Source organism: Aquabacter sediminis (genome assembly GCF_028863665.1).
GTDB lineage: Bacteria > Pseudomonadota > Alphaproteobacteria > Rhizobiales > Xanthobacteraceae > L1I39.
On sequence record NZ_JARBFX010000008.1, the window covers coordinates 55,614 to 113,284 of the forward strand.

Below are 57,671 nucleotides of genomic sequence, written 5' to 3' on the forward strand. Positions count from 1 at the left end.
GTCCGGAATCGCATCCTCCCGCTCCACCTGCGGCTCGGCGGGGCGCAGCACGTCGCGCGTGAAGGCCCGCACCTTCGCCAGATAGGTCTCGAATGCCGGCTGACCGGCCACCGACCCTTCCATGTCACTGCACCTTGATGTTGGCCTTGGAGATCACGTCCGCCCAATTGGCCTTGTCCTTCTCCAGGAAGGCACCCAGCTCGGCGGGGGTGGAGGGGGTCACGGTGGCGCCAAGCGGCTTGAGGCGCGCCACCACTTCGGGCTTGGCGAGGCCCGCCTGGAGCGCCTTGGCGAGGCAGTCCACCGTCTTGGGCGGCGTGCCGGCCGGCGCCAGCAGAGCCAGATAGGTCACCACGTTGAAGCCGGGGCTCACTGTCTCGGCCACGGTGGGGACGTCGGGAAGCGCATCCGAGCGCTTGTCTGAGGTGATGGCCAGAGCCTTCAGCTTGCCTTCCTTCACCAGCGGCAGCGCCAGCGTCATGGTCAGCGCCATGGCCTGGATGCGCCCGCCCAGAATATCCTGCACCGCCTGGGGCTGGCCGGAATAGGGCACGTGGAGCATGTCGATGCCGGTCTTCACCTTCAGCATCTCCATGGCCAGGTGCGGCGAGGAGCCGGTGCCCGCCGAGCCGAAATCCACCTTGCCGGGATTGGCCTTCGCATAGGCGATGAAGTCCTGCATGGTCTTGGCCGGGAAGTCCGGCGGCACCACGATGAGGTTCGGCACCACGCCGATCATGCCCACGGGCGCGAAGGACGTGATCGCGTCGAAGGGCTGCTTGGGATAGATGGACGGATTGATGGTGTGCGCCGCCGAGGCAACAATGAGGGTGCGCCCGTCGGGCGCTGCGCGGGCCACCGCCGCCGTCCCGATATTGCTGCCGGCGCCGGGCTTGTTCTCCACGATCACATTGTGACCGATGCTGGTCCGCAGGTCGTCCGCCACGACGCGTCCGATCAGGTCCACCACGCCGCCGGGCGCATAGGGCACCACCAGGGTCACGGTGTCGGTGGTGCAGGCCTCGGCCGCTTTCACGGGCGATGCCGGTGAGATAGTGATGGCGAGCGCGGCCAAGGCCGCGGCTGCCAGTGCGCGGCGCGAAAAGGTCTGGTCTGTCGTCATGCTGCTTTCCTCCCCGGTCTGCTTCGTCCCGCCGGTTTTCTGGGCTCCGGCTTTGGGCTGGGGAGAAATTAATTCATATGCTTTAATTCAACAACTCCTTTTCACCTCACCGACGAACGGGCCACGGCCATGAGCGAGAGCAAGGCATCGACGCCAGGCCGCGGGCGCCCACCGGGATCGGGGCGCGGGAGACCGGCCGGGACGGCGCGGGCGCGGCCAGCCGACAAGGAGCAGGTGGGCGACAGCGACCGGTCGACGCGCGATCACCTGCTGGAGACGGCCGAACGCCTGTTCGCCCGCAACGGCATCGACGGCACCTCCATGCGGGAGATCAACCGCGCGGCCGACCAGCAGAATGCGTCGGCCATCCATTATTATTTCGGCTCGAAGGAAGCGCTGGTCACCGCCATCCTCGACCAGCGCATGTCGGCTGTGAACGATGCCCGCCTGAAGGTGCTCGACGCTCTGGAGGCGGCCGGCCTGGCGGGCGACATGCGGCGGGTAACGGAAGCCTTCATCCTGCCGCTGGCGGCGCAGACAAATGATGGCGCGGGATCCAACAATTATATCGGCTTCCTGGCTCAGTTCTACGCCAGCCACCAGTTCGACATCTGGACAATCGCCCGCGACCGCCACGACGAGAGTCTCTCCCGTGTGGTCAGCCTCATTCACCGCATCCTGCCCGCCTTGCCCCGCGCGCTGGTGCGCGACCGGGTGTCCATTGCCCTGCGCCAGGCCATCTATGCCCTGGCGGATTTCGAACGCGACAGCGCGGCCGGGCGCAGCCCCATGGCGCTGGGACGCGACGGCTTTATCGCCAATCTGGTGGACATGACGGAGGGCGCGCTCTCCGCTCCGCTCTCGGAAGCGACACGCCGGGCCCTGGAGCGGCCGGCCTGACGCCGGCCAGTGACGGGGGTCTCCCCTTCGAGCCGAACGCCTAAACCGCGCGACCAGCGCCGGCGGCCGGCTTCGCGCCCTGATGGGACATCTGCTTGGCTTTGGCGATACGACCATTCACCGCGTAGGACAGACCCACGATCACCGCCACCGTCGCCACATAGGCGATGACCTGCATGCCCGTCGGCTCGGCCCGATAACCCACCAGCGTGCGCAGGACCCGGCCCACCGCGCTGTCATCCGCCAGCAGCCAGGTGCTGTTCCAGACGGGGTCCGCGAGGCTCTGGATGAAGCCGGCATCCTGCAGGATGCCCACGGCCTGGGCGGACAAGCCAGCCGCCAGCAGGGTGATAAGGATGGTGGTGGTCTTGAACAGGTGCTTCACCGGAATGGCCACGAGCCCGCGATAGAGCACATAGGACACCGCCGCGCCGGCGAGGATCCCCAGCGCAAAGCCGAGCGCCACATTGGCCGCTGTCTCGCCGCCGCTGACGGTGAGGCCATACATGAACAGGACAATCTCAACGCCCTCGCGCAGCACCGCCATGCCGACCACGATGCCCAGCGCCGCGATGGGGCGCCGGCCCTCCTTCACGTCGCGGCCCACCGCCTTCATTTCCATGACCATTTCGCGGCCATGGCTGGCCATCCACACCACCGTCCAGACCAGCATCACCACGGCCACGGAGAGGATGGCGGCGTTCAGCAATTCCTGGCCCGAGCCGTCGAAGAGATTGGCGATGCGTTCGGCGAACAGCGCGATAAGGGCAGAGCCGACCACGCCGCCGACGATGCCGAGGCTGATCACCAGCCCCCGCCCGCGTATGCCCTCGGAAGCCGCCAGCATGACGCCCACGATGAGGCCCGCCTCCAGGACTTCGCGGAACACGATGATCAACGCTGCCAACATGGGCCAACCCTCTCGTGAACCCTCCGGGAGCGGGGAAATGCGGGAGAAGGAGCCCTAATGACGCCCTGCCCCGACTGTCCCGACACAGCCGGATGTACGCAGTTTAGAAATATTCAAATCGACAATGACTTGCCATCTACTGTCTGGTACACCCAGCGCTCTCCTCTGTCACTTGCCGGCGACGCAATTATAATCATTCCAAAAGACACACATCGAAACACGACCCGCGCTACACCTTTCCTTGCGTAAAGGCAAAAGCGCCGCACTTCCGCTTATTACCCTAAGTATAATCTCGTATATCTGCTCATGGTCTTGGCACAGACAACACGAAAATGCGTGATCTGGAGCAAAGCCGCACCCACATTGGCGCATCTTGCCCAATCCTTCTGCAAGGACCGCCTCGGCCCGCAAGGGCGCAAACCCGGCCCACCTGCTTTTTCAATATGGAATAATTCCATCATTTGCGCGCGACCTTGTGAGCACACAGGCTGGAGCGCTAGTTTGCCCACGGATTTGCGGCGCCTTCTGCGGGACAGCGGGTTGTTGTTCCTGCCCAGCGCAAGTCTAGTCGAGGAGAAGACCATTATGCGCGCGAAGTTTGCCGCCGCCGCACTTGCCCTTGCCGTGGGGCTCGGGGGCGCCATCGCCCCCGTCGCGGCCGAGACCAAGCCCGCCGCCACTCAGGCCGCCGGGCCGAAGGCGCGGGACGTGATCGTGAGCTACGCCAACCAGGCGGAAGCCATGTACACCAACTCCTATCTGGCCGCGAAGGAGATGCAGACCGCCATCGAGGCCTTCATCGCCAATCCGAGCGCGCAGACCCATCAGGCTGCCAAGGATGCCTGGAAGAAGGCCCGCGACCCCTACCAGATCACGGAGGCCTTCCGGTTCGGCAACAAGATCGTCGACGAGTGGGAAGGCAATGTGAATGCCTGGCCGCTGGATGAGGGCCTGATCGACTATCTCGACAAGTCGCGCGGCACCTCGTCCGACGAGAACCCGCTTTATGCGGCGAACATCATCGCCAGCAAGACCATCCGCATCGGCAAGAAGACCGTGGACGTGAGCAAGATCACGCCCAAGCTGCTGCACGATCTCAACTCCGCCGCGGGCGTGGAATCCAACGTGGCGAGCGGCTGGCACGCCATCGAATTCCTGCTCTGGGGCAAGGACCTGCACGGCACCGAGCGCGGCGCGGGCGAGCGTCCTTGGACCGACTATGACACCAAGGCCTGCACCGGCGGCAATTGCGAGCGCCGCGCGCAGTATCTGAAGGTCGCCACCCAGACCCTGGTTGATGACCTGAAGGAAATGGCCGACGACTGGGGCACGAAGGGCAAGGCCCGCGCCGCTCTCCTGAAGAAGAAGGACAAGGCCGGCCTGGCCGTCATCTTCACAGGCATCGGCTCGCTCTCTTATGGCGAACTGGCCGGCGAGCGCATGAAGCTCGGCCTGCTGCTGCACGATCCCGAGGAGGAGCATGACTGCTTCTCCGACAACACCCACAACTCCCATTATTATGACGAAGTGGGCATCCAGGACGTCTATTACGGCCGCTTCACCCGCATTGACGGCACCACCTTCTCTGGCCCCTCGGTGGCGGACCTGGTGCGCGCCAAGGACGCCAAGATCGCCGACGAGATCGACGCCAAGATGGCCGCCGCTCTGGCTGCCCTGAAGGCCATCAAGGACACCGCCGACAGCGGCGAGATGTTCTATGACATGATGCTCGCGGAAGGGAATGCGAAGGGCAACAAGCTCATCCAGGACGGCGTCGACGCCCTGGTGGCCCAGGCCCACGCCATTGAGCGCGGCGTCGCCGCCCTCAAGATCCAGATCAAGGTGGAAGGCTCCGAGAGCCTCGACAACCCCGACGCTGCGAAGAAGAAGTGACCGTCAAGGCGTGACCGCATTGACGTAGGACGGGGCCGTGGCGGCCCCCATGCCGGGACCCCGCCGCGGGCCCCGGCTTCCCGCCGGAGGGGCGGGTGACGTTAAGGAGCGGGTGGATGATTTCTAGGCGCGGGATGCTGCTGGGCGGCGCCGCCATGGGACTGGTGGCGGCCGCCCCCTCGGCCATCGGCCAGGTGCCCTCGGTGGATACCTTGCCCCCGACCGCCCCGGTGAAGCGCATCGCGCTCACCGCGCGCGAAATCGAGACCCGCCTTCTGGGTGCGGACAAGCCGGCCACCAAGCATTTCTGCGCCTATGACGGCGACCCCTTCAAGATCTTCCGGTTCGAGCGGGGCACGCGCCTTGCTGTGGATTTCGAGAACCAGTTGCCGGACCCCACCACGGTGCATTGGCACGGCATCCGCGTGCCGAACCTCTCCGATGGCGTCGCCCCCCTCACCCAGGAGGTGGTCGCGCCCGGTGGACGCTTCAGCTACAACGTGCCGCTGCCCGATGGCGGCTTCTATTTCTTCCACCCCCATTGCGACGAGACCGGCCAGGTGGGACGCGGCCTGTTCGCGCTGCTGATCGTGGACGATCCGGCCGAGCGCAAGGTCCATTTCGACGCCGAATGCTTCATCGTGGTGAAGGACTGGCGCCTGGGGGACGACGGCCAGTGGATCGCCATGAGCACCGATGAGGGCGCCGCCACTGCCGGCACCTTCGGCACCGTGCGGGCCACCAATGGCAGCGTCGTCCCACCCCGGGTGGAAGTGCCGGCCTATGGCGACGTGCGGGTGCGCGCCATCGTCGCCGATGCCACCCGCGTCATCGATCTCGGCACCGACCATGAGGAGGCCGCACTCATCGCAGTGGACGGCCAGGCGCTCCTGCCGCCTGCGGTGGTCGACCATCTGCCCGACGGCATCTGGCGCATGGGCCCGGCCATGCGGGCGGACATGCAGGTGCGCATGCCCGGCCCCGGCCAGGAAGTGAAGGTCTATGATTATCGCTCCAGCGAGCCCTATCTGCTGACCACCCTGGTGGCGGTGGACAAGGGGCTGAAGAAAACGCCCTTCAAGCCCAAGGCGCTGCCGGCCTCCACCGCGCCGATGCCGGACCTGAAGAACCCCAAGACCCTCGACTTCCTGGTTCAGGTCTCGGCCGGCGCCACCGCCATCGGCGTGCCGCTGCCGGACAATGACCCGCTCGCCAAGGCGCTGGTGGATTCGTTGTGCGTGGGCGACAAGACCCATTGGGCCATCAGCCGGGATTCGTGGGCCACCGGCGAGGCGCTGCGCCTGCCGCCGCCGCTCAGCCAGCTCACCGCCGGAACCACCTATGTGGTCAATTGCACCAATGTGACCAAGCATGTGCACCCCATGCACCTGCACGGTCACGTTTTCCGCGTTCTGTCCTCCTCCAAGAAGAAGGGGATGCCGCAATATCTCGCCGACACGGTGATCGTTGAGCCCAACGAGAGCGTGCAATTCGCCTTCAAGGCGGTGGGCGGCGACTGGGTGTTCCACTGCCACATCCTCGAGCATATGGACACCGGTCTCATGGGCTGGTTCCGGGTGACCTGATGGCGCCCCGCGCACGGCTTCGTGCCGCCCTTGCCGCCCTCACGCTCCTGGCCAGCCCTCTCGGCGCCGCAGCGGGAGACAAGCTGGACCTGGCCATCGGCAAGGCGCTGTTCGATCGCGCCTGGGTGCAGGCGCCGGCCTCCACCAAGGGCGATGACGGCCTGGGGCCGCTTTATGATGCGCGCTCCTGCGCGTCCTGCCATCCCCGCGATGGCCGCGCGGCGATGGTGGTAAATGGCAAGGGCGAGCTGGAAGGTCGCGGCGCGGTGCTGGTGCTCGGCCAGCCGGGCGGGGCGGGCGACCCGGTTTATGGCCGGCGCCTCCAGATCGATGCCATACCTGGCCTGCGGCCAGAGGGCATTCTCGCCGTGCAGTGGGAAAAGCTGCCCGATGGCCGCCTGCGCCCCGTGCCGGCGCCCACCGACCTTGGCTATGGCCCGCTCGCCGCGGCCACCGGCATGTCCCTGCGCGTGGCGCCCGATTTGCGGGGCCGGGGCCTGCTGGAGCAGGTACCCGACGCAGCCATTCTCGCCATTGCCGCCGAGCAGGCGCGGGGCACCGACGGTGTGAAGGGCCTGGCGCGGCGCATCGTGCTTGCGGACGGCACCACCGCGATCGGCCGCTATGGCTGGAAGGCGAACCAGCCGACCGTGGAGGCGCAAAGCTCCGAGGCCTTTTTCCTTGATCTCGGCATGTCCACCCCGCTCCATCCCGAGCCTTGGGGCGACTGCACCGAGGCCCAACCGGCCTGCCGCAATGCGCCTCACGGCATTGAGGCCGAGGGCCAATTGGAAATCTCGAGCGCCGTGCTCGACCGGGTGGTGGCCTATGTGGCCGCTCTGCCCGTTCCCGCTGCCGAGCGCCCGCCCCAGGGGGCGGCCTATGACAGCAAGGGCTCCGCTTTGTTCGCCGCCACCGGCTGCGCCACCTGCCATCGCCCCAGCCTGCCCACCAAGGATGGCGGGCGGGCACCGCTCTTCACCGATCTTCTGCTGCACGACATGGGTCCGGGCCTCGCCGACACGCTGCCCGATCCGGGCGCGACGCCCGCCCAGTGGCGCACGGCGCCGCTGGCGGGCGTCTCCGAGGCTTTGGCGCGAAAGACGGGCCTTCTTCATGATGGGCGCGCAGTCGGCGTCGCGGAAGCGATCGCATGGCACGACGGCGAAGCGCGGTCGGCAGCGGATCGGTTCAAGGCCTTGAGCGCGGCGCAGAAGGCCGCACTCATCGCCTATGTCTCGCGCCTGTGAGCGGGGCGGAGCGTGGTAGGATCAGGCATCCCCTCGGGGGGCGCGGTCGAGACGAGGTGCGGGAGCGTGGAACCATGAAGACCAGATTGACCCGACTGGCCCTCGCGGCCCTCGCCTGGACCGGCCTTGCGGCAGGCGCGCCGGCCATGGCCGCCTCCCCCTCCTTTGACTCGGCGACCCTCATCGAGACCTGGCTGCTGCCCCGCTACGATGCCTTGGTGGCCGCGACAGGCACCCAGTCCGACGCCTGGACCGCCTTTTGCGCGAAGCCGTCGGATGCGGGCGTTCCCGCCCTGAAGGGCGCCTTCGCCAAGGCGGCGGACAGTTGGACGGCGGTGGAGTTCGTCACCTTCGGCCCCGCCAGCCAGGAACTGCGGCCCGACCGCTTCAATTTCTTCCCGGACCGCCGCAACGCCATCGCCCGCGCCATGGCCGAAGTGCTGGCGGACCCGGATATGGCGCGCTTCGCCCCCGACCGCTTCGCCAAGTCCAGCGCCGCGGCGCAGGGCCTCCCGGCTCTTGAACGGCTGTTGTTCGAGGACGGCGCCGCCGCCCAGCTGACCGCCGGCCCTGAGGCGACCCGCCGCTGCACCTATGCCAGCGCCATCGCGCTCAACCTCGCCACCATGGCCAAGGACATCCGCACCGCCTGGGGAGATCGCAACACCGGCGTCCTCGCGGCGATCGTATCCGGCAAGGGCGACCCGGCTCTGTTTCCCGATGTGGGCGCCCTGCCCGGCATGATTCTCACCGACCTGTCGGGCGCCTACCAGCGCGTCACCGACACCAAGATCCTGCCGGTGCTCGGCCCCAATCCCGACGGCGCTCGGCCCACCATGGCCGATGGCTGGCGCGCCGGGCGATCGGGCCAGGTGGTGAAGGTGATGATCCAGAGCGCGGATGCTTTGCTCGAAGAGATCGCAAAGCAGATGCCGAGCCGCCCGCAATGGGTGGTGAACAAGGCCGCCGCCGCCGCCGACAAGACGGCCGCCGAGTTTCCCGCCGATCTCGGCGTCGCCGCCCAGAGCAATGACAGCGCCAACAAGATCCTCGCGGACATCAAGGTCTTCAAGGCGGCCCAGCTCACGGTGTATCGCCCCGTGGCATCCTATTTCGGCATTTCGCTGGGCTTCAATGCCCTGGACGGGGATTGAGGGAGCCGCGCGCCATGGCCCTCAACCGCCGCGCCTTTCTCGCCGGCTCGGCCGCCGGCCTTGTCCTCGCGCCGACTTTCGCCATGGCACAGAGCCAGCTGCATGCGCAGGCTCACGCGCTCGACGAAGGCTGGATGACCACGGCCGGCATTGGCGAGGGCTTCGGTGCCTTCGCGGTGGGCGCGGGGTTCGAGGCGCAGGAGCGCGCGCCCTCCACCGCCCGGTTGCACGGCATTGAGGCAAGCCCGCGCGGGCCCCTGGCCGTGGCCGTGGGCCGGCGGCCCGGTCATGTGGCTTTGGTCTTCGACCGCACCCACGGTGGCAAGGTTGCCGAATTCGGGCCGGGGGCGGGCCGCGTCTTCTCCGGCCATGGCCGCTTCTCACCCGATGGCACGCGTTTCCTGACCAATGAGATCGAGCGGCCCGCGCAGGACGGCGCCACCCGCACCATGGGCCGGGGCATCGTGGCGGTCCGCACAGTGGCGGGCGGGTTCGAGATCGTGGATGAGTGGCGCACCGGAGGCGACGGCCCCCATGACCTCATGCGCAACGGCCCCCATCTGGTGGTGGCCAATGGCGGCATCGAGCCCAACACGCCGGAAGCGCGCGACGCCGAAGTGACGGGCAGCACGATCACTTTGCTCGATCCCGAAACGGGCGCGGCACGCGGCGAGGGCCAGCTTTCCGCCGACCTCGCCAGCCTTTCGCTTCGCCATCTCGCGCGCGACGAGGCCGGCCGCATCGTGGTGGCGGCCCAGGACCTTTTGAAAGACGGCGTGTCCCGGCCTCTCCTCTTTTCCATCGGCCCGGACGGCAAGCTCACCCCGTTCGAGGCGCCGGAAGGGGAGCTTCTGGCCTTGCGCGGCTATGTGGGCTCGGTGGCCTTCGATGCCTCCGGCACCTTCATCGCCTGTTCCAGCCCGCGCGGCGGACGGATCTCCATCTGGCGGCGGGACGGTCGCTATATGGGCGCGGTGCCGCTGGTGGACGGATGCGGCCTTGCGGGAACGGCGGATGCTGGCCGGTTCCTCGCCACCAGCGGTTATGGCGAAGTCATCCTCATCGCTGTCGACGAAGGGGTCGGCATTGTCGAGCGCCGCACCGGCGGCCCGCGCTTCGACAATCACATGGTGCGCGCCTGAACGCGCACCAAGCGCGGGACACGATCAGGTGAGGCAGCCGCGCCCATCCACGGGCCAGACCGCCTCCACGAGATCGCCCCGAACGGCCACCATCCAGTCATAAAGGGCGACGTTGGGATCACAGTGGGACGGCACGAGGCGCAGCCGCTCGCCCAGGACCGGTGCCGCCGCTCCTTCCGCCGCCTCGATGCGCCCCTGCTCATCGCTCGCCTTGGTGAAGGCGAGCTCCGGACGGTCGGCAACAGCCGGCGGGCCGCAATCCAGGTTCAGCGCTTTCGCTCCGGCATCCACATAGGCAAGCCCCGGCGCGGGCGTACGCAGCACACCGGCCAGCACGAACAGGCTCTGGGCGAAGGGCCGATAGGGGGCGCCGTCGGCATCCAGATTGCGGGCATAGTCCACGTCCATGAAGACGTAGGAGCCCGGTTGAATCTCATTCAGAAGACCGCTGGCCAGATCCGCTTCGAAGCTGCCGGTGCCGCCACCGGTCACGAGGGGGCATGGCAGGCCGGCGGCGCGGATGCGGGCGCGGGCCTCCGCCGCCCGCTCGCCCGCTTCATGGGCCGCGCGGGCGCGCTCGGCGGCGCCGCGCACATGCTGCATGGGACCATTATAGGCCTGGATGCCCCGCAGCCGGAGCCCCGCCGCGCCGTGAATCGCCTCGGCCAATGGCAAAAGAGCGTCGGACGATTGGAGGCCCATTCGGGCATCGCCCGCATCGATCTCGATGAGGATGTCGATGGTGACCCCGGCCGCCACGGCGGCGGCGGACAGCATCCCCACATGGCCAATGTCGCTGGCGAGCGTCGTCACCCGGACTTTGCCCGCCAGCGCGGCCAGGCGCTCCAGCTTGCGTGCGCCCACCACGTGGTTGGAGACCAGAAGATCCTCCACCCCGCTCGGCAGCAGGGCTTCCGCCTCGGACACCTTCTGGCAGCACAAGCCCACGGCGCCGGCGGCGAGCTGGCGGCGAGCGATGGCGACGCTCTTGTGGGTCTTGCCGTGGGGCCGCAGCGCCACGCCGGCGGCACGCGCGCGGGCCGCCATCAGCGCGATATTGGCATCGAGGGCATCGAGGTCCACCAGCAGAGCGGGGGTATCGATCTCTGGGAGCGCATCGCCGGGGCGGGCCGGCATGGGGGATGTCACGGGCAGCTTCCTCGCAGGCCGCCGAACGAACCAGCGGCGGTCGCCATCTTTTAGCAGGAACCGGCGGCGCGCACAGGCAGGCCTGCCGGCGGGCAGCGCTCAGACCCCGGCGGGCGTGGCCTGTGCCGTCCGGCGGGCATGAAGGTCTGAGCGCGCTTCGGCCAGAACCGTCTTCAGCACCGGCGGCGATCCGGTCATGAACTGGCGCACGGCATCGGCAATCACGTCGTCCAGGGCCACAGGATCGGGCGTGGGCGTTCCGTACACGAACTTGCGGATGGCGATATAGAAGACGCGCCCGTGCAGCCCCCAGAAGAGTTCCTGTTCCCGCTCCGTCACCGGGATCTCGTCCGGCCCCGGCAAACGCAGTTCATGGCGCAGCTCGAGGCAGGCGGGCACCACGATCAGCGACTTCACGATGGCCAGGTAGCGCTTGGTGATGTCGAACGACTTCAGCCCCGAAAAGACGAAGATGCGGACCCAGTGATAGTCGAAGACCCGCTCGACATATTCCAGGTAGAATTGGGTCAGGCGCTGTTCGACCGTGCGGGTGCGGTCGCGGATGAGGCCTTCCCAGTCCGGACTCCACCGGCTGAGATAGACGTGCTCGTAGACCCGCTCGATCAGCGCTTCCTTGCTGGGAAAGTGCCGGTAGATGGCCGAATGGGTGATGCCCATGCGCTTGGCCAGTTCGCGCGTCTGTCCTTCGAATCCATGCTCCGCGAAAAAGCGCACAGCCTCGTCCAGGATCGCCATTTCGCGGTCCGGCGCCCTCATGTTGCGGCGGCGGGAGCGCGGGGCGGGTGGCAGCGGCCCGGATTGTGACGTCGCGGGCTTTGCCTTGGCGACGCCAGGAGCCGGGAGTGACGAAACGGGCCGGTCTTCTTGCGGCAAGGACTGCCTCCACTGCGCGCCGCGCGCCAGGTCGCCGGAGCGCGTGCAGATGCCCCGGTGCATCCTGGGATAGCGCATAAGGCAGAAGTGACCAAGTGGTCTTTTTTCATTGACACAGATCAAGGCTCGCCCCTAGCTTTAGACCAAGTGGTCACAAATAGACCCATCTGGAAACGCCGCCGAGGTTGCCCCGCGTGAAAGCCCGCGCCTTCACCTATGTCCGTGCCCACTCCCTGGAGGAGGCCGTCTCGTGCTTTTCCGAAGCCGACGGCGAGGCAAGCTATATTTCCGGCGGCCAGAGCCTGGTGCCGGCGCTGGCCCTGCGCCTCCAGGCGCCCACCGTGCTCATCGACTTGGCAGGCATCACCACCCTGCGCGGCGTGATGCTGGAGGACGGAGCCTTGCGGATCGGCGCTCTGACGCGCCATGCGGACATGCTCACCCACCCGCTGATTGCCGCCCATGCCCCGCTGCTGCGGGAAGCCGCGCCCCATGTGGCACACCCGGCCATCCGCAACCGCGGCACCATCGGCGGAAATATCGCGCTGGCGGATCCGGCTTCCGAATTCCCGGCCATGCTTCTGGCCATGGACGCGCGGGTGGAGATTTTCGGACTGGCGGGTTTCCGGCAGGTGCCGGCCGATGACTATTTCCTCGATCTCTATCAGACCGCCGTCGAGCCGGGCGAGATCGTCACCGCCATCCTGGTGCCCCCCGCCCCCGCCGGGACCCTCATCGCCATGGACGAGCTGGCCCGGCGACGCGGCGACTATGCAATGGTGGGCGCCGGCCTCCAGGGCCGCCTTTCGGCCGAGGGCCATGTGGAAGCGCTTCGCATCGCCTTCTTCAGCGTGGGCGCGACGCCAGTGCGCGCGAAAGGCGCGGAGGGGGCGCTCATCGGCTCCATGCTCGACGCCACCGCCATCGCCAACGCCCAGCGGGCCCTCGATGAGGATCTCGACCCGATGGATGACGAGGAGGTGCCCGCCGCCATGCGCCGCCATCTGGCGCGGGTGCTGCTCGGCCGCCTTCTCCAGCGCATGAGGGACAAGTCATGACCGCGCCCGTCCCCGTATCGCTCACCGTGAACGGCACCGAGGTCTCCCGTCTCGTGGCGCCGCGCACGACCCTTGCCGATTTCCTGCGCTTCGACCTGGAGCTGACCGGCACCCATACCGGCTGCGAGATGGGCGCGTGCGGCGCCTGCCTTGTCATGATGAATGATGAGGCGGTTCATTCCTGCCTGGTCTTTGCCGTGCAGGCGGAAGGGTGTCGCATCGAGACGGTTGAGGGCCTCGCGGAACGGGGCGCCATCGCCGATCTCCAGGCGGCCTTTCATGGCCGCAACGCATTGCAATGCGGCTTCTGTACGCCCGGCATGCTGGTCAGCGCCCATGCGCTCTTGGAGCGCGTGGACGCGGCGCCGAGCCGGGAGGAGATCCGCGACGCGCTCTCCGGCAATTACTGCCGCTGCACGGGCTACGAGGCCATTGTGGATGCGGTGGCGACCGCGGCACGGACGCGATGCTGTGGCGGCCGACCGTCAAGCGTCCTCCAGGACGACGGGGTGCAGCCGTGAACGCGCCCTTCTCCCCCACCGGTGAAGATGCCCCCGGTCATGACAGCCCCCACGGGGCCGGATCCGGCCATGTGGGCGCCCGCCTCCCCCGTCCCAATGCCAAGCGCCTGCTCGCCGGGCGCGGGCGCTATGTGACCGACATCACCTTGCCGCGCATGCTGCATGCGGCATTCGTGCGCTGCCCCTTCGCCCATGCGCGCATCCTGTCGGTGAATGCGGAAGCCGCCCGCGCCGCCCCCGGCGTGCGGCTCGTGGCGACCGGGGCGGACCTGGCCCCCATCTGCACGCCCTGGGTGGGCACGCTCGACCATTTCAAGGGCATGAAGTCCCCGCCCCAGCTTCCCTTGCCGGTGGAGATCGCGGTGTGGGCCGGCCAGGCGGTGGTGGCGGTGGTGGCCGACACCCGCGCCTTGGCGGAAGATGCCGCCGAGCTGGTGGAGGTCGAATTCGAGGAACTGCCCGCCGTCACCGATCTGGACATGGCGCAGGAGGCCGGCGGGGCGCGGGTGAGCGCGGAGCTGGCCGACAATATGTGCTTCCGCGCAGGCCTCGACACCGGAAACGTGGCGGACCTCTTCGCCTCGGCCGCCCATGTGGTGGAAGGCGACTTCACCTTCGGCCGCCATACGGGCGTGACGCTGGAGCCGCGCGCGATCATCGCCGACTATGATCCGAGCGAGGAACGCCTCACCGTCCACCACGCCACCCAGACGCCCTACCAGTTCCAGGACCTTTATTCCCGCCATTACGGCATCCCGGAATCCCGTGTGCGGGTGGTGGCGCCGGACGTGGGCGGCTCCTTCGGCATCAAGCTCCATGTCTATCACGAGGACATGGCGGTGGTGGGCCTGTCCATTCTGCTGGGCCGGCCGGTGAAATTCGCCGCCGACCGCACGGAGGCCTTCGTCTCCGACATCCATGCCCGCGACCACCGGGTGAAGGCCCGCGCCGCCGTGGCCGAGGATGGCACCCTGCTCGCCTTCCAGGTGGAGGATGAGACCGCCATCGGCGCCTTCTCCACCTATCCCCGCACCAGCGCGGTGGAGGGCAACCAGGTGATCCGCCTCATCGGTGCACCCTATCGGTTGAAGGGCTACCAGGCGGACCTGAAAGTGCTGTTCCAGAACAAGGTGCAGACCAGCCAGTATCGCGCGGTGGGCCACCCCATCGCCTGCGCGGTCACCGAGCGGCTGGTGGATCTGGCGGCGGCGAAAGCCGGGCTGGATCCCTTCGCCATCCGCTCGCGCAACCTGATCCCGGACGACGCCTATCCCTGCACCTCCGCCACCGGCTATCAGTTCGAGCGCCTCTCCCACGAAGCCTGCCTCACCAAGCTCAAGGCGCTCATGGACTATGAGCGCCTGCGCATCGACCAGGCTGAGGCGCGGGCGCGAGGCGTGCATCGGGGCATCGGGATTGCCGCCTTCGTGGAGATCACCAATCCGAGCCCGGCCTTCTATGGCGTGGGCGGCGCGCGCATTTCGGCGCAGGACGGTGCGATCCTCAAGATCACGCCGTCGGGCGAGGTGCGCTGCCTCATCTCCGTCACCGAGCAGGGCCAGGGCACGGAAGCCATTATCGGCCAGATCGTCGCCGATCATCTGGGCGTGCCGCAGACGGGGATCCGCGTCATCACCGGCGACACGGAAGTTACCCCCCATGGCGGCGCCACCTGGGCGTGCCGGGGCGCCGGCATTGGCGGCGAGACCGCCCTCCAGGCGGCGAAGAAGCTGAAAGGCCAGGTGCTCGCGCTGGCGGGCACCATCCTCCAGGCCAAGGGCGAGGACCTCGACTTGCGAAATGGCGAGGTGGTGGACCGCGCGAGTGGCCAGCCCCGCATTCCGCTCGCCGAAGTGGCCCGCATCGCCTACTTCCGCTCCGACACCTTGCCGAAGGGCACGGACGCGCAGCTGACCGCCGCCCACCACTTCGCTCCGCAAGGATATCCCTTCGCCTTCACCAACGGCATCCATGGCAGCCATGTGGAAGTCGACGTGGAAACCGGGCTGGTCAAGATCCTCAAGCACTTCGTGGTTGAGGATTGCGGTCGCATCATCAATCCGCTGCTGGTGGAAGAGCAGGTGCGCGGCGGCGTGGTGCAGGGGCTCGGCGCGGCCTTCTTCGAGGAATGCCGCTATGACGAGGCCGGCCAGCTGACCAACGGTTCGCTGGCGGATTACCTCGTGCCCATGTCGTGCGAGATGCCCGACATCCTGATCGACCATGTGGAGACGCCCACCGCCGACACTGAGCTGGGCGCCAAGGGGTGCGGCGAGGCTGGCACCGCCGCCGCCTCGGCCGCTGCGCTCAATGCGGTCAATGACGCGCTTTCCCCCTTCGGCGCGTCCATCAGCCAGATCCCCATGACGCCGGCCCGCCTGCTGAAGGCGCTGGGCACCTTCTAGACCTCAGTCACATCTCATTCCGCCAAGCCTCGACCAAGCGAACCAAAACAAGAGTTTCGGGAGGATTTCATGACCACGCGCAAGGACCTGTTCCGCTCTGACGTATCCCGCCGCACCGTTCTCGGCGGCATGGCGGCCGGCGTCGGCCTTCTCGCCGCGCCGACCCTCGTGCGCGCCCAGTCGGAGACCATCCGCATCGGCTTTCCCGTGCCCCTCACCGGCCCCTTCGGCGCCGAGGCGAAGGACCAGGTGAAGTGCGCCGAGCTTGCCGTTCAGCAGGTGAATGCCAAGGGCGGCATTGCCGGGCGCAAGGTGGAATTGCTGGTGCGTGACGACAAGCTCAATGCCGGCGAAGCGGCCACCCGCACGCTGGAGCTGATCGAGAAGGACAAGGTCCACGCCATTGTCGGCTCGCTCTCCAGCGCCGTGCAGCTGGCCGTGAACGAGGTCACCCGCGCCCGTGGCGTGATCTATGTCTCCATCAGCCAGTCCGACACCATCAACGAGGTGAAGGACTTCTCGCGCTACACCTTCCACGAGGCCCTCAACCCGCACATGACCACGGCGGCGGTGGCGGAGAAGACCTTCAAGAAGGGCTCCAAGGTCGCCTACCTCGTCGCCGACTATGCCTATGGCCACGAAATGCTGCGCGGCTTCAAGCGCGCCGCCGCCGCCATCGGCGCGGAGACGGTGGGTGAGATCCTGCACCCCATCGGCGCGTCCGACTATTCCACCTTGATGCCCCGCATCCGGTCCATGAAGCCGGACATTCTGTGCATCTGCAATTTCGGCCGCGACCAGGCCAATGCCATCAAGCAGGCCACAGAGTTCGGGCTCAAGCAGTCCATGCGCATCGTGGTGCCGGTCATCCTCTACAATCAGCGCCTGGCGCTGGGGCCCGACGCCTTCGAGGGCGTGGTGGGCGGCGCCAATTATTATTGGGGCCTGGAGAAGACCGTCCCCTCCGCCAAGGCATTCAACGACGCCTATAAGTCGGCGAACAATGGCAGCTATCCCAGCGATTACGGCGCCTATGGCTATACCGGCGTCGCCTCGCTGCTGCTTGCCATGGCGCAGGCCGGCGGATCGGACACGGACAAGGTGGTCGCGGCTCTTGAAAGCCTGAAATACGACGTGGCCAAGGGTCCGCAATTCTACCGCAAGTGCGACCACCAGTCGGTGCAGTCGGTGCTGGTGCTGGAGTCCAAGAAGAAGGCCGACATGGCCAACGACCAGGATCTCTTCGCCATCATCGCGGATGTTCCCGGCTCCGAGACCATGCTGCGCAGCTGCGGCGAGCTTGGTTTCCCCACCTGACCACCCGGCGGGCCGACCCGCCGCAGCTCTATGCGCCGCCGGCGGTCCTGGGTGCAGCCAGGACGGGTCCGGCGGCGGCCCGGTCCCCAGCCTGCCGGCGGCCGCCCGGCCCGTCCCCTAGGAACGCCCGATGGACCTCGAACTCATTTTCATGCAGCTCTTTTCCGGCGTGGCGCTCGGGGCGATCCTGATCATGGTCGCGCTCGGCCTCACCATCATCTTCGGCATGCTGGGCATCGTGAACTTCGCCCATGGGGCGCTGTTCATGGTGGGCGCCTATGCGGGGCTCTACATCGCCGAGCGCACGGGCAGCTTCTGGTGGGCGCTGGTGCTGGCGCCACTCCTGGTGGGCGCCTTCGGCATGCTCATTGAGCGCTTCCTCATCCGCCCGCTCTACAAGCGCTCCATCGACGATCCGCTGCTTCTGACCTTCGGCCTCGGCTATGTGCTGGTTGAGGTCGTGCGCATCGTGTTCGGCACCGACGGCGTGCCCTTCTCCACCCCCGCGGCGCTGACCGGCGTGGTGGACCTGGGCGTGGGCTATTTCCCCATCTACCGCCTGTTCGTTGTCGGCCTCGTGGCGGTGATCCTCATCGCGCTGTGGCTGGGCCTGGAGAAGACCAAATTCGGCCTCATCGTGCGGGCCGGTGCCCGCGACCCGCTCATCATGCGGGTGCTGGGCGTCGACATTTCCCGCCTGTGGCTGGCCGTTTTTGGCCTTGGGGTGGCACTGACCGCGCTGGGCGGCGTGCTGGCCGCGCCCATGCGCAACGTGAACCCCGAAATGGGCGCGCTGGTGCTGGCGGAAGCCTTCGTCGTCACCGTCATCGGCGGCATGGGATCGCTGCTCGGCGCGGTGGTCGCCGGACTGGGCATCGGCATCGCGGTGAGCATGACGGCGCTGTTCGCGCCGGAAATGGCCACCATCGTCATGTTCGGCCTCATGGCCCTGGTCCTGCTGGTGCGTCCGCAGGGCCTGTTCGGACGCCCCGTGGGCGCGTGAAGGAGACCGCACCCGTGACCTCCCCTCCTCTCGCCGTGCCGGCGCAAGCCGCCAAGGGCGACCTGCGCACCACCTTGAGTGCCTGGCGCGTCCCGCTCTCTGTTCTGGCCTTGTGCGTCCTGCCCTGGGTCCTGCCCTCGCAGGCGCTTGCGGTGAACGTCCTGATCTACGGCCTGTTCGCGGTCGGCTACAATCTGTTGTTCGGCTATACCGGGCTCCTGTCCTTCGGCCATGCGGCCTTTTTCGGTGGCGGCGCCTATCTGACCGGCATGGTCATGGTGCATCTGGGCCTCGGCTGGTTCCCGGCCATGGTGCTGGGCGTGCTGGGCTCTGGCGTGCTGGCGGCGGTGATGGGGTCTCTCTCCATCCGCACACGCGGTATCTATTTCTCAATGGTGACTCTGGCTCTGTCCCAGCTTGTCTATTACGTGGCGCTCCAGGCCACCGCCTGGACGGGCGGCGAGAACGGCCTGCGCGGCTTCACCGTGTCCAAGATCAACGTGCTGGGCCTCACCATCGATTTCCTGGACCCGGTGAAAAAATACTATGTGCTGATGGTCTTCACGGCGCTGGCGCTGTGGTTTGTCTCGCGCCTGCTCAACTCGCCTTTCGGCGCGGTGATCGAGGCCATCCGCGAGAACGAGACCCGTGCGCGGGCCTGCGGCTATGACGTGGAGCGCACCAAGCTCATCGCCTTCATCGTGTCCGGCCTCATCTGCGGGCTGGCGGGTGCCATGTCGGCCATGCACCTCGCCATCGTGCCCCTGGACAGCCTGCACTATCACACGTCGGGCCTGGTGGTGATGATGACCATGCTGGGCGGCGCCGGCAGCTTCTTCGGGCCGTTCGTGGGCGCGCTGGTGTTCCTCCTGATCGAGGACGTGGCCTCCACCTGGACGTCCCACTGGCAGCTCATCGCCGGACTCATCTTCATCTTCTTCGTGTTGTTCCTGCCCAAGGGCCTGTGGGGCACCTTCCTCGCCTGGAGGACGCAGCGATGAGCGCTCCCTTGCTCAGCGTCGACAATATCGGCCGCACCTTCGGGGGCTTCGTGGCGCTGGCGGGCATTTCCGCCACCTTCGAGGCCAATAAGGTCACTGCCATCATCGGCCCCAACGGCGCCGGCAAGAGCACCTTCTTCAACGTGCTCTCGGGCGTGCTGCCGCCCTCCACCGGCTCCATTCGCTATAAGGGCCAGGAGATTTCCGGGCTGAAGCAACATCGCTTCGCCCATCTCGGCATTGCCCGCTCCTACCAGATCACTAACATCTTTCCCGAGCTGACGGTGCACGAGAATGTGCGGGTGGCTGCCCAAGCCTTCGCCGCCCGCTACGACCTGTTCTTCAACCGCACCGCCTATCCTGAGCTCGACGAGAAGGCGGACCGGGCGCTGGCGGCGGTGGGGCTGTCCAACCGGCAGGCCCGCATCGCGAAGTCCCTGGCCCATGGCGAGCAGCGGGCGCTGGAGATCGCCATCGCCTTGGTGGCCGACCCCGAGCTCCTGCTCCTCGACGAGCCGACCGCCGGCATGGGGCCGGAAGAGACCAAGGACATGGTCGCCCTCATCGAGCGCCTCGCCCGCGAGCGCACCGTGCTTCTGGTGGAGCACAAGATGAAGATGATCCTCGGCCTGTCCGATCGCATCCTGGTGCTCCATCATGGCCGGCTGATTGCCGATGGTACGCCCCAATCCATCCAGACGGACCCGGAAGTCCGTCGCGTCTATCTGGGTCAGAACGATGGCTATGCTTGAGATCCAAGGGCTCAATGCCTGGTACGGGGCGAGCCATGTCCTCCATGGCGTCTCGTTCGATGTGGCAGAGGGCGAGATCGTCGCGCTGGTGGGCCGCAACGGGGCCGGCAAGACGACCACCATGCGCTCCATCATGGGGCTGATGCCGCGGACGTCGGGCTCGGTGCGGTTCCGGGGCGAGGAGATCCTCGCCCTTCCCGCCCATGCCCGCTTCAAGCGGGGCCTCGCCTATGTGCCGGAAGAACGGCGCATCGTGCCGAGCCTCACGGTGCGGGAGAACCTGCAGCTGGGCCTCGTGGCCGCCGGCGGGCGGATCGACGAGCGCGCGGCCATCGACGAGATCGCCGAGAGCTTTCCGCGCCTGAAGGAGCGCCTGAACCAGCAGGGCACCACCATGTCGGGCGGCGAGCAGCAGATGCTGGCCATCGCCCGCGCCATGATCGCCAAGCCATCCTTGATCCTGCTGGACGAGCCCTCCGAGGGCATCATGCCGGTGCTGGTTGAGGAGATGGGCGTCCTGTTCCGGCGGCTGAAGGCTGCCGGCACCACCCTCGTCCTGGTGGAGCAGAATGTGGAATGGGCGCTGAAGCTGGCGGATCGCGCCATCATCATCGACCAGGGCGAGATCGTCCACCGCTCCAGCGCCGCCGCCTTGCTGGCGGACAAGGACATCCAGGACCGCTATTGCGCGGTCTGAGGGACGGCGGGCGCAACACCAATTTCCAAACGGCCGCCGCGCGCTTAACCTCGCGCCGCAGGACCTTGAGGAAACAAGAGGAGAGCTGAGATGGAAATCGTCGGCGAATATCGCATCGCCGCGCCCCGGCAGCAGGTCTGGGCGGCGATCCTCGACCCGGAGATGCTCAAGCGCTGCATTCCCGGCTGCAAGGAACTGGAAGCCACGGGCGAGAACGCCTACGCGGCCAAGGTACAGATCAAGGTGGGACCGGTCTCCGCCACTTTCTCCGGCACCGTGGAACTGACCGACATGGACCCGCCCTCCGGCTGCCGCATCGCAGGCCAGGGGAATGGCGGCGTGGCGGGCTTTGCCAAGGGCGAGGCGGTGGTCAAGCTCGCCGAGGATGGCGAGGAGACCGTCCTGACCTATACGGCCGATGCGCAGATCGGCGGCAAGCTGGCCGCGCTGGGCGGGCGCCTCATCCAGGCCACCGCCCGCAAGCTGGCGGACCAGTTCTTCTCCACCTTCACCGCCGCCTTGACGGGCGAGGAGGCGCCGGCCGCCGAGGCCTCCTGAACGCAACGGGTTCGGCGCGCGGAGAGGCCCGCCCGCGCGCCGCATTTTCCCCGCCCGCGAAGCCCGTTATGGTCGCTCCGTCAGGCGGGAGCGAAGAATGGCGCGGGTGACCTTGGCGGACGTGGCGCGGGTGGCGGGCGTGGACATGTCCACCGCCTCGCGGGTGCTGCGCGGCGAGGCCGCCCAAAGAGTGCGGGAAGAGACGCGCGAACGCATCCTCAAGGTGGCAGGGGAACTGAACTACCGCGCCAATCCGCTGGCGCGGGGCCTGCGCACCGCACGCACCTCCACCCTCGGCATCGTGGTCCCACAACTGGACAATCCGGTCTTCGCCTCGGCCATTCGCGGGGCCGAGATGGCGGCGGCCGCGCTTGGCTATTCCTTGCTGATTTCCCATCGCGAGCCCGGGGCCACCGCCACCACCATCGCCAAGATCTCCCAGACCAACCGGGTGGACGGCCTGCTGGTGGCGAGCCTCGACGATGATGAGGTGCTGCGCACGGACCTCAACGCCGCCCAGGTGCCCTTCGTGCTCATGAACCGCGTGCTGCCCGGCGCGCCCTTGTCCGTGGTGCTGGACAGCCGCGCGGCGGCACGCAAGGCCGTGGACCATCTGGTGGCGCTGGGCCACCGGCGCATCGCGCACCTGGCCGGCCGGGAGGGCGGCTTCAATGCCCGCGAGCGGCTCACCGGCTATCGCGATGGCCTGGCGGCGGCGGGCATTGCGTTCGATCCGGCTTTGGTGGCCGTGGCCGGCTATACGGCGGAAGGCGGCGCGGCGGCCATGTCGGCCCTGCTGCCGCAGAAGCCCAGCGCGGTGCTGGCGGCGACCCTCGTCTCAGGAGCGGGGGCCATGGCGCGGCTTCACGAAGCGGGATTGCGCATTCCCGACGATGTCTCGGTGGTGGGGCTGCACGATGCCCCGGTGGCGGCCATGCTTTATCCGGCGCTGACTTGCGTGGCCATGCCCACCGAGGAGATGGGGCGCGTCGCCGCCACCGCCCTGATCCGCGCCCTGAATGGGGAAGAGCCCGATCCCGTGCCGCCCCTTCCGCCTGGGGCCCTGGTGGTCCGCGCCTCCACGGGGCCAACGAGGGCCTGAACGGTCTCCTGTTTTTTTCCAAATGCCGCGCTTGACGACCCGGGACAAGTCTGACAGCTTTGAACAAACGATTGTTCAATAAGAAATGGGAGGAGACGAGGATGGGGCTCTCACCGGGCTTGCCGCTTCGCGCCTCCCCTCGCGAGAGGTGCATATGACCGGCCCAGCCATCGCCGAAGCGCAAGCGGACGACCACACCCCCGAAGCCGGCACCGTCGCCCTCGCGCAGGCGCTCGCCGCCATCGTGGGCGCCGACCATGTGATCGCCGATGCGGACGGCCGGCGCGCTTATGCCCACGACCGGCTGCCCTTCGCCAATTTCCGGGAACGGACCGGCCGCCTCGCCGGTGTCCTGCCTCGCCTCGCCGTGCGCCCCGGCTCTACGGAGGAGGTGGCGGCCCTGGTTGGCTATGCCCGCGCCCACAAGATCCAGCTCATCCCCTATGGCAACGGCTCCGGCGTGCTGGGCGGGGCAATCCCGCTCGCGCAGGAAGTCATGGTGGACCTGCGCCGGCTCGACCGGATCGTTTCGGTCGACCCCATCAATGCGGTGGCAACCGTCGAAGCGGGCATGAATGGCGCGGCCTTCGAGGCGGCGCTCAATGCCGAGGGCTTCACCTGTGGACACCTGCCGCAATCCATCGAGATTTCCACCGTGGGCGGCTGGGCCGCCTGCCGGGGCGGCGGGCAGGCCTCCTCCCGCTATGGCAAGATCGAGGACATCGTGGTGGGCTTGAAGGCCGTGCTGCCCGATGGCCGGATGCTGGCCATCGCCCCCCTGCCGCGCCGCTCCGTCGGCCCCTCGCTCCGCGACCTCCTGGTGGGCAGCGAGGGCACGCTCGGCATCATCACCGAACTGTCCCTGCGCATCTGGAAGAAGCCCGAGGTGGAACGCGGCGTGGTACTAGCCTTCCCCTCCCTGGATGCCGCCTGGACCGCCGCGCGGCGCATTATGCAGGCCGAACTGCGTCCCACCATCGCACGCATCTATGACGGGGCCGAAAGCGCCGAGCGCACCGAGGGGCTTGAGGTGTTCCGCACCCATCCCATCCTGGCGGTGATGGTCTTCTCAGGCGCCGAGCCCATGGTCACCACCGAGCAGGACATGGCGCTGGCCATCTGCGCGGAGGAAGGCGGCAAGGTCGCCCCCGACGGGCCATTTCACCATTGGAAGGCCAATCGCTACGTGGCCTTCTCCCAGAAGTGGCAGGCGGCGGGCTATTTCAACGACACGATCGAGGTGACCGGCAACTGGTCCGCCCTTCCTGGCCTCTATGCGGCCATCGCCGCGGCGGTGCGGGAGATCTACCCGCAGATCCATTTCGGCGCCCACTGGTCGCACATCTATCCAGAAGGCGCCTGCCAATACATGACCATCCGCCTGCCGCCCATGGACCAGGCGCAGGCCCTTCCGCTCCATGCGCGGCTGTGGGACACCATAGAGGGGCTGACCCTCGACCATGGCGGCTCCATCGCCCACCATCACGGGGTCGGCGTATTCCGCAATCCCTGGCTCGCCCGCGAGCTGGGCGCCGGCCTTGATGTCCTCCAGGCCATCAAGGACGCCCTCGACCCGGACAATCTCATGAATCCCGGCAAGCTCGGCCTGCGTCCCGCCCCCTCCGCCGTGGACGTGCGCCATGACTGATGTCTTCGCACCAGCAGGCGAGGAGCGCCGCCGTGGCACCTAGCCTGCTCGTCGGCATCGATCTGGGCGCCGGGTCGCTGAAGACCTCGATCATCCGGCTGGATGGCACGCTGGCGGGAGAGGCATCCGCGCCCGTCCTCACCCATGCGCCCCATCCTGGCTGGAGCGAGCAGGATCCGCACGATTGGTGGCAGGCCGTCTGCCGCACGGTGCCGCAGGCGCTGGCGGCGGCGGGCGCCGATTCGGGCAACGTCGCTGCCGTCTCCTTTTCCGCCGGCGCCCATACCCAGGTGCTGGAGGATGCGGATGGCCGGGTGATCCGCCCCGCCATCCTGTGGAACGACCAACGCTCGGGCGCGGAGACGCAGGACCTGCGCGCTGAGGCGGATGCCCGCATCCTGGAGATCGGCGCCAACCGCGCCAATCCCACCTGGACCTTGCCGCAGATGCTGTGGCTGCGCCGCCACGAGCCGGACGCCTTCGCACGGGTGAAGCGGCTCTATGTGGCCAAGGACTGGCTGCGCTCCCGCCTCACGGGCACCTGGGAAACCGACCATATCGACGCGGTCGGCACCCTCATGGCGGATGCGCGGACCAATGACTGGTCAGCCGAACTGTGCGCCATGATCGGCTGGCCGATGGAGACCTTGCCGCCCATCGTCACGCCCACCACCGTGGTCGGAGAGGTGACGGCCGAGGCCGCCCGCGCCTGCGGCCTGAAGGCCGGCACCCCCGTGGTGTGCGGGACCTCGGACACGGCGGCGGAGACCTACGGCGCCGGCATGGTGCGCGAGGGCCTGGGCGTGGTGAAGCTCGCCACCGCTGCGACCGTGAGTGTGCTCACCCCCGCCGCACGGCCGGACTTCACGGTCATCAACTATCCCCATGTCATTCCCGACCACTGGTATGTGATCGCCGCCACCAATTCCTGCGCCTCCGCGCACAAATGGCTGCGCGACACCTTCTTCAAGCGGCCGGGCGAGGATGGCACCGCGGTCTTCAACGAGATGGACCGGCTGGCCGCCGCCGTTGCGCCGGGTGCGGAGGGCCTCATCTTCCACCCCTATCTGAACGGCGAGCGCAGCCCCCATTGGGACCCGCTGCTGCGCGCCGATTTCGTCGGGATCGGCTTCAATCACGGCCCCGGCCATTTCGTGCGCGCGCTCTATGAGGGCATCGCCTATTCGCTGAAGGACTGCCTGCTCGCCCTCAACGCCAAGGGCCTCGACTTCTCCACCGCCCGCCTCACCGGAGGTGGCGCCCGCAGCGCCCTGTGGCGCCAGATCGTGGCGGATGTGCTGAATGTGGAGGTGGAACTGCCGGCGGTGGCCGAAGCCTCCTTCGGTGCCGCGCTCATCGCGGGCGTCGGGGTTGGGGCCTACAGGGACGAACAGGCGGCAGCGGAGGTGGTCCAAATCGTCTCCCGCGCCGTGCCCGATGCCGCGCGGGCCGCACGCTACCGTGACGGCCACGGGCTGTATTGCGAGATCCAGGCGGCGCTGGCGCCGCTCAACCACAAGATCCACGCCTTCGTGCGCGGACGCTGACGCCAAAAGGCGTCGCAGGGAGAGGAAACATGGCCGAGGTCAGGCTGAAGCAGGTCCGCAAGGCCTATGGCGCCACGGTGGCGGTGCATGGGGTGGACCTGGACATCCGCGACGGCGAGTTCGTGGTCTTCCTTGGCCCCTCCGGCTGCGGCAAGTCCACCACGCTGCGCATGGTGGCGGGCCTGGAAGAGATCACCACCGGCACGGTCGAGATCGGCGGGCGGGACGTAACCCGGCTTGAGCCCAAGGACCGGAACATCGCCATGGTGTTCCAGAACTATGCGCTCTACCCGCACAAGACCATCTACGAGAACCTCGCCTTCGGCCTGCGCATGCGCAAGATGGACAAGGGTGAGATCGACCGGCGGGTGAAGTCCGCCTCCGCCATGCTGGGCCTCGACCCCTATCTGGAGCGCAAGCCCAAGCAGCTCTCCGGCGGGCAGATGCAGCGCGTGGCGCTGGGCCGGGCCCTGGTGCGCGATCCCGACGTGTTCCTGCTGGACGAGCCGCTCTCCAACCTCGACGCCAAGCTGCGGGTGCGCATGCGCGAGGAGATCGCCCGTCTGCACCGGGAGGTGGGCACCTCCATGATCTATGTGACCCACGATCAGGTGGAGGCCATGACGCTGGCGGACCGCATCCTCATCATGCGCGACGGCCATGTGCAGCAGGTGGGCGCGCCGCTGGAGGTCTATGACCGCCCGGCCAACCTGTTCGTCGCCGGCTTCATCGGCTCGCCGGAAATGAACCTTGCCGAGGGCCGGATCATCGGCGGCGCCCTGCGCTGCGGTGGGCTGACGGTGGCCCTGCCGCCGGACGTGGAGGTGAAGGAGGGTACCGAGGCGGTGCTCGGCGTGCGGCCCGAGCATGTGACCCTCGCCGAAGGCCCGGCCGCGCGCCCCTTCCAAGTGGCGGTGATCGAACAATTGGGCGCACAGACGCTCTGCATCGGCGACGTGGACGGGGTCCGCCTCAAGGTGCTCATGGACCGCTCCGACGCGATCCGCCACGGCACCACGCTGCCGGTGCAGTTCCGCCCCGAGCGGCTGCACGTCTTCCAGAAGGACACCGGGGCCCGGCTGAACCGGGCCGGCGCAAGGCAGGGCCAGCGGCCCGCCGCCTGAACACGACCACACGCACAAAAATCATCGCGTCCGGAAAACAGGACGGAATTGGGAGGAGAGGGCCATGGACGAGAACAGGACCGGCGGCGTCTCGCGCCGCACCCTTCTGAAGGGATCGGGGGCATTGGCCGCCGGCATCGCGGCGGGTGGCATCGCCGCCCCCTCGATCGTGCGGGCGCAGAGCACGAAGACCATCCGCTTCCTGAATGCGGAAACCTCCATCGACAGCATTCGCGCGCTGAAGGTGGCGGGCGCCGAATATGAGAAGCTCACCGGCACCAAGGTGGTGGTGGATTCCGTGCCGCTGGACGGCATCTTCACGAAGGTCACCACCTCGCTTCGTGGCGGCACCCCCTATGACATCGCCACCTTCGCCTTTGTCGGCCACGTGCTGATCCTGGCGAGCGAGGGGCACCTGATGCCGCTCAATTCACTCACCGACAAGTATAAGTGGGGGCCGAACATCCTCTTCCCGCTGGATGGGAAGGTCTACTGGTACCCCTACGATTACAACCTGGCCTGGATCTATTACCGCAAGGACCTGTACGAGAAGAACAAGCTGGAGGTGCCGAAGACCTGGGACGTGTTCCTGAAGAACGCGCAGGCGCTCAACACCGACGGCATGTCGGGCGCGCTCTATCCCATCGGCTCCAACGGCGCCACCAACTGGCTGTCCCCGGGCTTCATGTGGGCGGAAGGGGTGCAGCTGTTCGACGACAAGTGGAACATCATCTTCGACAATGCCGACATGGCGCCCCGCGCCGCGCGCTATCTGGATTTCTTCGGCGAGCTCTACAAGACCATGCCGTCGGGCGCCAGCCAGGTGAGCTTCGGCGAAGTCTTGTCCAACTTCACCTCCGGCAAGGTGGCTCATTCCGCCTATGCGGGGCGCATGATCGAGACGCTGGAGCGCAACAATCCCGCGCTCGCCGATAAGTACGGCATCATGCCCTACATGGATTCGGCCGGTAAGCACCAGGCGGTCAACCACGGCTATGACGGCTGGGTGGTGCTGAAGACGCCGCAATCGGACGAAGCCATGAAGTTCATGGCCTGGTTCACAGAGAACCAGTACATCAACTTCCTGCACACCGCCCCGCTGCACTTCCAGCCGCCGCGCCTCGACGTCTATGACGATGCCCGCTGGCGCGCCCATCCCCTCATCGAGAAGCACAATGCTGCGGTGGAGATGATGCGGTCCTTCCTGACCGACAAGAACATGATCCTCACCTCCATCGACACGCAGGGCCCGTCCCCGAGCCTGAAGCCCGGCAAGATCTTCGAAGCCTTCGTCTTCCCGGAGATGCTGCAGAACAAGCTGCTCAAGGGCATGTCGTCGGCCGAGTGCGTGAAGACCGCGGGCGAGCGGATGCGACAGGTGATCGCCTCCTGATACCGCGGGGCCGGGCGGGCCCTGCCCTGACACCATGGCCCGCCCGGCACCCCTCGAAGCGCTCCGGCGTCCCGTACCCGCGGGCCGGAGCGCGCTGCGCAATTTCCGAAGCAGAGGCGCCGCAGGTGAGCTCCAAGGCGACGATCTATTCCTTCCTCTTCATGGGCCTCGCGGTCACGGCGCTGCTCATCGTGGCGCCCGTGGTCTATGCGGTGTCGCTGAGCTTCTACCAGATGGATTCCTTCGTCGGCGCGCCGCGCTTCGTGGGCTTCGACAATTATGTCCGCATGCTCTCCCAGTGGATCTTCTGGCGGGCGCTCATCAACGGTTTCATCTATTCCTTCGGCACCATCGTCCTGCAAGTGGTGCTGGGCATCGGCTTCGCGCTGGTGCTGAACCAGGTCTTTCCCGGCCGCAACATCGTGCGCGGCCTGTCCATCCTGCCCTATCTGCTGCCCACCGTGGTGGTGGTGCTGACCTTCAAATGGATGGTGGACGGCTCCATCGGCGTGCTCACCAGGGTCATCGCGGCGCTCGGCCTGCCGCCGGTGCAATGGTTCGAGAGCCCCGGCGCCGCCATGGCCTCCGTCATCCTGGTGAGCGTGTGGATGTGGACGCCCTTTGTCACCACCACCTTCCTCGCCGCCCTCCAGACCGTCCCCTCCTCCCTCTACGAAGCCGCCAAGGTGGACGGCACCAATGCGGTGCAGCGCTTCTTCCACATCACCCTGCCCATGCTGAAGCCGATCCTGACCGTGATCGTGCTGCTGCGGGCGGTGTGGATGTTCAACAAGTTCGACGTCATCTGGCTGCTCACGCAGGGCGGCCCGGTGGGGTCCACCGAGCATTTGGCTATCCTGTCCTACAAGCAGGCCTTCGGGCAGTTCGACATTGGCGGCGGGGCGGCGGTGGCGACCATTTCCTTCGCCATCCTCTCGGTGGCGGTCTTCATCTATTTCCGCCTGTTCCCGCTCGACACGGAGTGAGATCTGATGTCCACCTCGCTCCCCCGCTCCCGCTCCGGCCGCATCGCGCTCTATCTCGCAGCGCTCATCATCGCGGTCTATTCCGCCTTCCCCATCTATTGGATGGTGGTGTCCTCCACCCGCGCGCCGCAGGCCCTCATCAATTCCACCTCGTTGATGCCGGGGCCGTTCACGCTCGAATACTATACCAACCTCCTGGAGCTGACCGATTATCCCAGCCAGTTCATGAATTCGCTGCTGGTGGCTTTGGTGACCGTGGCGGTCACGATGGTCTTCTCCGTGATGATCGCCTATGCGGTCACGCGCCACCGCATCCGGGGCAAGGGGCTGATCGTGGGGGCCATGCTCTATGCCTACATGTTCCCGCCGCTGCTCATCGCCATTCCCCTCTTCTCCATCTTTGCCAAGATCGGGCTCGGCGACACGCTGACTTCCGTCATCGTCTCGCACCTCACCCTCACCTTGCCGCTGGGCGTTTGGTTCCTGTGGGGCTTCTTCAAGAGCATGCCGTTCGAGCTGGAGGAGGCGGCCATGGTGGATGGCTGCACGAGGCTTGGCGCCTTCCTGCGGGTGGTGCTGCCGCTCTCCCTGCCGGGGCTGATCACGGTCGCCATCTTCTCCTTCCTCCTGTCCTGGACCGACTACACCTATGCGCTGATCATGATCGGCTCGGACGCCAACAAGACCGTGCCCGTGGGCCTTGCCTCCATGATCGGATCGTTCGACCTGCGCTGGGGGGAGATCATGGCCGGCTCCACCCTCATCGCGCTGCCGCTGTTCGGCGCCTTCGCGCTGCTGAGCCAATATTTCATCCAGGGCCTCGGAGCCGGCGCCGTGAAGGGCTGACGCCGCCCTCCAAGAAGGACAAGACGACCATGGATTTCGGGCTCGCCGGAAAGGTTGCCCTCGTCACCGGCGCCGCGCGCGGCATCGGCCGGGCGGAGGCGGAAGCGCTGGCGGCGGAAGGCGCCGCCATCATCGTCAACGACATCGACAAAGAGGGCGCGGAAGATTTCGCGAAAGCCCTGCGCGCCGCCGGCCACCGTGCCGCGACCGCACCGGGCGATGCCTCCGACGAGGCTGCCGCCCGCGCCGTCATCGCGCAGGCGGCAGAGGCGTTCGGGCGGCTCGACATCCTCATCAACAATGCGGGCGCGGGCGGGCGCCATATCGGCCGCAAGGCCGAGGACCTTGATGTGGAGGATTTCGACATCATCGTGCGCACCCATTTGCGCAGCACCTTCCTGTGCGCCAAGCATGCCATCCCGGTCATGCGGGCGGGCGGCTTCGGGCGCATCGTCAACACCTCGTCCATGAACGTCACCGGCGGCGGGCGACCCGGCGTGACAAACTATTCCGCCGCCAAGGCCGGCGTGCTCGGATTCACGCGCACCCTCGCCAAGGAGGTGGGCGGCGACGGTATCACCGTGAACGCCATCGCGCCGGGCTATGTGGCCACCGACTTCATCGCCACCTTTTCCCCGGAGAAGCGCGCGGTCATAACAGGACAAAATCCCATCGGCCGTTTCTGCGCGCCGCAGGAAGTGGGCGCCCTCGTCGCCTTCCTGTGCTCGGTGCAGGCGGCCTTCATCAATGGCGCCCTCATCTGCATGGACGGGGGAAAGCGGGACTTTCACTGGGGGGATGCATGAGCCTTCGCGCCTTCGGAGCACCGAGCCGCTACATCCAGGGGCCGGACGCCCTGTCCGAGCTGGGGCCGCTGGTGCGCCTCCATGGCCGGCGGCCCTTCATCGTGGCGGATGCCGTGGTGACGCAATTGCTGGGCGACCGGCTGCGGCGGGAGCTGGCCGGCACAGAGCAGGCCGTCTTCGCCACCTTCTCCGGGGAATGCACGGCTGCCGAGATCGAGACGCTGGCCAGCACCGCCCGGCGGGCGAAGGCGGATGTGATCATCGGGGTGGGCGGCGGCAAGGCCATCGACACCGCCAAGGGCGTGCGCATGGCACTCCAGGCACCCATCATCATCGTGCCCACCATTGCTTCCAACGACAGCCCCACCTCGCGCCTCGCCGTGCTCTACACGGCCGATCATGTACTGAGCGAAGTGCGACTCATGAGCGCCAATCCCGATGCGGTGCTGGTGGACACCTCCATCATCGTCCAGGCGCCCCCGCGCTTCTTCATCGCCGGCATCGGCGATGCGCTGTCGAAGAAGTTCGAGGTGGAGCAATGCGCCAAAGCAGGCGGGATGAACTTCTTCAAGGCCCGGCCCACGGAGCTCTCGGTCGCCATCGCCGATGCCTGCTACCGCACCATCCGCCGCGACGGCCTCGCCGCCGTGGAGGCGGTCACGCGCAAGAGCGCGGACGGGGCGGTGGAGAGCGTGGTGGAGGCGACCATCCTCCTGTCGGGCCTTGCCTTCGAGAGCGGCGGCCTGTCCATCGCCCATTCGCTCACCCGGGGCTTTTCCGCCGTGCCGGAGATCGCCCGCGCGCTCCATGGCGAGCAGGTGGCCCTGGGGCTGCTGGTACAATTGGTGGCGGAGGGCCGCGCACCCGCCTTCCTTGAGGATCTCCTCGCTTTCTATGCGCTGCTGGACTTGCCCCGCGCCCTGTCCGACTTCGGTGTCGGAGGGGACGAGGTCATCCACAAGGTGGTGAACCTGTCCTGGGAAACTGCGCCCTATATCCGCAACTTCGTCCAGCCCGTGTCGCCGCAGATCCTGGCGGAGGGCTTCCGCACCCTTCAGCGCATGCGGGCATAGGCGGCGCACCTCGCCCCGGCTTGTGCGGGAAAGCCACAGGCTGGGGAAAACCGCGCCTGCGACAAGCGTGAACGTCGCGTCCAAACCTCCCATTAACGGGCGCTCCTTACGACTGGAGTGAACGTTGCCGGCCGCCACCATCGGCCGAAGGGTCTTGCAAAGGGTCTTGGACGCACATGTCATCCTGGAATCGCCCGCCCGGTCCCCCTGCTTCCGTCTTCTCCCCGTCCGCAAGCAGCGGCGGGTCGAGCAATCTGGCGCGGTCGCCCTGGATCGAGCCGGAGCAGGTGCCGAGCTGGCTGCGCCCATTCACCCTGGACGCCAACACCCGCTTCACGCGCACGCCCGACGTGTTCCTGCGCCGCAAGGGCGAGCCGGCCGCCGCCCCCGCATCGCCCATGGACGAGGCGCCCGCCGCGCCTGCGACCGAAGCGGCGCCCGAGGCCCGCTCCGAAGCCGCAAGCGCGGAACATCCGGCGGAGAATTGGACGATCCCGGAAACGCCCTATTTCCCAGCGACAGCGCTCTCCGCCGAGCTGGACGATGACGACGTGCTGATCGACTGGACCGGCGAAAGCTGGGCCGCGCGTCTGGCAGCCGAGCGTGGTGCACGGCCTGTGGTCGGCCCGGCTTCGATCCAGGCAGGTCCGCCCGACGCCGCCCCTGCCGCGGACATGGCTCCGGCTCCGAACGAACCGATGGTGCTGCGCCGCCGCCTGGCGGAGGCCTTGGCCGCGGACGGCGTGCGGGCGGAAGCTCCATCCGCCCCGCCATCTGCCCCGGTGACGGCGCCCGACGCCCTCGCCGCACCTGAGGCGGGCGCTCTTGGAGGGAACGATTCAGCCATGAGCCCCGCCATTGGGGACATTGGGGTCGCGGAGGTGATCACACCGGCCAACCCGCCGCCGGCGCCCGAGACGGCAGAGGACGTGGCATCCATTGTAGTGGCGGAAGCGGAGGCGGCCATCTCACCCTCCGATCTTGAGCCCCCGCCGCCACCCGAAGCCGAAGCAGAGACCGTCCAGACCGTGGCCATTTCCGAGGAAGCCTTGTCCATCGCATCCACCCCTGCCCATCCGATGGACGACCTGCCCGCCACCCTCCGCTCCCTCGCCCATCTGATCGTCCTTCATCCAGTGGTCCCGGCCCCTGTCTGCGAGCAGGACCTGCGGGCGCCAGAGCCCCAGCCGGCGGCTGAGCCTTCCGCCAGCGAAGAGACGGCCCTCGCGCCGGCACTCTCCTTCTCTGCGATCCCGGTACCGGCATTGGGCACGCCCGGCGCCTTCACCGCCACCTTTGGCTGGCCGCTCTTCGCCACCGCGTCCCTCGCCACGCCGCAGCCGGAGGACACTGCCGTTCAGGTGGCCGACGCCACCACGGGACCGGATGCCGAGGCCTCCGTCGTCCCCGCACCAGAAAGCGCGCTGAACGCGGCCGAAGAGGCTGGGACGGCGCTCGCCGATGCCTGCCTTGAGGCCCCCGCGCCCGAAGCTGTCGCGGCCGAAGCGATCCTGGAGGCGTCCGTCATCGAGACCGATGCGCCGGCGCCAGCACCCGCCGCCCCGGTCCAGGATACCCTCCCCGTTCCGGCTGAGCCGCCGGCCCTGCCGCTCTCGGTCACGTCCGGCCTGATGCACGAGGGCTATGAGCTGCCCTCCCTCGACCTCCTGTCCGAGCCGCCCCCGGTGGAGCCGGCGCTGGAACTCTCCGAGGAAGCCCTCGACCGCAATTCCGCCGCCCTCCAGCAGACCCTGCGCGACTTCGGCGTGCGGGGCGAGGTGATCGACGCCAATCCCGGCCCTGTGGTGACGCTCTACGAGTTCGAGCCGGCGCCCGGCACCAAGTCGTCGCGCGTCATCGGCCTGTCCGCCGACATTGCCCGCTCCATGAGCGCGGTCTCCGCCCGCGTCGCGGTGGTGGAAGGGCGCAACGTGATCGGCATCGAGCTCCCCAACCAACGCCGCGAGACGGTGTGGCTGCGCGAGCTTCTCGCCGCCCACGCCTTCACGGATGCCCGTGCCCGGCTTGGGCTGTGCCTCGGCAAGACCATTGGCGGCGAGCCGGTGATCGTGGACCTTGCCCGCATGCCCCATCTGCTGGTGGCCGGCACCACCGGCTCGGGCAAGTCGGTGGCCATCAACACCATGATCCTGTCGCTGCTCTACCGGCTCACCCCCGAGCAGTGCCGGCTGATCATGATCGACCCGAAGATGCTGGAGCTCTCGGTCTATGAGGGCATCCCCCACCTCCTCACCCCCGTGGTCACCGATCCGAAGAAGGCCATCATCGCCCTGCAATGGGCTGTCCGGGAGATGGAGGACCGGTATCGCAAGATGTCGCGCCTGAAGGTGCGCAACATCGAGGGCTTCAACGCCCGCGTGGCGGAAGCTCGCGCCAAGGGCGAGGTGATTACCTCCGTGGTCCAGACCGGCTTCGACAAGGAGACCGGCGAGATGACCTACGAGGAGGTCACCATGGACCTCGCCTCGCTGCCTTACATCGTCATCATCGTGGACGAGATGGCCGACCTGATGATGGTGGCCGGCAAGGACATCGAGGGCGCCATCCAGCGCCTCGCCCAGATGGCCCGCGCCGCCGGCATCCATCTGGTGATGGCCACCCAGCGCCCCTCGGTGGATGTGATCACGGGCACCATCAAGGCCAATTTCCCCACCCGCATCTCCTTCCAGGTGACCTCCAAGATCGACAGCCGCACCATCCTGGGCGAGATGGGCGCCGAGACGCTGCTGGGCCAGGGCGACATGCTCTACATGGCCAATGGCGGGCGCATCACCCGCGTGCACGGCCCCTTCGTCTCCGACGCGGAGGTGGAGCACGTGGTGGCGCACCTGAAGGCGCAGGGGCGGCCCGAATATCTGGAAGCGGTGACCTCCGACGAGGTGGACGAGGAAGAAGAGGTCGAGGACGTCGCGGTGTTCGACAAGAGCCCGCTGGCGGAAGATGGTTCCGACCATTACGAGCAGGCCGTGGCCATCGTCATGCGCGACCGCAAGGCGTCCACCTCCTACATCCAGCGCCGTCTCCAGATCGGCTACAACAAGGCGGCCAGCCTGATGGAGCGCATGGAGAACGAGGGCATCGTCGGCCCCGCCAACCATGCGGGCAAGCGTGAGATCCTGTCCGGCCGCCCCTCCTGACGCCTGAAGCGGAACCGCCCCGGGGGCGGCGCGTTTCCCTCCCGTGCCCTTGACGGGGATCAAGGGCACGCACGCCTGCCGCGCGCACCATCGCCGGCAGGATCATCGCCGCCGGACGCGTCTGGCGATGACGGGAGGGTGTCATGACAAAGATCACCGTGCCTTGGAAGGGCTGGGTTTTCCTGTGCGACGGCGCCAAGGCGCTAGTGCTGGAAAATGCGGGAGATGCCGCCCATCTCGACCTGAAGACCATTGACGTGGCCGTGCAACCCGTCCCGCCCACGCGGGCGCTCGGCACCGACAGGCCGGGCCGTGTCCATGAATCCTCCGGTGTCTCGCGCAGCGCAGTCGCCGAGACCGACCTTCATGCAGAAGCGGAAGCCGACTTCGTGAAGGAGGCCGTCGACCATCTGGAGAAGGCGGCGGAGAGCCACGGGGTGAAGCACATCGTGGTGGTCGCTCCGCCCCGCGCCCTCGGCATTGTGCGCGACCATATGGGGGCAAGCCTCAAGGCACGCGTGCAGGGGGAGGTGGCCAAGGATCTCATGAACCTCCCCGTCGGAGAGATCGAAAAGCATCTGGCGGCCTGATCCCCACCCCAATCATCGCCCGGAGACCGCACATGGCCGACGCGCCCGAACTCTCGATCCCGCTGGAAGCGGTCTGCTTCATCATCATCAAGGCGCGGGAATTCGACGCCAAGGACGTGGTGACGGATCCCGACGACGGCTCCAACGCCAGTGATGACGGCATGGCGGCGGTGCTGGAGGACCATGGCGACGATCCCACCCGCGCCGAGATCGTGGGCCATATCCGCGCGCTGAACGAGGACGAGCAGGTGGAGCTCGTGGCGCTCGCCTGGCTCGGCCGGGGCGATGGCACCCTGGCTGACTGGGACGACCTCAAGGCGCAGGCGGCGGACGCCCGCAGCGGGCGCACGGCCAGCTATCTGCTGGGCATGCCGCTTCTGGCGGATTACCTGGCGGACGGCCTGTCCCAGTTCGACCTGTCCTGCCAGGACTTCGAGATGGACCGGCTTTAAGGCCGGTCTCGCTGAGGGGACGCCGCCCCCGATTGCCCATTTGCCTCCCCGCCCACCCCGTGACTAGATGGCGCCAAAGAGCATGGCCGCCTTGAATTCGGCGCTGTAGGGACGAGACCGGGGGCAATGGTATGGGGTTCGTGTTCAGGCAGGTGCGGCGCCTGCTGGTCCTGCTTGTCGTCCTCACCGCCTTGGCCCTGGTCGGCCGTGGCTTCCTGGCACGCATGGAGCCGCCGCTCGAGGCCTGGCACACGTTTGCCCCCACCGAACTCACCCGCGAGGAGCTCGGCAAGGCTGACTGGCCGGCCTACCTCGCCCGCGAAGCCAAGCTCATGGAGGAGATCCGCACCCACGTGGCGGATCAACTCTCCCCGGCCGCCCGCGTGCCCGGCAATCGCTATTTCGCGGACAGTCCGATCTATCCGCCCCATTTTGCCCAGGATTGGAACCGCTCCTTCGTCATCGAGCCTCAAGGCCCGGTGAAGGGCGTGGCCGTGTTTCTCCACGGCCTGACCGATTCGCCCTATAGCTTGCGCCATTTCGCGAACCTGTATGCCCAGCGGGGCTTCGTCGCCCTCGGCATCCGCCTGCCCGCCCATGGCACCACTCCCGCCGCGCTGAAGAGCGCCGAGTGGGAAGACTTCATGGCTGCCACGCGCCTTGTCATGCGCGAGGCGAAGCGTCGGGCGGGCGGCACGTTGCCTGTGCATGTGGCCGGCTATTCCAATGGGGCGGCGCTCGCGCTCATGTATGCGCTCGATGCCCTCGACGATCCGACGCTGGTCAAGCCGGCCCGGCTGGTGCTGGTCTCGCCCATGGTGGGGGTCACGCCCTATGCGCGCTTCGCGCCGCTTGCGGGATGGCCTGCCGTCCTGCCCTTCTTCGCCCAGTCGGCCTGGCTCTCCATCCTGCCGGAGTTCAATCCGTTCAAGTACAATTCCTTCCCGGTCAATGGCGGCTACCAGTCCTGGCGCCTGACGCAGGCTCTGCGCGACAATATCGCCCGCCACCTGAAGTCCGGCCGCCTGGAGGGCCTGCCGCCCGTCCTCACCTTCCAGTCCCTGCTTGACCATACGGTGGTGGCCCAGGACATGGTCGACGGCCTTTACGGACACCTGCCTGACAATGGCAGCGAGCTGGTGCTGTTCGATGTGAACCGTCTGGCACAGCTCAATAATTTCCTGAGCATCATTGCCCTCGACGCGGCAGAAGCCCTGCTGCCGCCGGGGCCGCGCCCCTATCGCACCACCATCATCACCAACAGTGCGCCGGACACGCTGACCGCCTCCGCCCGCATCACCGAGGCAGGACAGACCACGGCCCGCGAGGCGCCTCTGGGGCTCGCCTTTCCGCCGGAGGTCTATTCGCTCTCGCACATCGCGGTGCCCTTCCCGCTCCAGGACGGACTCTATGGCCTCCAGCCGGAGCCGGGCGATAATTTCGGCATCTCGCTCGGCACCGCCGCCGGGCGTGGGGAATTCAGTGCGCTGACCATCCCCCTCATCATGGTGATGCGCATGTCGTCCAACCCCTTCTTCCCCTACGTGCTCCAGAAGGTGGGGGAGGGGCTGCCGTCGGCGCAGCCTTAAGGGGCCTCGACGGATGCGCCATGGCTGTGGCCGGCATCGAGGCCGTGAATGTGAAAATCCTCCCGCGTCACCGCGTGGCGATGGATGAGCGCCTCCGAAAGCTGGCCCGACTTGAGCGCCACGGCGCGGGTGGCGAGGCGCTCCAGGACCGAGCGATCGTGGGAGACCAGGATCATCGCCGTGTCGAGGCCCGAGAGCACCTCCAGCATGCGGGAATGGTTGACCTCGTCCAGGGCATTGGTGGGCTCGTCCAGCAGCAGAACCTGCGGGCGCATGGCCAGCACGGCGGCCAGCGATACAAGGCGCTTTTCACCTCCCGACAGACGGTGCGTGACCCGGTCCGCGAGATGCAGGAGGCCCAGCCGGTCCAGGCAGGCGCGGGCTTCCGCCACGGCCTCCGCGCGACCGAGGCCCAGATTGAGCGGGCCGAAGGCCACGTCGTCGAGCACGGTGGGGCAGAAGAGCTGGTCGTCCGGGTCCTGGAACAGGAAGGCGGCGCGCGCGCGCACCTCGCGAAAATCCTTCTCCACCCGCCGCTCGCGGCCGAAGGCGTGGATGCGTCCGGAAACGGGTCGCTCCAGGCCCACCAGCGTGCGCAGCAAGGTGGTCTTTCCCGCTCCGTTCGGCCCCACGAGCGCCAGCCTCTCCCCCGCATGCAGCGCAAGGTCGACGGCATTGAGGACGCTCACCTCGCCCCGGCGCACCGTCACCTGCTCCAGCATCAGCAGCGGGGCGTTCATGACAGGTACTCCAAAGCGAGGAACCCGGCGAGGACCACACCTAGGACGAGCCCGAACATCAAGTCGGCCGCCTGGAAGGACAGGGTCGCCAGCCGCGCCGGGAAGCGGCCGGCGAAGCCCCGGCAGCGCATGGCTTCGTGCACCCGCTCGGCCCGCTCCAACGCCCGGACCAGAATCATCCCGCACAATTGGCCGAGGCTGCGCCAGGTGTGAAGGCTGGTGCGCGGAACGAAGGCGCGCGCCCGCATGGCATCGCGCAATCGTCCGGTTTCCTCGCGGATGAGCGAGACATAGCGCACCATCATCAGGAAGAGATGCACGAGCGGTTCGGGCACACCAAGGCGCGCCGCCGCCTGCCCCACGCGCACCGGCTCCAGGGTGCCGATGAGCGCGAAGACGCAGGCCGCGCAGGCATTCACCTTCACCACGATCAGGACGGCGCGGGACAGGCCTTCCTGGCTCGCGGCAAATCCGCCCAGCTCCAGCACGGGAGCCCCGGGCGTGGTGAAGGGCAGCAGCACCAGCAGAACCAGCATGAAGCCTTCCATATGGGCGAGGCGCCGCGCGAGCGCAGATGGCCCAAGCCCGCTGGCGAGCGCCAGCCCCAGCGCCGCCAGCAGAGCGGCAGCGGCGAGTGTGATCTGGTGCAAGGATATGATGGCCAGGACACAGGCGAAGGCGGAAAGAAGGCGGGTGCGCGGATCGAGGTCCGGCAGGACCGAGGGCGCGGCCCCATCCGGCCCGGCAAGGCTCACTTGCCCGCTCCCGTGCGCCGCCGGGCGGACACCCACAAGGCGGTGCCGGCCAACCCCACGATCATGCCGATGCCGCCCATCACATCGTTGAACCGGACGCGGCCTTCGGCCGCCTCATAGGCTTCCAGCAGCGGGCGGATCTGGCGGGCGACCGCACGATCCGCCGCCGCATCCACCAGTCCCGCCAGGACGGTAGGGTCGGGCAGGCAGGCGGGCGAGGACGGCGACGAGGGTGCAGGCGCCGAAGCTGTCGTCCCCGCGACCTCCTCCGGCGCTGAGGCGGCTGTATCCCGCCCGTCTGGCGCAGGCTGTGCCGGGCCAAAGCGATCGGCCGCCAGCAGCACCTCCGCCATGTGGCCATCGCCCGCATTCACCACCACCTCCACCGGCTGCGGGGTGGGTGGCCGATAGGAGAAGCCGCCCTCCGCATCGGTGACGGCCGCGGCCAGGTCCGCGCCGCCCGGCGTCCGGAAGATCACTTGCGCCCCCTGGGGTCGCCCGCCGCCGATGAAGAAGGCATAGCCGGTGACGGTGCCGCCCTCCACCGTGGCGAACACTTTCAGGCGATGGGCGGCGGCCGGTCCGCTCCACAGCGCCATCAGCGCGAAGGCGCAAAGGAGGGCGCGAAAGGGAACCGAGGCGCTCACTTCACATCCCCGCCCGGCGCAAGAACGCCGCCGACCGCGGCATCCGCCGTCGGCGCGGCCTGCTCCTGGCGGGTGGCGGCGAACACCTCCGGTTTCACGGTTTTCAGGAAGGCCACGGCAAATCCCGTCACGGCGGCCTCGCCCAGCATGAGCGGGACATAGGTGAGGAGAATGATGCGCGCCGAAGGCACGAACTCGGAGCCGGAGAGGACCAGGGACAGGGCGACGAGGCCGGCGGTGCCCGCCACCGCACCGGCGGCGCAGGCGCCACCAATCACCCCAGCAAGGCCCGGCCGCGCCCGGCGCACGGTAGGACGCAGCAGGAGGCCCAGAAGAATGCCGGGACCGGCAATGTTCACGGCATTGACACCCAGCGTGGTGAGCCCCCCAAAGCCGAACAGCACCGCCTGAAGCAGGAGCCCGGCCACCACCGCCGGCAGGGCGGCCCAGCCGATCATCAGCCCCATGAGCCCGGACAGCAGGAGATGGACGCTGGACGGCCCCACCGGCACCGCCACCAGCGAGACGCAGAAGAAGGCAGCGGAGAGCAGCGCCACCTTGGGAATGTCCTCCTCCCGCAGCCCTCGCAGCGCCACTGCGAGCCCAGCGACGGCCAGCACGCCGCCGCCCGCAAGCACGGGAAGCGACAGGACGCCGTCCGGGATATGGGCCATGGCGCGCGCCTATTTGGAGGAGGCGGAAGCAGGAGCCTCCGCCTTGCCGGACGCTGCCTCGGAGGCCTTCATATCAGTGGCCTTGACCCAGATGAGCCCGCCCAATTCCACCTTGGCCGGCTTGCCATCCGGGCCCTTCATGGGCTTGTCGCCATCCACCAGGGCGGCAAAGCCCCACCAGCCGGCGCGCGGCATGGCATAGGAGAAGACGCCGTTCTGGTCGGCCTTGATCACCTGCGTGATGAAGGCCTCGTTGGGCGCCTTGATCGCGCCGTCATTGACATATTCCACCTCGATCTCGGCGAAAGGCACGGGCTTGCCGTCCTTGCGCACGAGGCCGCGGAAGAGATTGCCGGTCCAAAGCCCGGTGGGCCGAACCAGGGGCTCGATCTCAACCGGCAGGCCGACCTTGGCGTCCCAGCCCTCGCCGGAGGCGAAGCCGTCCACGAACACCTTGGCATAGTGGATGATGTACTTGTTCTCCGCCGGCTCCCAATAAGGCTGGGGCTCCACGAAGAAGAGCACGCCCCCGGGCGCCTTGAGGTCATAGGCCAGCCGCCAGGCCTGCTTGCCGTTCACCGTCTCGCTGGCGATCTTCGGCAAGAGGTCGGTGACGCCGGCGGTGGTCTTCACGCCCACCCGCTTCGGGCGGGCCATGTCCATGGCCGGGCCGCCTTCCATGGGATGGGTGAAGACCAGGTCCACGGTCACGGGGCCACCATCGGGCAGCACGTCGGCGGAAGGCAGGATTTCCTGGAAATGAGCGAGGGCCGCCCCGCTCCCCAGACAGAGCGCCATTGCCGCGCCAAGCATCCGCCGAGCCATCCCCACCCCCAGACTGATGATCATACGTTTTTGTAAAATCATCATACTGACGGCGCAAGGGGACCGGCGGCACTTTTCGCGCTGCCGCCCGATGTCACCCCATCAGGTGCGGTAGTCGGGCTCCTCGCGATCCAGGGTGCGCTTCATGCTGGCGAGGTGAAGGCGCGCGGATTCGGGATCGCCCTCCCGCATCTGGCGGGCGGCGGCGGCGGCGATTTCCGGCTTCACCGGAATGACCGGCCGGCCGGTGCCCAGCGCCAGGCACTGCACCTCGCAGGCCCGCTCCAGATAATAGAGATCGTCCCACGCCTCTGCGATGTTGGGGCCCAGCACCATCACGCCGTGATGCTTCATGAAGACGATGTCCGCGTCTCCCACCGACGCGGCGATGCGGTCGCCTTCGGTGGCGTCGAGCGCAAGGCCGTTATAGTCCTCGTCCACCACCACGCGGCCGTAGAATTTCAGCGCCGTCTGGCCAGCATAGATGAGGGGATCGCCGGCGGTCATGCTGAGCGCGGTGGCGTAGGGCATGTGGGTGTGGAAGGCGACCTTGGCGCGCGGCACGTTCTTGTGCAGGCGGGCATGGATGTAGAAGGCGGTCGCCTCCGGCACGCCATCCCCGGACAGCACATTGCCGTGGAAGTCGCACACCAGGAGGTGCGAGGCCTTCAGTTCCGCAAAGGCATAGCCATAGGGATTGACCAGGAACAGGTCATCATAGCCGGGAACGACGGCGGAGAAATGGTTGCAGATGCCCTCGTGCATGCCAAGGCGGGCGGCGAAGCGGAAGCAGGCCGCCAGTTCCACCCGAGCGTTCCAGACGATTTCGCTGTCGAGGTCCGGGCGATTGGGCATCACCGCCGGGGCAGCTTCCGGGGCGAGCGCGTCCTTGTTCAATGCGTGTGCCATTCAGGTCTCCTCCTTCTTCTTGCGGCGCGGGGCAGGTTTCGTCTCCGGCACATTCTGCTGCGCGAGCGCCAGCGGCTTCTGCGCGCCGGAGGTCAGATAGGAGAGCACCATGTCGACGATGTGCGCCTTGCGCCGAGCGATGTTCTCCGGCCGCTTCAGGTCGCGATCGAAGATCATGGACAGGGTATATTTGTTGGACAGGTAGAAATAGCCGAGCCCGGACATGGAGATATAAAGCTCCACCGGGTCGATGCCGGTGCGGAACACACCCTGCCGCTCCCCTTCCGCCAGGATGGTCTGGATCGAATCCGACAGGCGATTATACAGCGAGCGGATGATCGGCGACTTGGTGATGTGCTTGCCGCGATAGAGGTTTTCCGTATTGAGCATGACGATCACGTCCGGCTCATCCACGAAGGTCTGGAAGGTGGTCTCGCACAGGCGCCGCATGGCTTCCACCGGGTCGAGCCCGGTCAGCGGCACGTCCCCCTGGCGCCGGCGCAGAGTCTCGTAGGTGCGCTCCAGCACGCGCACATAGAGCTCTTCCTTGGAGCGGAAGTGATGGTAGAGCAGGTTCTTGCTCACCTTGGCCCGGGCGATGATGGCGTCCACCCGCGCGCCGTCATAGCTGCGCCGGGCGAATTCCGCCTGGGCGGCGGCAAGGATCCGCTCTTGGGTCTGGATGGTGTCGCGCTTGCGCACCGGCTCGCCGGACGCCGCAGCCGGCTTGCGCTTTCCCTTCGACGGGCGCTCGGCTTCGGACAGGTCCGAAGGCGTATCAGGCGGCTCATGGGGCATGGCGGCTTCCGGCATGGTTCAACTCCGCGCCATCATACCGGCATCAGGCGCGGTGCAACCAAGGGTGCGCACCGTTCCACACAGATGCGTGCGGTTTCCGCGCCATCCCTCTGCCACCAGTCCAGACGGGAGAAGATCTCCACCTCGAACGGCCCGTCATAGCCGATCTCGTCCAGCACCGCCCGGAAGCCGGCCAAGTCGATCACCCCGTCCCCCACCATGCCTCGGTCCTGGTAGAGATCGCGGGTGGGCACCAGCCAGTCGCACAGATGGAAGGTGAGAATGCGCTCCGGCCCAGCCCGGCGCAGCCCGTCGGGGAAATCCGGGTCCCACCAGCAATGATAGACATCCGCCACCAGCCCGGTGCCGGTGCCGAGCTCGTCCATCAGGTCCAGGCAGGCGCGGGTGGTGTTGAGGCAGGACCGTTCGGCCGCATACATGGGATGGAGCGGCTCAAGGCCCAGATCCACGCCGCAGGCCCGGGCATGAGGCAGCAAGGCGTGGAGGGCATCCGCAACGCGGGCGCGGGCGGCGGACAGGTCCTTCTCGCCCGTGGCGAGCCCGCCGGGGACCACGACGAGGCACTTGGCGCCGATCTCGGCGGCGGCGTCCAGGCGGCGGCGGTTCTCGTCGAGGGCGGCGGAAAAAGCCGTCTTGTCGGTCAGGTTGACCCAGGCGGTGGTGCACAGGCAAGGCACAAACAGCCCGGCATCGCGGATGAGCCGCGCGGCGGCCGGCGCGCCGATTCCCTCCAGATATTGCGTCCAGACCCCGATGCCGCCGACCCCAAGGCGCGCATAGACGTCCACCGCCTGCGGCAAGGTCAGGTCGCGGGTGGTGATCTGGTTGATGGCAAAGCGCGGGAGCGCGGTCATGCCTGCGCCCCGCGCCGGGCGCTGCGCAGAGCCTTGGTCCGCACCTCGTCGACGCGCCCGTCCGTGATGATGACCGCGAAGCCGTCGCGGGCATAGGTCGTGCTCACCTTGCCGTCGATCACGTCGTCCAGCACCCGGGCGGGATCGCGCTCCAGCGGGTCGCCATAGCCGCCGCCGCCCGCCTGCTCGTGACGCAGCACCGCGCCGCGATGGACGGTGCGCGTCACCTTGCTGGCCAGGAGTTCCGTTTCGTCCGCCTCCCGCAGCAGGTTCCGGGACAGCGCGCCGGGGCCGCCACCGAACAGGCCATAGGGGTGATTCAGATAGCGGTCGGCGCGCAATTGCATCACGGCCTCCTCGGCCAGGAGACGATACTGGCGCACCACACCCAGCCCGCCCCGGTTGCGGCCAGCCCCGCAGGAATCGGGCCGAAGGGCATATTCCTCGATCATGAGGGGATAGGTCGCCTCCATGATCTCAACCGGCATGTTGGACATGTTCTGGGAGGGATTGGTGACGGCGTCGATGCCGTCCTTGGTGGCCCGTCCGCCCAGCGCGCCATTGATCATGTCCACGACGATGAAAGGCTCGCGGGTGGCCTTGTCGTAGCCGCCGAGGCACACGACCGAATTGCCGCCCTCCCCCGCCGCGCAGACGCGCTCGGGGACGATGGCCGCAAGGGCGCCCAGCACCGTGTCCACCACCCGATAGCCGGTCAGGGCGCGGGCGGCGACGGGGGCGGGGAATTCCGGATTGAGCAGCGAACCCTTGGGCGCGCTCACATCGATGCAGCGATAGACGCCCGCATTGTTGGGCACATCCGGGTCGAGCACGCAGCGCACCGCCAGATAAGTGGCGGACTTCACGAAGGACAGGGTCGAGTTGATGGCGCCCTTCACCTGTGGCGCCGAGCCCTCGAAGTCCACGCCGATCTGGTCGCCCGCCACGGTAATGGTCACATGGATGGGAATCGGCGCCTCGTCGAAGCCGTCGCCGTCGATGTAATCGGTGAAGCTGTAGCGACCATCCGGCCAGCGGGCGAAGGCGCGGCGTGTGAGGCGCTCGCCATAATCCAGGAACTCGGCCAGGAAGCGTTCCACCATCTCGATGCCGTAGCGGCCGGTGAGGCGCAGGAACTCCCGCTCCCCCAGCGCGCAGGTGGCGAGCTGCGCCTCCAGATCGCCGATCACCAGATCCGGCAGACGCACATTCTTGGAGATGATGTCGAACAAGGTCTTGTTGCGCACCCCCTTGTCGAACAGCTTCAAGGGCGGAATGCGCAGCCCCTCCTGGAAGATTTCCGTGGAGTCGGAGGCGTTTGACCCCGGCACGCGACCGCCCACGTCGCAATGGTGGCAGATGACCACCGCATAACCCACATGCCGCGCCCCGTCGAAGATGGGCTTGAACATGAAGATGTCCGGCAAATGCATGCCGCCATCATAGGGATCGTTGAAAATGATCACGTCGCCGGGGTGGAGGTCGTCGCCATAATGGCGCTGGAGCGCCGCCATGGCGTCGGGCACGGCGCCCAGATGCAGCGCCACCGTCTTGGCCTGGGCGAGGATGCGGCCCTTGGCGTCGCACATGGTGGCGGAATAATCGAGCACGTCGCGCACGATGGGCGAGCGGGCCGTGCGCATGACCGTATAGGCCATGTCATCGACGATGGATTCGAACGCGCTTTTCAGCACCGCGAAGGTGATGGGATCGAGCGACCCGCTCGGCTGCGGGCTGACGGGCGGTGTCGGCTGGGCGTGGATCATGGCGGGCTCCGTCAGCTCAGCGTGATGAGGAGATTGTTGTGGGCGTCGACCTCGGCACTGGCATCCGGCGGGATCACCACCGTGCTGTCCGCGCCCTCCAGGATGGCCGGGCCGGTGAGGGAGGCCGGGCAGGCGCGCCGGTCATAGACCGGGGTCTCCCGCGTGCCGCGATCGGCGCCGAAATGAACCGTGCGCACGCCGACGGGCTCGGCCGCCCGTGCGGCTTCCGCGCCGCGCGCCTTGAAGTCCAACTTGCCGGGCCGCAGCCCCCGCCCGATGAGGCGCAGGCTCACCACCTCGATGGTGTCGGCTGACGAATAGGAATAGATGGCCTCGTAGGCGCTGGTGAAGGCGGCCTTCAGGGAGGCCACGTCGCCCGCGCGATAAGGCACCGCCAGCGACATTTCCTGCCCCCGGAAGCGCATGTCGATCTCGGGCGAGAGGCGCACATGGTCCGGCGCGACGCCCTCTTCCTCGAGCGCGCGGCGCGCCTCGGCGGAAAGCTCGGCCAGCACCGCCTCCACCGCCTCAGGATCCAGCGCGTCCAGGCGGCACGGGAACGGACGGATGAAATAGCGCTCCACATCCCCCGCCAGCATGCCCATGGCGGTGAAGACGCCGGGCGAGGCCGGCACCAGCACGCGGGGCATGGCCAGCAGTCGGGCGATGTCCGCCGCATGGACCGGCCCTGAACCACCAATGGCCACCAGCGTGAAGTCGCGCGGGTCGACGCCGCGCTCCACCGTCACCGCGCGGATGGCACGGGCCATGTTGGCATTCACCACCTCGCGCACCCCATGGGCGGCGGCTTCCGCGCTCAGGCCGAAGGGAGCGCCGAGATCGCGGGACATGGCCGCACGGGAGGCCTCCACCGACAAGGGCCGCGCCCCACCCGCGAGGGAGGCCGGCAGATAGCCGAGCACCAGGTTCGCATCGGTGACGGTCGGGCGCGTGCCGCCAATTCCGTAGCAGACGGGACCGGGATCCGCGCCCGCCGAGACCGGCCCGACGCGCATCAGCCCGCCTTCGTCCACATAGGCGATGGAGCCAGCGCCGGAACCGACTTCGGCCACGTCCACGGTGGGCACGCTCATCATGTAGCCGCCGGCCTTGATGAAGCGGCTCGGCGTGGAGATGCCGGCGCGGAACTCGTACTCGCTCACACGCATCAATTCGCCCCCCTGCACCAGGGAGGCGGAGGCGGTGGTGCCACCCATGTCGAACACCACCAGATCCTTCAGGTCCAAGGCCTCGCCCAGGCGGGACCCGCCCACCACGCCCGCCGCCCGGCCGGAGGAGATGAAGAAGACCGGCTTTTCCCGCGCCGTCTGGGAGGAGGCGAGCGCCCCGTTGGAATTGCACACCAGCAAGGGCGCGCTGACACCGGCCGCCGCCAGCCCCTGCTCCAGGCGGGTCAGATACTGCTCCAGCACCGGACGCACATAGGCATTCACCACCGTGGTGGAGGTGCGCTCATATTCCTTCGCCTCCGGCAGCACCGAGACCGAGGAGGTGATGCGCACCTGCGGGAAGCGTTCGGCCAGCAGCAGCTCGGCGCGGCGCTCATGCACCGGATTGCGGTAGCTGTTGAGGAAGCACAAGGCGAGCGAGGTCAGCCCCGCCGCCACCAGATCCTCGGCCGCCGCCATCAGCTCCGCCTCGTCCAGGGGAACAAGAATGGTTCCGTCGGCGGCGATGCGCTCGGTCACCTCGCGGCGATGGCGCCGGGCGACCAGGGGCTGGGGCTTCTCCCATTGCAGGTCGAACATGGAGGGGGTCCGCAGGCGGCCGATCTCCAGCACGTCGCGGAAGCCGCGGGTGGTGATGAGGCCGGTGGGCGCGCCCACCTTCTGGAGCAGCGTGTTGGAGCCCACCGTCGTGCCGTGAACCACCTCGGCGATGTCAGCCGGATCGAGCCCCGCATCCGCGATGATGGCCGCCACCCCTTCCAACACCGCCGCCTCGGGCGCTGCCGGCGTCGAGGACACCTTGCGATGGAAGACGGCGCCCGCGCCGTCGGCGAGGACGAGGTCCGTGAAGGTCCCGCCAATGTCGACGCCGATGCGCGCGCCGGACCCGGACGGGGCGCGCCCGTCCGGCGCTGGGCTCAATGAGACTGCCACGGTGATGCCTCCGAAATTATTGGACTAGATGGTTAGTTAGAGGCGGATTTCACGTCAAGATATCATGCGCACGAAATGTTTGCAGATGGTGGCGCAGAAAACGTCTTGCGCATGAAATTGGACCATGTAGTCTCATTTCAAAATCCAGAAGGGGACCACACAGCATGAGCATGTTCGCTTTCGGCGGCCGTCTCGCGCGCTCCTGCGCCATCGCCACTCTCCTCGCCGCCACCCTCTCCGCCGCCCCGCTGCGGGCCGAGGAGAAGCTCACCGTCCGGCTCGATTTCTCCCCCTGGGGCGTGCATGCGGGCATGCATCTGGCCAAGGAGAAGGGCTGGTTCAAGGAGGCCGGGCTCGACGTGGACGTCCAGGACGGGCGCGGCTCGGGCAACACGCTGCAACTGGTCAATGCCGGCCAGGTGGATGTGGGCCAGATCCAGCTTGGCCTCTTGCCGCAGGCCCGGGAGAACGGCTCCACCGCCAAGGGCTTCGCCGGCTGGGACAAGCGCACCGACCTCGCCGTGCTGGTGGACCAGGATTCGCCCATCACCAAGGTGGCCGACTTCAAGGGCAAGAGCCTGGTCGTGTTCGCCGCCAGCCCCTGGGCGCCCTTCATCGACTACTGGCTGAAGCAGGGCGGGCTTGACCGCACCACCGTCAACGTCCTCTTCGTCGACCCTGCCGCGCTCTGGGGCACCTACACCGCCAAGCGCGCCGACGGCCTCATGTCCACCGAGCCCTCCGCTTTGCCCGTGGCGGAGGCTGCCCGTCCCTCCAAGGCCATCCTCGCCGAGGACGTGGGCATCGCCTTCCCGAGCTACGGCCTGATCGCCACCGAGAAGACCATCGAGGGCCGCAAGGCGGCGCTTCAGTCCCTGGTCAGCGTGCAGCAGAAGGCCTGGGCCTATATCAAGGACGGCCATGTGGAAGAGGCGGCGGACGCCATCATCAAGCAGCGGCCCGATGCCAAGCTGAACAAGAAGGTGCTGATGGACCAGATCAAGCTGACCATCGACTTCTTCGACACCCCCAACACCAAGGGCAAGCCCATCGGCTACCAGTCGCCCGAGGACTGGGCGAAGGCGCAGAAGTCGCTGGAAGCGGCCGGTGCCATCAAGCCGGGGGTGGACCCGTCCTCCTACTTCACCAATGAATTCGTGAAGTGAACGCGCACACCCCCGCCCCCCATCCCGCTCCCGCACGGACGGCCATGGCCTATCTCTCCATCGAACAGGTCCGCAAGACCTACGGGTCGCCCCGCGGGCCGGTCCATGCCCTCAAGGACATCGGGCTCGAGGTGCGCGAGGGGGAGTTCGTCTCCATCCTCGGCCCCTCCGGCTGCGGCAAGTCCACGCTGCTCAAGTGCATTGCGGGCCTTGAGCCGGTGAGCGGCGGGCAGATCGCGGTGCAGGGGCGCCCCCTCAAGGGGCCACCGGAGGACATGGGCATCGTGTTCCAGCGGGACGTGCTGCTGGACTGGCGCACCATCCTGGACAATGTCCTCATCACCGCCGAGTTCGCCGGTCTCAACCGTGCCGCCATGCGCGAGCGGGCGGGGCAATTGCTGCAACGGTTCGGGCTCGGCGGGTTCGAGAACCGCCACCCCTGGGAATTGTCCGGCGGCATGCGCCAGCGGGCGGCCATCTGCCGGGCGCTTTTGTGCGATCCCAAGCTCCTGCTCATGGACGAGCCGTTCGGCGCCCTCGACGCCATGACGCGGGACGACCTCAATTTGGAGCTGGCGCGCATCTGGCAGGATACGCGCAAGACCGTGGTCTTCGTGACCCACGGCATTGCGGAAGCCGTCTTCCTGTCCGACCGGGTGGTGATGATGGATCGCAATCCCGGCCGGGTGGTGGAGATCATCGACATCGACCTGCCCCGGCCCCGCCACCTCGCCTTGCGCGAGACGCCGGAGTTCGGGCGATACACCGCCCATATCCGCCATCTGTTTGCCAGCCTTGGCGTGCTGAAGGATGATGCCTCATGAGCGGACCGGAGACTGCCGTCATGCCCGCCAGCCCGGAGAGTGAGGACGCCTCCACCAAGACGCCCGGCCGCGTCGCGCCCCGCCTGCTGGCGGCGCTGCGGGAGGCGGGCATGGTGATCGGGCTCATCCTCGGCGTGCTCGTGCTGTGGGAGGGCGCGGTGCGCATCTTCCAGCCGGCGCCCATCATCCTGCCCTCCCCGGCCTTGATCCTGGAGGAGTTCCTGCTGGCTCCCAGCTATTTCCTGCGCCAGACCCTGTTCACGCTCTATACGACGCTGGCCGGCTTCGGCCTCGCCGTGGTGCTGGGCCTGACCCTCGCGGTTGGGATCGTGCATTCCCGTTTCCTGGAACGCACGGTCTACACCCTGCTGGTGGCGCTCAATTCCGTGCCGAAGGTGGCGCTGGCGCCGCTCTTCGTCATCTGGATGGGCACCGGCATCGAACCCAAGATCGCCATCGCCCTGATGCTGGCTTTGTTCTCGGTGGTGATCGACGCGGTGCTGGGCCTGCGCACCGTCGACCCGGACATGGTCAATCTGGCCAAGGCGAGCCGCGCCTCCACCTTCGACATCCTGCGCAAGATCCGCTTTCCCAATGCCTTGCCCAGCGTCTTCGCCGGGCTGAAGGTGGCCATCTCCTTCGCGCTGGTGGGGGCCATCGTGGGCGAGTTCGTGGCGGGATCGGAGGGCCTCGGCTTTGCCATCCTCACCGCGCAGGGCCAGTTCGACACGCCGCGCGTCTTCGTGTGCCTGATCCTGCTCGGCCTTCTCGGCACCTTGCTCTTCTATATCGTGGAGGGCCTGGAGACCTTGCTCCTGCCCTGGCATGTCTCCCAGCGCTCGGCTCATGGGGGCGGACACTGAGCGGGCCGGGCGACCCCATAGCGACCGACACTGCGGCCGGACGGGCGACTGTCCGGCCGCAGGCCGTTTCCGCGCGCCTGGCGCTGATCGCCACCGCCATATTGTGGGGCAGCAACCATGTGGCGGCGCGGGCCATCCATGACGCGCTGCCGCTGGCTTCGCTGATCTTCTGGCGCTGGGGCCTCGCCTTGGCGGCGCTGCTGCCCTTCGCCGTGCCCGGCCTGTGGCGGCATCGGGCCGTGGTGCGCGCGCATGCCGGGCGGATCGCGCTGCTGGGAATCCTCGGCGTCGGCCTGTTCTCGCTCTTTCTTTATGCCGGGGCCTATTACAGCCTCGCTTTGGAGGTGGGGCTGCTCAATGCCACCACGCCCGTCTGGGTGGTTGTGCTCACGGCGCTCGCCGGCGCGCCCAGGGTGACGGGCCGGCAGATTGTCGGGGTCTTCCTGGCCTTGGCCGGCGTGGTGGTCATCCTCATGAAGGGATCGCTGGCCGGACTTTCGGGCTTCGAGTTCCGCATCGGCAATCTCTGGTCCCTGCTCGGGGCCATGGTGTTCGCCTGGTACACAATGGCGCTCGGTGCCCGGCCGGTGCCCATCCCGGCGCTCAGCCTGACCACGCTGACGGCGGGCAGCGGCTTCGTCTTTGTCATCCTGCCGGTCTATGCGGGCTTCCTGCTGCTGGGCGGGGCGGACCCGCTTTTGTCCCTCCATCCGCCCCCCGAGGTGGCGGCGGCCACCGCCTATATCGCCTTCGGGCCGACGCTGGTGGGCAATCTGTTCTGGATCTTCGGGGCCTCCCGGATCGGCGCGGCGCGGGCGGGGCCCTTCCTCTATCTGATGCCGCTCGCCTCCCTGGTTTTGTCGGTGACTTTGCTGGGCGAGCCGCTGGCCCTGTTCCAGCTTGTGGGCGCGGCCGCCATCGTGGGCGGGCTCATCCTGTCCAATCGGGGCGCCCCGCCTCAAGCGGTGCCGTCCTCCTGAGGCCGGCGCAGATGGGCGATGGCGAGGCTTGCGGCCATGCGCACATGATGGCGTGCGGCCTCCCGCGCCGCCGTGCCGTCCCGCGCCAGGAGCGCCTCCACCAGCGCCCCCAGTTCCGCGACCGATTGCTCCGCCCGCCCCGGCGCGGCCAGGGAGGTGGCCCGCAGCACGGTGATGCGGCAATTGAGGAGATGCAGGCTCTGCCCCACCGCCGCATTGCCCGATCCCGCGATGAGGCAGTCATAGAAATGGGTCTTGGCGGTGAGCCAGGCGATGGGATCGGCGGCAAGGCTGGCGAATTTCAGGCCCTCGAAAGCCGCGCGCAAGGCCATTCGGGCCCCGTCATCGGCCCGCTGCGCGAACAGGAGGCTGGCAAGCCCCTCCAGCTCGCAGCGCACCTCATAGATGCCATCCGCCTGCTCGGGCGTGAGGCCCGCGACGATGGGGCCGCGATGGGGCAGCACCGTCACCAGCCCTTCGGATTCCAGCTGCCGGAGGGCTTCCCGCACCAGGGTGCGGCTCACGCCCGTCAGGTCGCACAAGGTCCGCTCGGGCAGGCGGTCTCCGGCGCGGAAGCGGCCCAGCGCGATGGCGGCGCGGATGCTCTCCACCACCCCATGGCGCAGGGGCGCGGCGAAGCGGGCCACCTTGAAGCCGTCATCGCCGGCTGCGCCTGAGGCTGTGGGCTGATCCATGGCTGCGCTCCTGGTCCTTTCCTCCTGTGTGTCGTGTTCGGGCCACGGCCTTGCGTCCCGTCCCCCTGGCCTTGCCCCCCTCGCGCTTTTTGCCCCCACCCTTTGCCCCCTCCCTAACCCTCCCCCGCTTTGCGGGAGAGGGAACTTTGGTGCGCTTGGTCGGGGCGGTGGCTCTGCTTTGGCTCGGCGTCGGCCATCTCAACCTCTCCCCTGGCGCGGCAAGCCCCCTCTCCCGCAAAGCGGGGGAGGGTTGGGGAGGGGGCCAAGACGCCACGCCACGAGCAAGCGCGCCCCCCTGACGCCCCAGCACCACCATCCCCGCCAAAGGCAGGGTGGAGGGATGCGGGAGCGGCCGGCGCGCGGCGGCGCGCCAGATGGGTAATGGGTTAGACGTCGGAGCCGGGCTCCGTCCGCTCCCGCGCGGGGATTTATGGCCTCGGCCCTGCGCCGCGTGGGCAACAGGTTCTCCCATCAGCACCGGCCGAACCACTGCCGGATCGGTGCGCCTGGGCCTTCAGCCTCCTCTGCTAACGGAAACGGAGTGCGTTATTCCCCGTCCCGTCGGACACCCGCCCCCGGCGCCACCCGTCAGGCCGCTCCGGACGCGCCCCTCCTTGGTGCCAGGTGAGACCACCATAGCAGAGGTCGAACGAAATAGGAATATGGTCTAGGATATTTTTCTTAATTCGGTCATTGCGGCTCTCGCTCTGCCCCCTCCCTAACCCTCCCCCGCTTCGCGGGAGAGGGGACTTCCGTGCGCCCGGTCGGGTCGGTGCTTTGCTCTGAATCAGCCTCAGCCTCGGCGTTCATCATCCCAACCTCTCCCCCAGCGCCACAAGCCTCCTCTCCCGCAAAGCGGGGGAGGGCTGGGGAGGGGGAAGGAGCTTCAGCGCGCCCAGTCGGGGCGGTGGCTCTGCTCAGCCTCGGCGTTCATCATCCCAACCTCTCCGCCAGCGCCACAGGCCCCCTCTCCCGCAAAGCGGGGGAGGGCTGGGGAGGGGGAAAGGACGTTCGGCGCGCCCGGCAGGGCCTCACTTCATTTCGCCCGCCGCCTTCATCTCGTTGACGACCTCCACCACCACCTTCATGGCATCGAGCGCCGCCGGCACGCCGCAATAGATGGCGGCCTGGAGCACGATTTCCTTCAGCTCTTCCTGGGTCAGGCCATTGTTGATGGCGCCGCGCACATGGAGGCGGATCTCGTGCGGGCGGTTCAGCGCCGTGAGCATGGCAAGGTTGAGGAAGGAGCGGGTGCGCCGGTCGAGGCCCGGGCGGTTCCAGATCTCGCCCCAGCACCATTCGGTGACGAGCTTCTGGAGCGGAGCGGTGAAATCGTCGGCATTGGCCACGGAGCGATCCACATAGGCGGAGCCCAGCACTTCGCGCCGCACGGCGAGGCCCTTCTGGAACATCTCGGTTTCAAATTCGGGACGCATCGCCATGCCAAGCCTCTTATGGTTTGACCGGCCCGGATCGGCGCCCGATGGCCGGTGGGGGCGCAACAAGGCGCCCCGTTTTGAACCCTTCCCGCTTACGACGAGAGCCATTGACCGTCAAGAAAATTGTATGATAGGCATACGGTAATACGCACAAGAACCGTTGGCCCACAAGGACCGGACACCAACGCCCGGCCTGCCAACGGACAAGGAAACGCACATGAGCGCCATCGAGCCGTTCGAGCTGTTCGCCATCCGCTACGGCACCAATTCCGGGCGCCTGGAATGCCAGAATGTGCTGGGCGGCGCCCCCGACAAGATGGGGTCGGACCTCAGCTATTATGTCTGGGTCGCCCGCCGCTCGGACGCGGTCTTCGTCATCGACACCGGCATGGACGAGGCCACCGCCGATGCCCGCAAGCGCACTTTGCTGCGCCGGCCCGCCGATGCGCTGGCCTTGCTGGGCGTGGACGCCAAGGCCATCGACCATGTCATCATCACCCACCTGCATTTCGACCATGCGGGCACGCTGGGCGATTTCCCTCGCGCTCGCTTCCATGTGCAGGACGGCGAGGTGAGCTTCGCCACCGGGCGGTGCATGTGCCACGAGCCGCTGCGCCACGCTTATGACGTGGAGCATGTGGTCTCCTTCGTCCGCTGCGTCTATGCCGGCCGCGTCGCCTTTCACGAGGGAGCCGAGGAGATCGTGCCCGGCCTCACCGTCCACCGCACGGGCGGCCATGCCAAGGGGCTCCAGGTGGTGCGGGTGCTCACCAAGCGCGGCCATGTGGTGGTGGCCTCCGATGCCTCCCACCTCTACCAGAATATGGAAGGCCGCCTCGCCTTCCCGGTGGTCCATTCCATCGAGGACCTGATGGAAGGATACGAGACCCTCTATCGCCTCGCCTCATCGCCGGACCATGTGATCCCCGGCCATGACCCGCTGGTGATGAGCCTTTATCCCCCGCCGGCGCCGGAGTTGGAGGGCATCGTCGCCCGCCTCGACGTGCCGCCCCGGCCACGGGGCTGAGCGGTGAACACACCTCTCCCCCTCGCCGGCCGCAGCGCCCTCGTCACCGGCTCCACCGGCGGGCTCGGCCATGCCATCGCCGAGCACCTTGTCGCCCAGGGCGCCCGTGTCATGTTCACCGGCCTCCTGCCCGCGGCGGAGATGGCGGACGAGATCGCGCGCCTGAACACGCTGGGCGGCGCGGCCGCCTATGAGCCCGCCGATATTTCCGACCCCGCCGCCCTCGTCGCCCTCATCGATGGGGCGCAGGCGCGGCATGGCGCCGTGGACATCCTCGTGAACAACGCCGTGGTGCGGCACACCGCGCCCATCGACTCCTATCCGCCCGAAAAGTGGGAGCTGGCGCTGGCGGTGAACCTGTCCGCGCCCTTCCATGCCATCCGCCGGGTGCTGCCGGGCATGCGGGAAAAAGGCTTCGGCCGCATCCTCAACGTGGCCTCGGTCTATAGCTTCAAGGGCATCGCCAACCGGGTGGACTATGTGACCACCAAGACCGGCCTCCTCGGCCTCACCCGCACGGTGGCGCTGGAGGTGGCGGGAGACGAGATCACCTGCAACGCGGTCTGCCCCGGCGTGCTGCCCACCCCCGCCATTACCGGCAAGATCGCCGGCATCGCGCGGGAGGAAGGCGTGAGCGTGGAAGAGGCGACCCGCGCTTATCTCGCCGACCGGCATCCCAGCGGGCGTTTTGCCTCCATGGAGGCGGTGGCGGCGCTGGTGGCCTTCCTGTGCAGCCCCGCCGCCCGCGACATCAATGGCGCGGTGCTGCCGGTGGATGGCGCCTGGCTCGCCAGCTGATTTTCTGAGTTTTATGGGTTTCCGGAGGACGACGTGGACGACAAGACCATTGGATTTGTGGGCACGGGCCGCATGGGCGGCCCCATGGCGGGCCGCCTTCTGGATGCGGGCTATGACCTCGTGGTGTTCGATCCCAGCCCCGCCGCCCTTGCCCCCCTGGTGGAGCGCGGCGCCCGCAAGGCGGCCTCCCCCGCCGAGGTGGGCGCTGCCGCCCGCATCGTTTTCGTCTCGCTCCCCACGCCCGACGTGGTGAAGGCGGTGGCGCTCGGGGCGGACGGTCTGGCCTCGGGCGGCGCCATGCGCGTCTTCGTGGACCTCTCCACCACCGGCCCCCGCGCCGAAGCGGAGGTGGCCCGCGCGCTGAAGGAGAAGGGCGTCGACACCGTGGACTGCCCGGTGAGCGGCGGGGTCGCTGGCGCCCGCAAGGGCACGCTGGCCATGATGGCCGCGGGGCGGACTGAGGTGTTCGATCAGGTCAAGCCCATGCTCTTGAACCTGGGCAAGGTGTTCCATGTGGGCCAGGAGCCCGGCATGGCGCAGACCATGAAGGTCATCAACAACATGGCCTCGGTGGCGGCGCTGGCCATTTCCTCCGAGGTGATGGTGATGGGCGCCAAGGCCGGCCTCGACGCGGACGTGATGATCGACGTCTTGAATGCCGGCAGCGGCCGCAACAGCGCCACCACCGACAAGATCCCCAATTTCGTCCTGCCCCGCACCTTCGACTTCGGCTTCGCCATCGGCCTGTCCTCCAAGGACATTCGCCTGTGCCTCGATGAGGCGGAAGCCTTGGGCGTGCCCATGATCGTGGGCAGCGCGGTGCGCCAGCTTCTCACCATCACCCGGGAAAAGTTCGGCGCCGACGCGGACATGACCACCATGGTGCGCACGGTGGAGGAATGGGCGGGCGCAGAAGTGCGCGGCAAGGCCGCCAAGGCCTGAAGCCGTCCGGCAACCGCCAGCCCGAAGGAGGCGTCGATGATTCCCGCAGACCCGGTCCCCGTCGCCGCCCTCTCCGCCAGCGACCGCCTCGCCGCCTTCGTGGCGGATTATTCCTACGAGGCCATTCCCCCCGCCGTGCGGCACGAGGCGCGCCGCTCGCTGCTCAACATGTTCGCCACCGCCTTTGCGGGCGCGTGCGATCCGGCCATTGAGAGCCTGTGGGGGGCGCTCGCGCCCTTCTGCGGGCCGCAGGTGGCCACCCAGATCGGGCGCGGCGGACGGGTGGATGCGCCCACCGCCGCCTTCCTGAATGCCGCCGCGGCCAATGTGTTCGACTTCGACGACACCCATCCCGGCACCGTCATCCACCCCACCGCCCCCGTCGCCCCGGCCTTGCTGGCGCTCGCCGAACTCAGGCCCGACGGGCGGGTGATGAGCGGGCGGGATTTCCTGGCCGCCTTCATCCTGGGCGTGGAAGTGGAGTGCCGCATCGGCAATGCGGTCTCCCCCGGCCATTATGCGCGGGGCTGGCACATCACCGCCACCTGCGGCGTGTTCGGCGCGGCCGCCGCCTCCGGGCGGGCGCTGGGGCTCGATGCGCTCCGGGTGCGCGATGCCTTCGGCCATGCGGCGGCGCAGGCCTGCGGGCTGGTGGAGGCGCTGGGCACGCCCGCCAAGAGCTTCGGCGTGGGCAATTCCGCCCGCAACGGCCTCATCTCCGCCTTCGCCGCCCGCAACGGCGCCTATGGCCCCGCCCGTCCGCTGGACGGGGAACGCGGCTTCCTCAACCTCACCTGCGACGATCCCCGCCCGGAGGACTTGACGGTGGGCCTGGGCGAGACCTGGGAAGTGGCCAAGAACACCTACAAGCCCTATCCCTCCGGCGTGGTGCTGCACCCCGTCACCGATGCCTGCCTCGCCTTGCGGGCGGCGCCGGGCTTCGATGTCTCGGCCATCGCCGAAATCGTGGTGCGTGGCCATCCCTTGCTGCGCCAGCGCACCGACCGGCCAAACGTGAGCACGGGACGCGAAGCGCAGGTCAGTGCCCATCATACGGTGGCCGCCGCGCTCCTCGACGGGGCGGCGGGCCTGGCCCAATACACCACGGCCCGCGTCTGCGACCCCGCGCTCCAGGCCCTGCGCGCCAAGGTGCGGATGGAGGATGACGCGGCCATGGAAGTGGAGGCGGCGGTCGTCT

Annotated in this window: 53 protein-coding genes (2 of these 53 cut by a window edge); 36 read left to right on the forward strand and 17 right to left on the reverse strand. The window is 67.9% G+C overall.

Annotation, left to right across the window (positions count from 1 at the left end):
* Both PV781_RS16685 and PV781_RS16690 read right to left on the reverse strand, forming a co-directional pair.
* Positions 1–123: the start of an acyl-CoA dehydrogenase family protein gene (locus tag PV781_RS16685; RefSeq protein WP_274776768.1), read on the reverse strand. Its footprint begins 1,041 nt before the window's first position; 123 of the gene's 1,164 nt are visible here — the first part of the coding sequence; the start codon lies at positions 121–123; its stop codon lies beyond the left edge, outside the window.
* 1 nt (position 124) lies between these two features.
* Positions 125–1,123, reverse strand: coding sequence for a tripartite tricarboxylate transporter substrate binding protein (locus PV781_RS16690; RefSeq protein ID WP_274776769.1), 999 nt, complete (start codon positions 1,121–1,123; stop codon positions 125–127).
* Between the two features lie 234 nt (positions 1,124–1,357).
* Here PV781_RS16690 and PV781_RS16695 point away from each other — a divergent pair, with 234 nt between their 5' ends.
* Positions 1,358–2,023, forward strand: coding sequence for a TetR/AcrR family transcriptional regulator (locus tag PV781_RS16695; protein WP_274776770.1), 666 nt, complete (start codon positions 1,358–1,360; stop codon positions 2,021–2,023).
* 40 nt (positions 2,024–2,063) lie between these two features.
* Here the strand turns inward: PV781_RS16695 and PV781_RS16700 are convergent, their stop codons facing one another.
* A complete protein-coding gene (locus PV781_RS16700) occupies positions 2,064–2,933 on the reverse strand; it encodes an FTR1 family iron permease (protein ID WP_274776771.1) in 870 nt (289 codons plus the stop codon).
* A 585-nt stretch (positions 2,934–3,518) separates the two neighbouring features.
* Here PV781_RS16700 and PV781_RS16705 point away from each other — a divergent pair.
* The 5 genes from PV781_RS16705 to PV781_RS16725 all read left to right on the forward strand — a co-directional run bounded on the left by PV781_RS16705 (position 3,519) and on the right by PV781_RS16725 (position 9,958).
* Entirely contained in the window at positions 3,519–4,826 is a 1,308-nt protein-coding gene (locus tag PV781_RS16705) for an imelysin family protein (protein WP_274776772.1), read from the forward strand.
* A gap of 116 nt (positions 4,827–4,942) precedes the next feature.
* On the forward strand, positions 4,943–6,412 hold the full coding sequence (locus tag PV781_RS16710; RefSeq protein ID WP_274776773.1) for a multicopper oxidase family protein: 1,470 nt from the start codon (positions 4,943–4,945) through the stop codon (positions 6,410–6,412).
* Entirely contained in the window at positions 6,412–7,662 is a 1,251-nt protein-coding gene (locus PV781_RS16715) for a di-heme oxidoredictase family protein (RefSeq protein WP_274776774.1), read from the forward strand. Before PV781_RS16710 ends, PV781_RS16715 begins: the two co-directional genes overlap by 1 nt.
* 74 nt (positions 7,663–7,736) lie before the next feature.
* Positions 7,737–8,816 carry an imelysin family protein gene (locus PV781_RS16720; protein WP_274776775.1) on the forward strand — a complete coding sequence of 360 codons (1,080 nt, stop codon included), beginning with the start codon at positions 7,737–7,739 and terminating at the stop codon, positions 8,814–8,816.
* 14 nt (positions 8,817–8,830) lie between these two features.
* Positions 8,831–9,958, forward strand: a complete 1,128-nt coding sequence (locus tag PV781_RS16725; RefSeq protein WP_274776776.1) for a DUF1513 domain-containing protein — start codon at positions 8,831–8,833, stop codon at positions 9,956–9,958.
* A gap of 24 nt (positions 9,959–9,982) precedes the next feature.
* On the opposite strand, the gene PV781_RS16730 is transcribed toward PV781_RS16725, so the two are convergent.
* A complete protein-coding gene (locus tag PV781_RS16730; RefSeq protein ID WP_274776777.1) occupies positions 9,983–11,107 on the reverse strand; it encodes a DSD1 family PLP-dependent enzyme in 1,125 nt (374 codons plus the stop codon).
* Between the two features lie 99 nt (positions 11,108–11,206).
* Positions 11,207–11,884: a TetR/AcrR family transcriptional regulator gene (locus tag PV781_RS16735; protein WP_274776778.1), complete on the reverse strand. Its 678-nt coding sequence runs from the start codon at positions 11,882–11,884 to the stop codon at positions 11,207–11,209.
* Positions 11,885–12,195: 311 nt separating this feature from the next.
* On the opposite strand from PV781_RS16735, the gene PV781_RS16740 reads away from it, so the two are divergent.
* The 22 genes from PV781_RS16740 to PV781_RS16845 all read left to right on the forward strand — a co-directional run bounded on the left by PV781_RS16740 (position 12,196) and on the right by PV781_RS16845 (position 37,627).
* On the forward strand, positions 12,196–13,059 hold the full coding sequence (locus PV781_RS16740; protein WP_274776779.1) for an FAD binding domain-containing protein: 864 nt from the start codon (positions 12,196–12,198) through the stop codon (positions 13,057–13,059).
* Positions 13,056–13,580, forward strand: coding sequence for a (2Fe-2S)-binding protein (locus PV781_RS16745; RefSeq protein WP_274776780.1), 525 nt, complete (start codon positions 13,056–13,058; stop codon positions 13,578–13,580). Before PV781_RS16740 ends, PV781_RS16745 begins: the two co-directional genes overlap by 4 nt.
* Positions 13,581–13,651: 71 nt before the next feature.
* Positions 13,652–15,985 (forward strand): xanthine dehydrogenase family protein molybdopterin-binding subunit, encoded by a 2,334-nt coding sequence (locus PV781_RS16750; RefSeq protein ID WP_274776938.1) that lies wholly within the window; start codon positions 13,652–13,654, stop codon positions 15,983–15,985.
* Between the two features lie 69 nt (positions 15,986–16,054).
* Positions 16,055–17,302 (forward strand): ABC transporter substrate-binding protein, encoded by a 1,248-nt coding sequence (locus PV781_RS16755; RefSeq protein ID WP_274776781.1) that lies wholly within the window; start codon positions 16,055–16,057, stop codon positions 17,300–17,302.
* Between the two features lie 130 nt (positions 17,303–17,432).
* Entirely contained in the window at positions 17,433–18,305 is an 873-nt protein-coding gene (locus PV781_RS16760) for a branched-chain amino acid ABC transporter permease (protein WP_274776782.1), read from the forward strand.
* Positions 18,306–18,319: 14 nt separating this feature from the next.
* A complete protein-coding gene (locus PV781_RS16765) occupies positions 18,320–19,306 on the forward strand; it encodes a branched-chain amino acid ABC transporter permease (protein WP_425532412.1) in 987 nt (328 codons plus the stop codon).
* Positions 19,303–20,058, forward strand: a complete 756-nt coding sequence (locus PV781_RS16770; protein ID WP_274776783.1) for an ABC transporter ATP-binding protein — start codon at positions 19,303–19,305, stop codon at positions 20,056–20,058. Before PV781_RS16765 ends, PV781_RS16770 begins: the two co-directional genes overlap by 4 nt.
* Positions 20,051–20,755 carry an ABC transporter ATP-binding protein gene (locus PV781_RS16775; RefSeq protein ID WP_209102969.1) on the forward strand — a complete coding sequence of 235 codons (705 nt, stop codon included), beginning with the start codon at positions 20,051–20,053 and terminating at the stop codon, positions 20,753–20,755. The genes PV781_RS16770 and PV781_RS16775 overlap by 8 nt, the downstream gene beginning before the upstream one ends.
* A 90-nt stretch (positions 20,756–20,845) precedes the next feature.
* Positions 20,846–21,313 (forward strand): SRPBCC family protein, encoded by a 468-nt coding sequence (locus tag PV781_RS16780; protein ID WP_274776784.1) that lies wholly within the window; start codon positions 20,846–20,848, stop codon positions 21,311–21,313.
* A gap of 97 nt (positions 21,314–21,410) precedes the next feature.
* On the forward strand, positions 21,411–22,415 hold the full coding sequence (locus PV781_RS16785) for a LacI family DNA-binding transcriptional regulator (RefSeq protein WP_274776785.1): 1,005 nt from the start codon (positions 21,411–21,413) through the stop codon (positions 22,413–22,415).
* Between the two features lie 154 nt (positions 22,416–22,569).
* Positions 22,570–24,063: an FAD-binding oxidoreductase gene (locus tag PV781_RS16790; protein ID WP_274776786.1), complete on the forward strand. Its 1,494-nt coding sequence runs from the start codon at positions 22,570–22,572 to the stop codon at positions 24,061–24,063.
* A 32-nt stretch (positions 24,064–24,095) separates the two neighbouring features.
* Entirely contained in the window at positions 24,096–25,610 is a 1,515-nt protein-coding gene (gene xylB / locus PV781_RS16795) for a xylulokinase (protein WP_274776787.1), read from the forward strand.
* A gap of 29 nt (positions 25,611–25,639) precedes the next feature.
* Positions 25,640–26,734, forward strand: coding sequence for an ABC transporter ATP-binding protein (locus PV781_RS16800; RefSeq protein WP_274776788.1), 1,095 nt, complete (start codon positions 25,640–25,642; stop codon positions 26,732–26,734).
* Between the two features lie 64 nt (positions 26,735–26,798).
* Complete coding sequence (locus PV781_RS16805; RefSeq protein WP_274776789.1) at positions 26,799–28,127, forward strand: ABC transporter substrate-binding protein; 1,329 nt, start codon at positions 26,799–26,801, stop codon at positions 28,125–28,127.
* A 125-nt stretch (positions 28,128–28,252) separates the two neighbouring features.
* Positions 28,253–29,113, forward strand: a complete 861-nt coding sequence (locus PV781_RS16810) for a carbohydrate ABC transporter permease (protein WP_274776790.1) — start codon at positions 28,253–28,255, stop codon at positions 29,111–29,113.
* A gap of 6 nt (positions 29,114–29,119) precedes the next feature.
* Positions 29,120–29,959, forward strand: a complete 840-nt coding sequence (locus PV781_RS16815) for a carbohydrate ABC transporter permease (protein WP_274776791.1) — start codon at positions 29,120–29,122, stop codon at positions 29,957–29,959.
* 29 nt (positions 29,960–29,988) lie between these two features.
* The gene (locus tag PV781_RS16820; protein WP_274776792.1) at positions 29,989–30,765 is read left to right on the forward strand and encodes an SDR family NAD(P)-dependent oxidoreductase; all 777 of its coding nucleotides are present in this window, start codon (positions 29,989–29,991) and stop codon (positions 30,763–30,765) included.
* On the forward strand, positions 30,762–31,838 hold the full coding sequence (locus tag PV781_RS16825; RefSeq protein WP_274776793.1) for a glycerol dehydrogenase: 1,077 nt from the start codon (positions 30,762–30,764) through the stop codon (positions 31,836–31,838). Before PV781_RS16820 ends, PV781_RS16825 begins: the two co-directional genes overlap by 4 nt.
* A gap of 176 nt (positions 31,839–32,014) precedes the next feature.
* A complete protein-coding gene (locus PV781_RS16830) occupies positions 32,015–34,996 on the forward strand; it encodes a DNA translocase FtsK (RefSeq protein ID WP_274776794.1) in 2,982 nt (993 codons plus the stop codon).
* Positions 34,997–35,139: 143 nt separating this feature from the next.
* Entirely contained in the window at positions 35,140–35,586 is a 447-nt protein-coding gene (locus PV781_RS16835; RefSeq protein WP_274776795.1) for a host attachment family protein, read from the forward strand.
* 32 nt (positions 35,587–35,618) lie between these two features.
* Entirely contained in the window at positions 35,619–36,038 is a 420-nt protein-coding gene (locus tag PV781_RS16840; protein ID WP_274776796.1) for a DUF3775 domain-containing protein, read from the forward strand.
* 131 nt (positions 36,039–36,169) lie between these two features.
* Complete coding sequence (locus tag PV781_RS16845; RefSeq protein WP_274776797.1) at positions 36,170–37,627, forward strand: alpha/beta hydrolase; 1,458 nt, start codon at positions 36,170–36,172, stop codon at positions 37,625–37,627.
* On the opposite strand, the gene PV781_RS16850 is transcribed toward PV781_RS16845, so the two are convergent.
* The 10 genes from PV781_RS16850 to PV781_RS16895 form a co-directional block, all read right to left on the reverse strand.
* Entirely contained in the window at positions 37,624–38,367 is a 744-nt protein-coding gene (locus PV781_RS16850) for an energy-coupling factor ABC transporter ATP-binding protein (protein WP_274776798.1), read from the reverse strand. The genes PV781_RS16845 and PV781_RS16850 overlap by 4 nt on opposite strands.
* Positions 38,364–39,122 carry a cobalt ECF transporter T component CbiQ gene (cbiQ, locus tag PV781_RS16855; RefSeq protein ID WP_274776799.1) on the reverse strand — a complete coding sequence of 253 codons (759 nt, stop codon included), beginning with the start codon at positions 39,120–39,122 and terminating at the stop codon, positions 38,364–38,366. Before cbiQ ends, PV781_RS16850 begins: the two co-directional genes overlap by 4 nt.
* Positions 39,119–39,769: a cobalamin biosynthesis protein CbiM gene (locus tag PV781_RS16860; protein WP_274776800.1), complete on the reverse strand. Its 651-nt coding sequence runs from the start codon at positions 39,767–39,769 to the stop codon at positions 39,119–39,121. Before PV781_RS16860 ends, cbiQ begins: the two co-directional genes overlap by 4 nt.
* Positions 39,766–40,443 (reverse strand): cobalt transporter CbiM, encoded by a 678-nt coding sequence (gene cbiM / locus PV781_RS16865; RefSeq protein ID WP_274776801.1) that lies wholly within the window; start codon positions 40,441–40,443, stop codon positions 39,766–39,768. Before cbiM ends, PV781_RS16860 begins: the two co-directional genes overlap by 4 nt.
* 9 nt (positions 40,444–40,452) lie before the next feature.
* Positions 40,453–41,256: a DUF4198 domain-containing protein gene (locus PV781_RS16870; RefSeq protein ID WP_274776802.1), complete on the reverse strand. Its 804-nt coding sequence runs from the start codon at positions 41,254–41,256 to the stop codon at positions 40,453–40,455.
* A 114-nt stretch (positions 41,257–41,370) separates the two neighbouring features.
* Complete coding sequence (locus tag PV781_RS16875; RefSeq protein ID WP_274776803.1) at positions 41,371–42,177, reverse strand: aldolase; 807 nt, start codon at positions 42,175–42,177, stop codon at positions 41,371–41,373.
* Positions 42,178–42,990, reverse strand: a complete 813-nt coding sequence (locus tag PV781_RS16880; RefSeq protein ID WP_274776804.1) for a TetR/AcrR family transcriptional regulator — start codon at positions 42,988–42,990, stop codon at positions 42,178–42,180.
* Between the two features lie 17 nt (positions 42,991–43,007).
* On the reverse strand, positions 43,008–43,850 hold the full coding sequence (locus PV781_RS16885; RefSeq protein WP_274776805.1) for a sugar phosphate isomerase/epimerase family protein: 843 nt from the start codon (positions 43,848–43,850) through the stop codon (positions 43,008–43,010).
* Positions 43,847–45,616, reverse strand: coding sequence for a hydantoinase B/oxoprolinase family protein (locus PV781_RS16890; protein WP_274776806.1), 1,770 nt, complete (start codon positions 45,614–45,616; stop codon positions 43,847–43,849). Before PV781_RS16890 ends, PV781_RS16885 begins: the two co-directional genes overlap by 4 nt.
* Before the next feature lie 11 nt (positions 45,617–45,627).
* Positions 45,628–47,739, reverse strand: a complete 2,112-nt coding sequence (locus PV781_RS16895; RefSeq protein WP_274776807.1) for a hydantoinase/oxoprolinase family protein — start codon at positions 47,737–47,739, stop codon at positions 45,628–45,630.
* Positions 47,740–47,903: 164 nt separating this feature from the next.
* On the opposite strand from PV781_RS16895, the gene PV781_RS16900 reads away from it, so the two are divergent.
* From PV781_RS16900 to PV781_RS16915, 4 genes are read left to right on the forward strand one after another with little or no spacing between them, the layout of a single operon-like run.
* Positions 47,904–48,905 carry an ABC transporter substrate-binding protein gene (locus PV781_RS16900; protein ID WP_274776808.1) on the forward strand — a complete coding sequence of 334 codons (1,002 nt, stop codon included), beginning with the start codon at positions 47,904–47,906 and terminating at the stop codon, positions 48,903–48,905.
* Positions 48,906–48,949: 44 nt separating this feature from the next.
* Entirely contained in the window at positions 48,950–49,729 is a 780-nt protein-coding gene (locus tag PV781_RS16905; protein ID WP_274776939.1) for an ABC transporter ATP-binding protein, read from the forward strand.
* The gene (locus PV781_RS16910) at positions 49,726–50,592 is read left to right on the forward strand and encodes an ABC transporter permease (protein WP_274776809.1); all 867 of its coding nucleotides are present in this window, start codon (positions 49,726–49,728) and stop codon (positions 50,590–50,592) included. Before PV781_RS16905 ends, PV781_RS16910 begins: the two co-directional genes overlap by 4 nt.
* The gene (locus PV781_RS16915; protein WP_274776810.1) at positions 50,475–51,572 is read left to right on the forward strand and encodes a DMT family transporter; all 1,098 of its coding nucleotides are present in this window, start codon (positions 50,475–50,477) and stop codon (positions 51,570–51,572) included. Before PV781_RS16910 ends, PV781_RS16915 begins: the two co-directional genes overlap by 118 nt.
* Here PV781_RS16915 and PV781_RS16920 read toward each other — a convergent pair.
* Positions 51,551–52,267, reverse strand: coding sequence for a GntR family transcriptional regulator (locus PV781_RS16920; protein WP_274776811.1), 717 nt, complete (start codon positions 52,265–52,267; stop codon positions 51,551–51,553). The two genes, PV781_RS16915 and PV781_RS16920, sit on opposite strands and share 22 nt — an antisense overlap.
* A 1,031-nt stretch (positions 52,268–53,298) precedes the next feature.
* Positions 53,299–53,709, reverse strand: coding sequence for a carboxymuconolactone decarboxylase family protein (locus PV781_RS16925; RefSeq protein WP_274776812.1), 411 nt, complete (start codon positions 53,707–53,709; stop codon positions 53,299–53,301).
* 214 nt (positions 53,710–53,923) lie between these two features.
* On the opposite strand from PV781_RS16925, the gene PV781_RS16930 reads away from it, so the two are divergent.
* The 4 genes in view from PV781_RS16930 to PV781_RS16945 are tightly spaced (at most 36 nt apart) and all read left to right on the forward strand, a layout consistent with a single transcriptional unit that may run on beyond the window.
* On the forward strand, positions 53,924–54,733 hold the full coding sequence (locus PV781_RS16930; protein ID WP_274776813.1) for an N-acyl homoserine lactonase family protein: 810 nt from the start codon (positions 53,924–53,926) through the stop codon (positions 54,731–54,733).
* A 3-nt stretch (positions 54,734–54,736) separates the two neighbouring features.
* Positions 54,737–55,531 (forward strand): SDR family oxidoreductase, encoded by a 795-nt coding sequence (locus PV781_RS16935; RefSeq protein WP_274776814.1) that lies wholly within the window; start codon positions 54,737–54,739, stop codon positions 55,529–55,531.
* Positions 55,532–55,564: 33 nt separating this feature from the next.
* Positions 55,565–56,473 carry an NAD(P)-dependent oxidoreductase gene (locus PV781_RS16940; protein WP_274776815.1) on the forward strand — a complete coding sequence of 303 codons (909 nt, stop codon included), beginning with the start codon at positions 55,565–55,567 and terminating at the stop codon, positions 56,471–56,473.
* A 36-nt stretch (positions 56,474–56,509) separates the two neighbouring features.
* A protein-coding gene (locus PV781_RS16945; protein WP_274776816.1) for an MmgE/PrpD family protein crosses the window boundary here: on the forward strand, positions 56,510–57,671 show its 5' portion. 215 nt of this gene lie beyond the right edge of the window; the window shows 1,162 of its 1,377 coding nt (coding positions 1–1,162); the start codon lies at positions 56,510–56,512; its stop codon lies off the right edge, out of view.

Coding starts and splice junctions, on each gene's coding strand:
- PV781_RS16690 (WP_274776769.1), bottom strand. CDS start 1,123: ATGACGACAGACCAGACCTTTTCGCGCCGCGCACTGGCAGCCGCGGCC.
- PV781_RS16700 (WP_274776771.1), bottom strand. CDS start 2,933: ATGTTGGCAGCGTTGATCATCGTGTTCCGCGAAGTCCTGGAGGCGGGC.
- PV781_RS16705 (WP_274776772.1), top strand. CDS start 3,519: ATGCGCGCGAAGTTTGCCGCCGCCGCACTTGCCCTTGCCGTGGGGCTC.
- PV781_RS16710 (WP_274776773.1), top strand. CDS start 4,943: ATGATTTCTAGGCGCGGGATGCTGCTGGGCGGCGCCGCCATGGGACTG.
- PV781_RS16715 (WP_274776774.1), top strand. CDS start 6,412: ATGGCGCCCCGCGCACGGCTTCGTGCCGCCCTTGCCGCCCTCACGCTC.
- PV781_RS16720 (WP_274776775.1), top strand. CDS start 7,737: ATGAAGACCAGATTGACCCGACTGGCCCTCGCGGCCCTCGCCTGGACC.
- PV781_RS16725 (WP_274776776.1), top strand. CDS start 8,831: ATGGCCCTCAACCGCCGCGCCTTTCTCGCCGGCTCGGCCGCCGGCCTT.
- PV781_RS16735 (WP_274776778.1), bottom strand. CDS start 11,884: ATGAGGGCGCCGGACCGCGAAATGGCGATCCTGGACGAGGCTGTGCGC.
- PV781_RS16745 (WP_274776780.1), top strand. CDS start 13,056: ATGACCGCGCCCGTCCCCGTATCGCTCACCGTGAACGGCACCGAGGTC.
- PV781_RS16755 (WP_274776781.1), top strand. CDS start 16,055: ATGACCACGCGCAAGGACCTGTTCCGCTCTGACGTATCCCGCCGCACC.
- PV781_RS16760 (WP_274776782.1), top strand. CDS start 17,433: ATGGACCTCGAACTCATTTTCATGCAGCTCTTTTCCGGCGTGGCGCTC.
- PV781_RS16770 (WP_274776783.1), top strand. CDS start 19,303: ATGAGCGCTCCCTTGCTCAGCGTCGACAATATCGGCCGCACCTTCGGG.
- PV781_RS16775 (WP_209102969.1), top strand. CDS start 20,051: ATGCTTGAGATCCAAGGGCTCAATGCCTGGTACGGGGCGAGCCATGTC.
- PV781_RS16780 (WP_274776784.1), top strand. CDS start 20,846: ATGGAAATCGTCGGCGAATATCGCATCGCCGCGCCCCGGCAGCAGGTC.
- PV781_RS16785 (WP_274776785.1), top strand. CDS start 21,411: ATGGCGCGGGTGACCTTGGCGGACGTGGCGCGGGTGGCGGGCGTGGAC.
- PV781_RS16790 (WP_274776786.1), top strand. CDS start 22,570: ATGACCGGCCCAGCCATCGCCGAAGCGCAAGCGGACGACCACACCCCC.
- PV781_RS16800 (WP_274776788.1), top strand. CDS start 25,640: ATGGCCGAGGTCAGGCTGAAGCAGGTCCGCAAGGCCTATGGCGCCACG.
- PV781_RS16805 (WP_274776789.1), top strand. CDS start 26,799: ATGGACGAGAACAGGACCGGCGGCGTCTCGCGCCGCACCCTTCTGAAG.
- PV781_RS16815 (WP_274776791.1), top strand. CDS start 29,120: ATGTCCACCTCGCTCCCCCGCTCCCGCTCCGGCCGCATCGCGCTCTAT.
- PV781_RS16820 (WP_274776792.1), top strand. CDS start 29,989: ATGGATTTCGGGCTCGCCGGAAAGGTTGCCCTCGTCACCGGCGCCGCG.
- PV781_RS16825 (WP_274776793.1), top strand. CDS start 30,762: ATGAGCCTTCGCGCCTTCGGAGCACCGAGCCGCTACATCCAGGGGCCG.
- PV781_RS16830 (WP_274776794.1), top strand. CDS start 32,015: ATGTCATCCTGGAATCGCCCGCCCGGTCCCCCTGCTTCCGTCTTCTCC.
- PV781_RS16835 (WP_274776795.1), top strand. CDS start 35,140: ATGACAAAGATCACCGTGCCTTGGAAGGGCTGGGTTTTCCTGTGCGAC.
- PV781_RS16840 (WP_274776796.1), top strand. CDS start 35,619: ATGGCCGACGCGCCCGAACTCTCGATCCCGCTGGAAGCGGTCTGCTTC.
- PV781_RS16845 (WP_274776797.1), top strand. CDS start 36,170: ATGGGGTTCGTGTTCAGGCAGGTGCGGCGCCTGCTGGTCCTGCTTGTC.
- PV781_RS16850 (WP_274776798.1), bottom strand. CDS start 38,367: ATGAACGCCCCGCTGCTGATGCTGGAGCAGGTGACGGTGCGCCGGGGC.
- cbiM (WP_274776801.1), bottom strand. CDS start 40,443: ATGGCCCATATCCCGGACGGCGTCCTGTCGCTTCCCGTGCTTGCGGGC.
- PV781_RS16870 (WP_274776802.1), bottom strand. CDS start 41,256: ATGCTTGGCGCGGCAATGGCGCTCTGTCTGGGGAGCGGGGCGGCCCTC.
- PV781_RS16875 (WP_274776803.1), bottom strand. CDS start 42,177: ATGGCACACGCATTGAACAAGGACGCGCTCGCCCCGGAAGCTGCCCCG.
- PV781_RS16880 (WP_274776804.1), bottom strand. CDS start 42,990: ATGCCGGAAGCCGCCATGCCCCATGAGCCGCCTGATACGCCTTCGGAC.
- PV781_RS16885 (WP_274776805.1), bottom strand. CDS start 43,850: ATGACCGCGCTCCCGCGCTTTGCCATCAACCAGATCACCACCCGCGAC.
- PV781_RS16890 (WP_274776806.1), bottom strand. CDS start 45,616: ATGATCCACGCCCAGCCGACACCGCCCGTCAGCCCGCAGCCGAGCGGG.
- PV781_RS16900 (WP_274776808.1), top strand. CDS start 47,904: ATGAGCATGTTCGCTTTCGGCGGCCGTCTCGCGCGCTCCTGCGCCATC.
- PV781_RS16905 (WP_274776939.1), top strand. CDS start 48,950: ATGGCCTATCTCTCCATCGAACAGGTCCGCAAGACCTACGGGTCGCCC.
- PV781_RS16910 (WP_274776809.1), top strand. CDS start 49,726: ATGAGCGGACCGGAGACTGCCGTCATGCCCGCCAGCCCGGAGAGTGAG.
- PV781_RS16920 (WP_274776811.1), bottom strand. CDS start 52,267: ATGGATCAGCCCACAGCCTCAGGCGCAGCCGGCGATGACGGCTTCAAG.
- PV781_RS16925 (WP_274776812.1), bottom strand. CDS start 53,709: ATGGCGATGCGTCCCGAATTTGAAACCGAGATGTTCCAGAAGGGCCTC.
- PV781_RS16930 (WP_274776813.1), top strand. CDS start 53,924: ATGAGCGCCATCGAGCCGTTCGAGCTGTTCGCCATCCGCTACGGCACC.